Raw genomic sequence first — 57671 nt, 5'->3', positions numbered from 1 at the left:
GTGCGCAGACGTACCGCTTCGACAGCCTCAAAGAAGTAATGGCCAAGGCCAGCCCCGCGCGCTCCGGTGATTATCTGGCCGAGGTTGCGGCGCAAAGCGACGGCGAGCGCGTTGCAGCGCAGATGACGCTGGCGAATATTCCGCTCAAGCACTTTCTTGAAGAAGCCCTGATCCCGTACGAACAGGACGAAGTCACCCGGCTGATCATTGATACCCACGACAAACTGGCGTTTGCCCCGGTCAGCCATCTGACGGTCGGCGGCTTTCGTGACTGGCTGCTCAGCGAGCAGGCCGATGAAACCAGCCTGCGCGCATTGGCTCCCGGCCTGACACCGGAAATGGCCGCTGCCGTGTCGAAAATCATGCGCGTGCAGGATCTGGTTCTGGTGGCACAGAAGATCCGGGTGGTGACGCGCTTTCGCAACACCATGGGCCTGCGCGGGCGGCTGTCGACACGCCTGCAACCCAACCACCCCACCGACGACCCGTCCGGCATTGCCGCCAGCGTGCTTGACGGCCTGCTGTACGGCAATGGCGATGCCATGATCGGTATCAACCCGGCGACCGACAGCACCTCGTCCATCGTCGCCTTGCTGGAAATGCTCGACGCCATCGTCCAGCGCTATGAAATCCCGACCCAATCCTGCGTGCTGACCCACGTCACCACATCTATCGAGGTGATAAACCGTGGCGTACCGGTGGACCTGGTGTTCCAGTCGATCACCGGCACCGAGGCCGCCAACGCAAGCTTCGGCATCAGCCTCAAACTGTTGCAGGAAGGCTACGAAGCGGGCCTGAGCCTGAACCGCGGCACCCTCGGGAAAAACCTGATGTACTTCGAGACCGGGCAAGGCAGCGCGCTGTCGGCCAACTCGCATCACGGCGTCGACCAGCAGACCTGCGAAACCCGCGCCTATGCCGTCGCCCGGCATTTCAACCCGTTCCTGGTCAACACCGTGGTCGGTTTCATCGGCCCCGAGTACCTGTACAACGGCAAGCAGATCATCCGCGCCGGTCTGGAGGATCACTTCTGCGGCAAGCTGCTGGGTGTACCGATGGGCTGCGACATCTGCTACACCAACCACGCAGAAGCCGACCAGGACGACATGGATACCCTGCTGACGCTGCTGGGGGTCGCCGGGATCAACTTCATCATGGGTATTCCCGGCTCTGACGACATCATGCTCAATTATCAAACCACCTCGTTCCACGACGCGCTGTATGCCCGGCAAAGCCTGGGCCTGCGTCCCGCACCGGAGTACGAGGCCTGGCTGGAGAAAATGGGCATCTTCACCCAGACCGACGGCCGCGTCCGCTTCGGTGACAGCCTGCCGCCTGCGTTCCGCCAGGCACTGGCGCACCTCGCATGAGTGATCAGCCGATGAACGAAATACAAGACAACGCCGCACCAGCCAATCCCTGGCTGGAGCTACGCCGCCTGACCTCCGCACGCATCGCGCTGGGGCGAACCGGCACCAGCCTGCCCACCTCCGCGCAGCTCGACTTTCAAGCGGCGCATGCCCAGGCGCGCGACGCCGTGCATCTGGCCTTCGATCATGCCGCGATCAGCGCGCAACTGACCGAGAAAGGTCGTGAAACCATTTTGCTGCACAGCGCTGCTGCCGACCGCGACAGCTACCTGCAACGCCCGGACCTGGGCCGACGCCTTAATGAAGAGTCTGCGCAGGCGCTGCGCGAGTACGCGGTGGCTCATCCGGGCGGTCTCGATCTGGCGGTAGTGGTCGCCGACGGTCTGTCAGCCCTGGCCGTGCATCGACATGCAGTGCCTTTTCTCACTCGCCTGGAGGAGCAGGCAAACGCCGAGGGCTGGTCCCTGTCGCCAGTGATAATGGTCGAGCAGGGCCGCGTCGCCGTGGCTGACGAGGTGGGCGAACTGCTTGGCGCGAAAATGGTAGTGATCCTGATCGGCGAGCGCCCGGGCCTAAGCTCACCGGACAGTCTGGGGCTGTATTTCACCTATGCGCCGAAGGTCGGGCTGAATGATGCGCATCGCAACTGTATTTCCAACGTGCGTCTGGAGGGCTTGAGCTACGGCATGGCAGCCCATCGGCTGCTGTACCTGATGCGCGAGGCCTGCAGGCGGCAGATCTCGGGGGTCAATCTTAAAGACGAAGCGCAACTGCAGACCCTTGAGTCAGACGGCTCTGCCGAGCATTCAGGCAAGCCGATCGGCAATTTCCTGCTCGACGGCCCGGCCGCACCACATTAGATTGTGCTTTCTAAAGTCGCCGGGCAGGATCGCGTAATCATCCCGGCGCACTGCATCAGCCCATAGGGAAGTTGAGGCCAACCATGCGGATTATCAAAGCGACTCTCGAACACCTTGACCTGCTCTGCCCATTGTTCATCAAGTACCGCGAGTTCTACGGTGAGACACCGTTCCCGGACTCCTCACGGGACTTTCTCGAAAAACGTCTGCGTCGTGACGAGTCAGTGATCTATCTGGCGCTGGCCAAGGATGACGAGAGCAGACTGCTGGGCTTCTGCCAGCTGTATCCCAGCTACTCATCGCTGTCGCTCAAGCGGGTATGGATTCTCAACGACATCTATGTTGCCGAGGACGCACGCCGCCAACTGGTCGCCGATCACTTGATTAAACAGGCGAAGAAGATGGCCAAGGAAACGCATGCGGTGCGACTGCGCGTGTCGACCAGCAGCAATAACGAGGTGGCGCAAAAAGTCTATGAGTCCATCGGTTTCAAGGAAGACACGCAGTTCAAAAACTACGTGCTGCCCATCAACCAAGACTGATCACCCCCTCGCCAGCACGCGGCAGCAAAGCCGCGTCAGCGCAACATACTGCTCCAGTCGTCACACATCAAAAACCCAGCGCTTATTCCCAAACCCCTTCTGCGCATTCTGCTTCTATAATGCCGCGCATACTGAACAGTCGTTTCTTCCGCATGCGACCCCGGACAGGGTTCTCGCCTCAGGTGCCTTAATGGATTTCAACCCGCTTGACCTTATTCTGCATCTCGACGTCTACCTTGACCTGTTGGTGACCAACTACGGTACGTGGGTCTACGCGATTCTGTTTTTAGTGATTTTCTGCGAAACCGGGCTGGTGATCATGCCCTTCCTGCCGGGCGACTCGCTGCTGTTCATCGCCGGAGCCGTGGCTGCCGGCGGCGGCATGGACCCGGTCCTGCTGGCCGGGCTGCTGATGCTGGCGGCGATTCTGGGCGACAGCACCAACTACGTTATTGGCCGCACTGCGGGCGAGAAACTGTTCAGCAACCCAAAATCGCGCATCTTCCGCCGCGACTACCTGCTGCGCACCCAGGATTTCTATGAGCGCCACGGCGGCAAGACCGTAACACTGGCGCGTTTCCTGCCGATTATCCGCACCTTCGCGCCATTCGTGGCCGGTGTAGGCAGAATGTCCTATCCGCGTTTCGTGGGTTTCAGCGTACTGGGCTCGGTGATGTGGGTCGGCAGCCTGGTGACACTGGGCTTCTTCTTCGGCAACGTGCCGTTCATCAAGCACAACCTGACCTTGCTGGTACTGGCAATCATCCTGCTGTCGCTGGTGCCGATGATCATTGGTGTGGTTCGCAGCCGTAGCGCGCCTCCGGCAGACGCACGCTGAATCATGTGGTCATTCAGCAACTGGCGCAGGCAGCGTACGCTCGCCAGACACCCGGTTGCTGACGAGCTGTGGCAGAAGGTGCGTGGACGTCTGCCGATCCTCGATGGGCTGAGCAGCGGGCAGCATGCGCAATTGCGTGACGCCTGCGTACTGTTTCTGAATGACAAACACCTCAGTGCACTGCCGGGCGTTGATCTGGATGACGAGCAGCGATTGTTTCTCGCCGCCCAGGCGCAACTGCCTCTGCTGAATCTGGGCGAACTGAACTGGTATCAGGGCTTTCACGAGATCGTGCTGTACCCCGACGACTTCGTCAGCCCGCAGCGCCATCGCGATGCCAGTGGCGTAGAGCACGAGTGGGACGGCGAACACAGCGGCGAAGCCTGGCTGCAGGGCCCGGTGATTCTGGCCTGGCCGGGCGTGTTGAGCAGCGGCGACTGGGATGGCTACAACCTGGTGATCCATGAACTGGCGCACAAGCTCGACATGCTCAACGGCGACGCCAATGGGCTGCCGCCGCTGCACGGCGACATGCAGGTGACCGAATGGGCGAGGGTCATGCAACGCGCGTTCGATGACCTCAATCGGCAACTCGACGAGAACCCTGAGGCGCAAACCGCTATCGATCCCTATGCCGCAGAAGACCCTGCCGAGTTTTTCGCCGTGACCAGCGAATACTTCTTCAGCGCACCCGACCTGCTGCACGACAGTTACCCGGCAGTCTACGAACAACTGAAAGCGTTTTACCGGCAAGACACCCTGGCCCGACTGAACCTGCTGCGCCAGCAGGACCCGGCTTACCGGGACAACTGACAGCGGCCAAGGCCATGCGTGGCAACCAAAACAGAATATGCCTATAATCCGGACCACTTTTTGGCGGTTCGCGCCAAAATCTGTCTGGTCAACTATGGGGGCAATGCCCAATGAGCTACAGCAAGATTCCGGCAGGCAAAGACCTTCCGAACGACATCTACGTCGCGATCGAAATCCCGGCCAACCATGCGCCGATCAAGTACGAAATCGACAAAGAAACCGATTGCCTGTTCGTTGACCGTTTCATGGCCACCCCGATGTTCTACCCGGCCAACTACGGTTTCATCCCTAACACGCTGGCTGACGACGGCGACCCGCTGGACGTGCTGGTGGTGACGCCTTACCCGGTGTCCCCAGGTTCGGTCATCCGTGCCCGCCCGGTCGGTATTCTGCACATGACTGACGACGGCGGTGGCGATGCCAAGGTTATCGCAGTGCCACACGACAAGCTGTCCCAGCTGTATGTCGACGTCAAAGAGTACACCGATCTGCCAGCCCTGCTGCTTGAACAGATCAAGCACTTCTTCGAGAACTACAAGGATCTCGAAAAAGGCAAATGGGTGAAAATCGAAGGTTGGGGCAATGCTGACGCTGCCCGCGCCGAGATCACCAAATCGGTTGCAGCGTTCAAAGGCTGATCACTGATCTGGCGTTTAAGGGCACGCCACACACGTGCCCTGAAACACGCTTGCCCCCTTCCCTGCCGCTGCTCCCCGCCAATACCGTTCCTTGAGACACACCTATCCATTTTTTTTTGCAGCGCACACGTTTAAAAATGCGTTCGACTTTTAGGCGCTCGATAAACAGTTCGTTAATTCCCGTATAGCAAGGGTAAACGCCCGATACGTCGTTTAGCCAAAAAAGCGCTATTACGGAATCTGCCTACACGATATTCATTCCATCCGTAGTCCGGATAGCCGCCCCCCCCTTGGGATAACGTCGATCTCAACACCTCGTTCATTTAAACGCCCAAGCGACGTCCGTAGACTTCGCTCTATGAATACATCAGGTGATCGACTCCGCATCCTCCTTCGGGAGTGCCATCTCACAGCGACTGACTTTGCGGCCAACCGCAAAATCACGCCGCAACACGTCAATAACTGGTTCAAGCGTGGCGTGCCCATGGCGCGGATTGATGAGGTGGCTGAACTGTTAACCGTAAACGCACGCTGGCTGCGCACGGGCGACGGGCCCAAACATCCCAATGAATCGGCCAATGAAAACACCGGTGACGACACCCGAATGGTCATCCAGCAGACCAGAAACGTGCTGCGCGGCGATGTGGAAATTCAGATCTACACGGAGGTCGAATCCACTCATGGCGTCGGCAAAACCGTCCTCTCCGAAGCCCCCGGGCAAAAAATCCGCCTGCCCCTGCAAGTTCTGCAAACCATGGGCATCGACCCGAAAAACTGCATGTGTGTCGCCATGGTCGGCAACAGCATGGCCGACAAGATCCAGGACGGCTCGATTCTCGGCGTCGACCGCGAACTGACCCAGGTCATCGACGGCGAAATCTACGCCCTCGAGCACGGCGGCATCCTGCGCGTGCGCTACCTCTACCGCCTGCCCAACGGCGGCCTGCGCCTGCGCAGCCATAACGACGCCGAGTACCCGGACGAACTGTTCAGTGCCGAAGACATCGACCGGGAGAAAATACGGATTCTTGGCTGGATATTCTGGTGGTCGACACTCAACAGCAGGCGCAATGCGATGCTGCTGTTGTGAGGCGGTTGGGTTTGAAAGGCATTCGGGCTGGGCATTGGCGGAGAATTTCAGTATTCTGTGCGCCATCCAGAGCACCTGACGCAGTCATGCGATGCGGTGTTTGAATGGGGCATGTGATCCGTTTGCCCTGTTGTCTATTCGCGCTTCTGTAAGAGGCGCACCTGTTGAAGGTGATTGCGGTCTATCAAAAATAGATCGGAACCGCCTACGAGAAGCCGGCCACAAGCCGGCTTTTTAATGCCTCCCGCGTTCTTCTCGCGGCTGGGCAGTGGATATCATCTACTTGAGAAGCTTCTCGCCAAATCAGCCGTTGACGGTACTTTGCTGGTTGTCCCGGTCGAAACCCACTTTAGGATAATCCCAAGTCAGGTTTATTCAGGTAACCGGACTATTAGAGGGTTTGCCACGTGAAAACCATCCATAACGCCCGCTACCAAGCGTTGCTTGATCTTTTGCTGGAAGCGCGCAGCGCAGCCGGCATGACGCAAAAAGAATTGGCCGTCAGGCTAGGGCGACCGCAGTCATTTGTCTCAAAGACCGAGAACGCCGAGCGCAGGCTCGATGTCATTGAGTTCATGGATGTCTGTCGGGGGATCGGGACGGACCCGTATGCGCTGCTCAGTAAGCTGGACTCTATGGCTCGCCTGTAATCGACAATCGCGAAGCTTTGCTGGATGAGCGCTTGCATAAAAAATGACTCATAGCGATTCAATGCAGTGCGTTTTGGTCAGCTGTAGGACTCTCACGGACACACATCTACGTCCCGTCCTCTCCACAGCTTCCAGACCTCCTCCCAACCGTCTTCATGACTCGGACCCGAGATAATAACCAGCTGACTGCACGCACCGTTGCCTAGCTGCTTGATGTAATGCTTTGCCAGTTCAGTCGGGATCATTTCGTCACGCGTTCCCGACAAGTGACGCTGAGGTATCAATGTCAGGCGCTGAATGTAATCGAGTGGGTCCAACGAGCCATTGAGAGGCGAAAGTCCTTTTAGTTCTGTCCATTGGTTCGGGGCGAGATTGCCAGCGATGGTCTGAATCAGGGTGATGTCGTTTCGTTGTCCGGCGAGTAGCAATGCGAGGGTTGCACCACCGGAATAGCCGATCAGCTCGAACTCTCGATTGCCGTAGCGTTGTTTCATCTGATCCAGCGCCTCGCTGAGGCTGGTAACCACCTCCTGGGAAAAGCGGCGATGGGTCCAGAGTGCAGAGTTGCAGGCCTGGGTCGTGATGAATTGGCAAGGTCGCGCCAGATAGACATTGGGAGTCGGGTCGTTGATTGCCAGTCCAGGCACCAGCAAGTTACGCGGGCTCGGCTCGAGACTGGGTTGAGTGGCAGTGGCCCAGGCATGGCCGTCGCCTTCCAGATAGACTCGTAGGCGAGTTGTTCTGAAGGTATCTGGCGGCAATAGCGCCGCCAGCGGAAAGGGCTGTACCGGCAGAACCTGCATCTGTCGGCCGTGCTGGTCCGCCAGTTGCTGCAGGGCTGCACGTGGCGACTGACAACCCGTCACAAAAACGCTCAACAGCAACGCTATCAAGACGGGAGGAATACCGCCCCAGCGCTGCTGACCGGGACGGTGATCTCTCATCAGAAGTCGTAACGCACTTTTGCAGAGAACACATCGGCATCGAAGCCCGATTTACCGATGTAATCGTAGTTGACGCCCAGTGTGACGGCACCCAGTTTGTAATCGGCACCCACACCCGCTTCGTAACTGTCACGTACGGCTTTGGCACCGCTGGTCACAAACGGCGTACTGCCGAGCAGAAAGGTCGATGTGCTCTGTGCTTCGTCGGCGGCGAAGTCGTGGTAAGCCATCAGTTTGGCTTGTGGCTCCAGCGTTCCTGCGCCCACGAGGAAACTGCCAGCCACGCGCATGCCTGCGCCCAGCTCAATGGTTTCATAACGCTGGTCTTCAACCTTTAACGCAGCCGACGAGCCTTTCTCACGGTAGCCGTCGATGTTCACTTGGCTGTAACGCGCCGCCAGACGTGGTTCGACCAATACTTGCGGGGTGACGTGATAGGTGTAGCCACCCACCAGATTCAGGCCCAGCAGGTCACTGTCGTAATCTGCCTTGGCACGCGTACCTGCAATGCTGCGTTTGCCCTGGTTGTCGTTGAGGCCGTAAGTCAGGCTTGTATCGACAAAGTAATTGCCTTGTTCGAAGCCGCTGTACAGCGTGAATGCATGGCTATCGACTTCGGTCTTGTTGCCACTTTTGCCATTCACGTCGGTATTGATGAAGCTGTACGCCAACCCCAGCGTCAGGTTGTCGTTGAGCTTGCCGTCAGCGCCCACCGCGACTCCGCTGCTGTACGCGTTATAGCCAGCAATTCCGTCACGCTGGCCTTGAGTGGCGTCGCTGTAGAGCGACTGGACCCAAACCCCGGCATTCTTGAAACCTTCGCCAGAAGACGCGCCGCGTATCGAGCTGGTGCGGCTGCCCGTTACGTTGCTGATCAGACCCTGGCTGGTAGTAGCGGCGCTTCTGGCCCCGCCGTTGACCTCCGGCGACAGCTGCGAGGCCAGCTTGGCAAGCTGCCCGCCGTCAGCGTTCAGCAAAAGCTGTTTGAACGCATCACTGTCGTTCAGCTTACTGATGATGCTGTCGCCGGTCAGGTTGACCAGTGTGGTCTGTTCATTAACTGAACCGCCGTTGTTGGCAACTACCTGAGCGACCTCTTCCTTGCCCTTGGCGGTGACCACAGCCACAACGTCTTTGCCGTCAACGGTATAGCTGTCGATTTTAAGCAGCGCCGAGGTACTGACTACATCCAGTTTGCCAGCAGGATCGACCGCGCGCCCATCCTTGGTCAGCAGCTCGATCTTGCCTGCTTCGATAAGCGTGTAAGCAGTGCCGTTGGCATTGAAGTCGTCACCCTTGGCCGCGAGCTTTACTTGCGCTCCCGGTTCGAACTGAGTGGTCCCGGTAACTTTCAGTACCGCAGTTTTAGCATCAGTGGCCTCACTCAGATTCAGACCGAGCGCCGAATTGCCGTCAACATAAAGATCGCCGTTAATGCTGCTGTGTGCGGACTCGAAAGTCATGGTAGTAGGACTGTCGGAGGTGCCGCCAACGTAAACCGATCCGCCGCTCTTCAGGCGAATGTTGTAGCCGTCTTTACGGCTGTCAGTACCCGTGAAGGAAGTATCCCCCTCCAGCTCGATATTGCTCACGTCGATCAGGTTACCGACAACGACGCTGCCCTTTCTCAGGATCAGCTCGACCGGACGATTACTTCCAGAAGCGTCGATGGCCCTGTCAGCAGAAATGATCGAACCTTCGTTATAGATATTGAAGTCGCCCCGTTCGATGTACCAAGGCTGAGCGCCGATCATAGAGAATTTGGTGGTGCCCATCACGATAGCAGCGCTCTCGCCACGGATCGTCCCGGTGTTGGTTATGTCCGCACTATTGCCTATCATGGTGGCCCCGTCGATTCGAAGACCTTGAGACCCCGCGCCGCTAGCGGAGAGGCTGCCATGGTTTTCGAAGAATTTCAGGCTCGTGGCGACGTCCAGGGCCGTCGCGCCTTGACCGGAAACTTCAACCAGACCGTGGTTGATGACGTTGCCGTTGATCTTACCGCCCTCCAGGCTGATGCCTTTGGCTCCTTCACCACTGGCAAAGGTGCCGGAGCCACTGATGTTCCCGTTGAGGATAAGGTTCTTTTCAACGGTCGAACCACTTAGCTGAATCGCATCTTTAACCGCACTCCCCGCATAGGCACCGTTGATCTCAAGATTGCCGGTATGGGTCTGACGCTCGCTTTTGTAGCCAGCGTTGGTCAGTTGGACTGTTTCAGCAAAAGCCGGAACGGCAGTTGCAGCCACAGCCATGGCGAGAAGGGTCTTGCGAAACATCACAGAGTTCACGATTCATTCCTTATGTTGGGGGCGCTGCCATGCTTGGCGAGAACCTGCCGCAGCAAAAAGTGGCGATTGGCCACACAGAAGAGCGCGGCGAGAATAAAGTAACCGACTTGAAATAACATCAACTATTATCGGCACAATCGCACTTCGCTAAAGTTGTGCAAGTGCTCGGGGTCGGGATGGCTAGACCCGATAGGACTCCGCATGCGCTACCTTCCTGAGCGTGCGCCAGTACGAGCGAACGCGCTTGGCAAAGGTCGGCGAGCTGCTGAACAGCACGATGGTCGCAAAGGACACCCACCAGCCGGGCCGCAGGCAGGTCAGCAAGTACTGATTGAGCCATATGCGCGCTATTCTCAGCCTGTAGCGCTTCGGATCAAGACCCTGCAATTGCTCTATCGCGGAGGCCTTGTAGAGTGTGCTCAATACGCGGCGACTGGTTAGAAAGCGTTCCGGGAAGTCTACGCCAGCCTCGGAGTGATTCAGGACTCTGAAGTTGCGCCTCAAGACGTTGTCCCATAACTTCAGATTGCTCAGCCCTACCTCGCAAGGTCGTCCAAGCCGGGCGTCAATGCCCTTCCTGCGCATGACACCCAGCATCAGCGCCTGCTCGGTCACCAGGCGCGCAGACGTGTAGCCAATGAAGTTGCCAAACGGGTTGCGAGACGGCTTGTCATTGAAAAGCGCGTCCCTTTCGAATAGTGGTTGCTCCCACATGGCGAGCATCGCATCACGCGTGCCGAACTGAACAAGGTCCGATATGTGGAACAACATCGGTAACCGTTCAGGGTCACGAATGTAGAGCGTCGTGGTGGTAATGGGCGTCTCGAACAGCCGTGTTTCGCCAGACTCGGCATCATCTGGCTGACCTATGACAGCCAGTGCAGGGCTGGTCAGGTTGTGGTCGGCGCGCATCTTCATGACATACGGTCTTGAGGCGGCTTGAATACCGCACAACGTCGATCGCAGCATGCGATTGATGTTGATCTGATTACCGGCATCGTCGACGAAGGCACCCGGATCATCCGACATGATGAGCTGATCCACCTCAACCGCAGAGGTATCTTCATGACGCCAGGTAGAGACGATAACCTCGGCATGCGGCAGGTGCGCCCTGACCGATGCGATACAGGCGAAGATATTCCGCTGGGGGCTCAGGTTGCGATAAAGAGGCCCTTGGATAACCACGCTGATTTTTCTGGAATCAACGGCCACAAGATGAGGCATGTTCTTAACCTTTAATGGGAGATGACGACAAGAAAAACAGATCAGTCAGGTGAATCTCGCAGCACGCCGAAAAACGCGCAGGAAGAGACGATGCATTCGACGCAGGACTCCGGCCAGCATTGGCAGGCTGATCAGCACCGTCTCAAGACGAGTGACCATGAATAACCTCCCGATTTGAGCCGAATGAGCTGCGGCTGTTGTGCTTGAAGGCAGGTTATTGAACGACGCATTGAGGGTTCGCGAATAGATACCCAGGTGCATGGCAGGCACCATGATCACGATGTTTCGGTTTCGAAGCCTTGGGCTCAAATAGTTGTAGCGAGCCATTTTCTGGATGAAGTCCATGCAGGTAGCCGAGTCATGCTGACCAAAATCAATCAGTACCCATGCGCTCTCGACTTTATCCATATGAAGCGCAACGCTGTTCGCCACGATGCCGCTCAGGCCATTCTCGTGAAGGAAGTCTTCCAGACTGAACTGGACGTGGTCCGTCGGTAGATCGCTGATGGGCAGTTCGGTCAGGTTGTAGCGGTCATCGATGACAACCACCGGGATAGTCTTTCTATACGCGTGCTGGATGTGGGACAGCTGACAGATCAGCTCATGACTGGCCGGCCTGGGGCTCAAATGAGACACGACGAATATCTTCATTTTGAACCTCTGGCATAGGACTTGAAGGGAGTGGAGTTGTAGATAGCCTTCACCGCAGCCCACACGCTTTCAAAATAGAAGATTTTCCCGTTGTTTCTGTAAGTACGAACCGCCGAAATCAAAATACCCGGGAGCGACAGGAGGTGGTGGTGAAAGTAATCATCCTGCTGACGAACAAACCATGCCTGCGTACTGCGTTGACGCAACATATTGCGCACTTCACAGCTCTGGGTGATCAGCGTCTGCTTGGCCAGCACAGGGTCTGCAAGGAAGCGATTGACCAGAAACGCCTGTCGGGTTTGTGTTAGCTGATCGAACAGCATCAGCCGCTCGAAATCAGCAAGAAACTCTTTGACTGCGTCGATATCATTTCTGAACGAGGACTGTTGAGCGATGTGATCGATCAGTTCAATCCAGGCTCGGACAGAGATGCAATCAAGACCGGTTGGAATAATGACCGCCGACGGATTGGCCAGGTATTTGTCAGCGAATTGCCGCAATCTGACCAGTGCGGTCTCGGCAGACAGGTTCAAAAGAGGTTTCTTTTTCAGCAGGGACACATAACAAGGCCCGGATATTCCGAGACATCCGTCAACGGATTCGACCGAAGCCTTGCCTCCCAGCAGTGCTCGGGAGGTCACTGACTGAGTGATACCGAAAGGGTTTATACGGTTCGGAATACCCGCTCGGGACGCTCGTAGCGCATGCTCGATGTCTTCGTATTCCACCCAGTGCAGAGACTCGTCCAGAGGGCAGGCATTCCACACATCCTTACGGCAAATATAGAGGCTGCCTGTGGGGTAACTGGCGTCGCTGTTGTGGCGCATCGGGCTGGCGAAACAGAACCCGGTCCGGTCAACTTCCGAGAATACTGACGGGGCAATAGCCTGCGCATTACCGCTGGTACGGTGCAGCCCCAGCAGTCCCTGCGCAACTTGCTCCATGGCCATGCCGTAATCCGAATAGCGGCGAGGGTGCATACTGAGCCGATTGTCGAAAAACATGCTTTGCAGTGTCATCAACGGATAGCGCGGACCAAAGCGACGTACGATTTCTCCAAAATTCCTGGGCAGAAATACGCGGTCATGCAGGATCACGAGATTGCTGAATCCAGCCTCCAGAGCGAGACGATTTTTCTTCTTGCAGATCTGCACTGGCGGAGCGGTAATGTCCTGCCCCACGAGGCGGACCTTGTCGAAATAGGCGAAGTTGCTTCCCGGTGTGCCGCACAGAAGTATCTCTTTGCGCGGAACATCGATTTCCAGAATGCGCTTCACTACCGCATTCAGAACCGTGGCGTCTCCTGGCCCTACAGGAAGGCAAAAGCTCCAGCCATCAAGATCGTCATCGGATTCCGCCGCCAGCCTTGCGACCTTTTTGTAGGTGACAGAGGTGGCCGAGCGTTCGATTACCTTGAGTGATCCGGCAAAATATTCACGGTCCAGATAGCACTCAAACTCAGTGTCTTCGATAACTGTAATCTTCTCGCCAACATTCAGAAAGTGGGCACCGTCCCACAGCAGCAGTGGCGCCAGCGGTGAATCACTCTGGACACCATAAAAGCAGTAACTACCCGCGCCATACATGGATAACGGACGCTGGGCGGCATGCAGGTTTTTGATTACCCGCTCCGGCTTGCGAAACGGATGGGCTCGGAACGAAACAAAACCTGAACATTCATGGGGCAGCAGCAGGCCCACCGGAAGGTTACGCAGGCTGCCCGCTGCCAGGTAACCAAGGCTTGGATGGTGCTGGAGATGAGTAGTTTTCATGGTTCAGACGACGTACTTGTCGGCAAGCGCGCCGGGCACCTTAACGACAACGGTGGTTGCATCAGTGAGCGCTTCGAACGCCGTAATGTCCCCCGGCTCCAGAACAATGATGTCGCCTGCATGCCAGACCTGATCGCGCATGTTGACGGACCCGGAAATGAGCACGGTGATCTCGGTGGCAACCCTGTGGTAATGGGCTGCTTCCTTTTCGCCTGCCGTGTAAGTCTTGACCCCGACCTCACAGGACTCGGTACTGAAAGCAGCAGGCTCGAAGCCGCCCACAAACCAGCCTTTGACCATGTCTTGCAGTCTTGCCGTTTTCATCGCATTTCTCCTGCTTCGAAAGCGTGAAGCTGACTATTGGTTTTCAGCGGCCGGTACTGATTGGGTTCGATCCGGTAGGCACCGATCCTTTTCTGTAACAGCACCAGCTCATTGAGGGCGGGTGCTATGTAGAAGTTGTCATTGACCCTGGCATCCTTGCGAATCATCTCTTTCGCCGCCGCCACGAACAGCGAGCCGGATTTGAACCAGTACACACCTGCAATGGCGTGGGGACTGATCGGATTTTTTTCGGCTGCTTCAATGACCCGGCAGTTGCTATCCAGACGTGCGAATGAATAGCGAGGGTGCAGTGAATTGAAGATAACCACGCCGGCATCTTCATCGTTGTCCCGAAACGCACGCACGGCGTCACGCAGCTCTATATCCAGAAAATCACTGACACTGAGAATCAACAACTCATCATCGTTGTCGATTTGCCCGCTCACCAGAAGTGCCGTGCAGGCGGCACCCCGGGTGACTTTGTTAATGGGCAGAACACTGGCCGCAGGGTGCATTTGCTGGACCATGTTGCGAAGGTGCAGCCGAGTGACATCGTCATTCGAGAATGTGCAGATGATCCTGCGCGGCTCAAGCGCAGCACAGTTGTCGATCAGCGTGTGGATCAGTGGCTTGCCATTGCATTCGCACAGATATTCGGGGTACTCGCCGTCGTCGAGCGACGTCTCTCCCTTCTTTCCCGACAGAAGAATGATGTTCAATGCGCTCACAGGCTAGCCACCTTGTCGACGTTGATCTCATCGACCTTGCCAAGGATGTTATTGAGGTTTACATCGCAGGTTTCAGCCACCACCAGAACATGGGCGCCGGAATCTCTGGCGGCTTTGATACCATTTTCGTTGTCTTCGACGATCAGACACTCTTCGGGCTTCAGCCCCAGTTGCCTGATGGCTTTGGTGTAGATATCGGGAGCTGGCTTGGCATGTTTGACATCCTCGTTGGAGAGCTGCAAATCGAGGTATCGCTCCAGATCTGCCCTGTTCATCATGACCTCCACTGTGTTGCGAATGGAGTTGGATGCAACCGCCAGCTTGTAGCCCATTGTTTTCAACGATGACAACGCGTACTGGTGCACAAACGTCGGCTTGCACTGGGCGTACACGATCTCCATGGTGTACTGCTGCTTCATCTCGTTGATGAATGCGTGCAACGCCACCGGCAGATCGCGCTCGACGCTCAGCATGTCGAGTTTGCGCGAGGTGGGCAGACCGTCGTAGGCGGTGAGGTGTTCATGGCGACTGATGTTGTAACCGAACAGGCCGAGGGCTTTGTTCAGTGCATCGTAATGCCATTCCTTGGCTTCAATGAGGACGCCATCCATATCGAATATCACTGCCTTGATCATGATTGCCTCACTTGAAGAAAGTGGCTGCGTCTGCGGGAATATCAGTGCAAATCGTTAAACCGTTGTGCGCTTCGAGCTCAAGCAATTGCCGCCATAGGCCGCCATGTTCACGCCCGTGCAACTCGGGAGATACCACACACACCTGCTTGCCCTGAGATAGAAGATCGCCAATAACCTGGCTGGAAAACCATTCGCCCTCAAAACCGTCAAGCCAGACACCTGATGCCTGTTCGATCCAGGCTGGGGACGGTTCGACTTCGCTGAGCCGGGTGTAAGTAATGACATTCGCGTGAAAGTAACTGCGCATGTCCGGTACCGCCATATCAAAGGCAAACCAGTTGGTATGACCGTATCGAGCGAAGGTTTTGGCGAGCGCCTGCGCCATGCCATCAGCCTTGATATTGATGGCCAGTGGCAGGTTACGACCCGCCATGATGTCGAGCAGCCCATCAAGCGTCAGCTCGCCGCCGACGGGCATGTCGTGAGAAATAACCAGTTGACCCGCTACATCACGGACATCGGTCTCTGTGCCGAAACCAAGGTCGAATGATCGGTGAAATGCTTCGGGCAAATTGCGCTGCGGCTTTTGCAGCCAGTAGCCGCGATGGCTGATGATGTGCATGTCAGGCCTGTCTTCCCGAGGCTGCCTGCCTGCTCAGCGGCAACGACAGGAATTGGTTCAGGTCTGCCGGTATACCCAGGCCGTACATGCCATGACCTTCTGCACCAATACTGTAATGAATCACCTTGGCACCGCGTCCGATGATCTCGTTGTACGCTGGCGCAACATAGAACTCGCCATTGACGCGAAGATCTTTCATGACCATCGTCTCGATGGCCGATATCAACTGACCTGCATTGCGAAAGTTGTAGATGCCAACAGTGGCTTCGTCAGAGATGACCTCTTTTTCCACTACGCGGGTGATGAGGCCTTCTGCACTGAAGCCCACAAACGACCACTTCGGATCGCTGGCTTTCATCGTCATGATCAAGCCCGCTGCGTCACCCTCGTTCATTGCCTGCAGATAAGCGTTTATGTCCACATCGACATACTGGTCGCTGTTGGCAATCATCACTTGCTGGCTATAGTCGAGCAGGTGCCTGGCGGCATAAACGGAGCACGCGGCGCCCCCCGTCAGCCCACCAAGCTCGACGATGTCGCATCCAGGTGCCCAGGCATTAAGCTTTTCCCTCAGCGAATAGGTTGCGACCTGATCCGCCTGACAGATGAAGATGAATCGGTGCGGACAATCCGGCGTCAGATTGTCAATCACGACCTTGATCATCGGTACACCGTGCACAGGGATCAACGGCTTGGGATCGGTGTAGCCCGCGACCGCAAAGCGACTCCCGGCACCCGCCATCGGAACGATAATTTGCAGCATGAAAATCCCTTTTGAATGGGTAATTTGAAGTTGACGAAATGGCGCTGACTGCAATGAATCAATAACAACCGTGTTCGATCATCCGGCCACGCTCAAGCGTCAAATAACGCTGACAAAACGCTTTACCCTCTTCTACCGCGTGAGTAACAAGAATCAGGGCCATGCCGTCATCCTGCAAAGTGCGAATTCGCTCGTGGCATTTGCGTTTGAACTCTTCATCCCCCACAGCAAGCACCTCGTCAGCCAGCAGGACCTGTGGCTCAACATGAACCGCTACCGAAAAACCCAGCCTCATGTACATACCCGACGAATAGTTCTTCACCGGCGTATCAATAAAGTTTCCAAGCCCGGAAAAATCCACGATCTCGTTGAAACGCGAACGCACTTCCCTGTTACTTAACCCGAACAGGCTGGCGTTGAGATAGATATTCTCTTCCCCTGTCAGATCAGGGTGAAAGCCCACACCGATTTCTATTAAAGGGGCTACACGACCCACCGTAGTCAAGCGTCCGCTGGTGGGAACAAGGATGCGTGAAACCAGCTGTAGGAGCGTGCTTTTACCTGAACCGTTATGTCCCACAAGTGCAAGCGACTCCCCTTTATGCAAGGTGAACGACACGTCGCTGACTGCCATGAACGTTTCGGCATGCTCACGGTATCGAGCATCGAACAGGCCTAGAAACTTGCTTTTCAAACCGCCCCTGTTGTGGCGAAGAGTGAACTGCTTGGTAAGGTTTTCCGCCTTGATGACGACGCGGCTCATAAATACTCCACCACGTCGTCGACCTTTCTGAATATCAGCAGGCCGATGAGCAACGAGGCGGCCCCCATCAACACGCAAAGCAGCAGATCACGGGTGTCTGGAACCACACCAGCATGCAAAATGCTGCTGAAACTATCGAAATAAAGAGCTACCGGGTTGTAGGCCGCTATGCTGGCGACACCCTCGGGCAGCGCGGAGGTGACCCACACAATTGGCGTCAACCAGAACAGCAAGGGCAGAAACACATCGATGAAATGTTTTGCATCCCTCACCGTTACCTGAATGACGCTAAGCGCCAGACCGAACCCCATAATCAGCGCCATGAACGCAATCAGTACAATGGGATAAAAAAACAGCGCGCGTGAAAACACACCACCCAGCATGGGGAATAACAATACATACACGAGCATGCAGCCCGCCCAGAATACAGCAATCGACAATGCTCCGGAGACGGGTAGCAATATACGCGGGAAGCGTAACTTCCGAATGAGGTTGCCATTATTGATGAGCCATTCCCCGCTCTGTGAAACTATTTGTGCCAGAAGCATCCAGTGGACGACACCCGTTACCAGATGAAGCGCAAAGCGGTCCTGATTGCTGGGCAGGATATAGGTGAAGACCGTGTAATACGTAAGTGTAACAACCAGCGGATTTCCCAATGACCAAACGAAGCCCAACGTCGCCCCCATGTAACGGATTTTAATTTCCTTGGACACAAGATTGATGATCAGGTCACGCCATTTTATAAAGCTTGTGCTGCGAGATGACGACATACGGTATCCAGCTATTGACAGGTAGATCAGAGAACGATTTTGACAATCAAGATCATAAATGGATAACCTTATGGCCTCATGCTGCGGGCATATGTTCTCTTCTTTCATAGAGTTACAGCTATAGGGCGACGCCTTAGTTACTGTAGGAATATTCCACAAACTACCGGCGGCAGCTAAAGGGCCCTTTCGAGGCCTCGCCACGCTCGATCAGAATCGCAAGGCACTTCCATCCGCGCACGTTGATCTATAACGTCAATGGTCATTCGCAATACGACCGGTCCAGCGATCACCCTTGAACAAGCGAGGCTACTCATGACCCAAACCCCTTACACCCCGCCGAAGGTATGGCAGCAGGAAACAAAAGCAGGCGGTACGTTCGCCAGCATCAACCGGCCCGTAGCCGGTCCCACGCATGACAAGGTACTGCCCGTCGGCAAGCACCCACTGCAGCTTTATTCTCTGGCCACACCCAACGGGGTGAAGGTCACGATCATGCTCGAAGAGCTGCTGGCGCTGGGGCATAGCGGCGCGGAATACGATGCCTGGCTGATCCGCATTTCCGAGGGCGATCAGTTCTCCAGCGGCTTTGTCGAGATCAATCCCAACTCCAAGATCCCTGCGTTGCTGGACCGAAGCCATGAAACACCTGTCCGGGTATTCGAGTCCGGTTCGATTCTGCTGTACCTGGCTGAGAAGTTTTCCAGTTTCCTGCCCGCCGACCCGGCAGGCCGTACCGAAACGCTGAACTGGCTGTTCTGGCAGATGGGCGCGGCGCCCTACCTGGGTGGCGGGTTCGGGCACTTCTACGCCTACGCGCCGGAGAAACTCGAATACCCCATCAATCGCTTCGCGATGGAGGCCAAGCGCCAACTCGATGTGCTGAACCGTCGACTGGGCGAGCACCGCTACCTGGCTGGCGACACCTACACGATTGCCGATATCGCGGTCTGGCCATGGTATGGCGCGCTGGTAAGGAACAAGGTTTATTCGGCCGCCGAGTTCCTGTCGGTGCACGAATACCCGAACCTGATTCGCTGGACGGAAGAAATCGCCGCGCGCCCTGCCGTCATCAAAGGCCAGAAGGTCAACCGCACCTGGGGCGAAGAGGCGGACCAGGTGCCGGAGCGGCATCAGGCGTCCGACCTGGATAAATAAGGCGCAAGTCAAGGCCTGCGCAAACAGAAACCTGGTGCTACAAACTCAAAAGAGATTCTGGGTCGGACAGTCGTGATCTGAACGTAAAGTAGCGTCCTTAGCCACTGCCCAAGGACGCGCCCTATGAGCCGGACAACTGCCCATCCAGATTTTCGCTTGCAACTCGACACCGGTTTCCCACGCAGTGGAGTACTTGCAGCATGAGTACTCCCAATGCCCCGCATACGCCTGTAAATGATCGCTTTGATGAAGTGCTCGCAATGATTCAGGGCGCTCGACAGCAAGCTGCACAGGCGGTCAACACTCGCCTGATCGAGCTTTACTGGCAGGTAGGCGCCTACATCAGCCGCAAGATTGAAAACGCCGAATGGGGTGACGCGGTGGTCAGCCAGCTTGCCGAGCATCTGGCTGTAACCCAGCCAGGACTGCGCGGGTTTACGCGCAGCAACCTGTTTCGCATGCGTCAGTTCTATGAGATTTACCGCGCAGAAGAGAAAGTCGCACCACTGGCGCGACAATTATCCTGATCCCATAACCTGATCATTTTCAGCCAGAGCAAGCGCCCTGAAGAACGCGAGTTTTATCTGAAAATGGCAACTCAGGAGAGATGGTCAAAACGCGAGCTGGAGCGCCAGTTCAAGACCGCCTTGTTCGAGCGCAGTATCACCCAGCCAGCCAAAGCCTCGGCAATGCTCAAGGAAACCCGACCGGCAGCACTGGATGTGTTCCGTGATGCCTACATGGTGGAGTTCCTCGAGCTACCATCGGGACACGCCGAAGCCGACCTGCATCGCGGTTTGCTGCAACGCCTGAGGGATTTTCTGATCGAGTTGGGCCGCGACTTCTGTTTTGTCGGCTCCGAGTACACGTTGCAGGTCGGCGGTCAGGATTTTGCACTGGATCTGCTGTTTTTCCATCGCGGCCTCAACTGCCTTGTTGCCATCGAACTCAAGGTCGGCCGCTTTGAGCCAGAATATCTGGGCAAGCTGGACTTTTATCTTGAGGCGCTGGACCGGAAGGTACGCAAACCCCATGAAAACCCGGCCATCGGCGTTTTACTCTGCGCCAGCAAAAACGATGAAGTGGTCGAGTACGCCCTGAACCGCTCGCTTTCACCCGCGCTGATTGCCGAGTATCAGACCCGCTTGCCGGACAGGCAGCTATTGCAGGCAAAGCTGCATGAGTTCTACGCGAGCGCTGCGCTGAACGATCAGTGATACCTGCCAGACGCACGATGCATTACGCTTGTGCGTGCCTGAGCGGCAGTCTGCCTGCTTGCCCTTTCCCTGACTGGAGCCTCCAATGCCGCACGATAAGGACCCTCGCGCCCACACCGCCCTGTCGCAACGCGGCCGCAGCGCCAGCAGCGGGCCTGGGCTTGCGGTCAACCCGCCGGTCGTGCGTCTGAGCACGGTGCTGTTCGACAGTCTGGAGAGTTTGCGCGAGGCAGAAATTCGCACCACAGGGCCAGAGCGCTCGCTGACCTACGGTGCCAACGGCAACCCGACGGCGTTTGCCTTGCAGGATCTGATTTCCGGGCTTGAGGGCGCGCACGGTACTTGCCTGTACCCAACCGGGCTGGCAGCAGTGGCGCAGATGTTTCAATCGTTTCTGCGCCCAGGCGACCACGTGCTGATTACTGAATCGGTGTACGGCCCCGTTCGGCGCCTGGCAAAAACGATGCTGACGGCCTTCGACATCCAGTTCGATTTCTACTCGGCCGACGGCAGCAATGTGGAATCGCTGATCAAGACCAACACACGGATGATCTACGCTGAAGTGCCCGGTTCGCTGACGTTCGACATGTGCGACCTGCCTGCCCTGTCACAGGTGTGCAAGGCAAGGAATCTACTGCTGGCTGTGGATAACTCGTGGGGCTCGGGAATTCTTTACAAGCCGCTGGAGCTGGGCGCGGACATTTCCCTGATGGCCCTGACCAAATACGTGGCCGGGCATTCCGATGTCATGATGGGCAGCGTCAGCACCACCGAAGCGCACTGGAAAACCCTCAAGACCATGAATACCGCCGTGGGCAATACCGTCAGCCCCGACGACGCGTATCTGGTGCTGCGCGGTGCCCGCAGCCTGGCGGCGCGCATGGCCATGCACGAACGCCATGCGCTGCAGATCGCGCAATGGCTGCAGGACCAGCCTCAGGTTGCCCGCGTGCTGTATCCCGCATTGCCGGGCAATCCGGGGCACGCCATCTGGAAGCGCGATTTTCATGGCTGCAATGGCTTGCTCAGTTTCGAATTCCATGCCGTTGACCGGCAGGTGCTGGACCGATTTACCGGCGCGTTGAAACTGTTCGGGATTGGTTACTCCTGGGGCGGTTTTGAAAGCCTGATCACTGAAGTCGAGCAATATGGCCCTGACCGCGGCATCGGCCCGATGCTGCGGCTACAGGTCGGCCTGGAAAGCCCGGAAGACCTGATCGCAGACCTGCAGAACGGGTTCGCTGCGGGTTAATCCTGACAACTGCTGCCCTGGCATTGCTCCGTCGCCGTTATTTGCCCAGAAGCCCTCGCTCTGCTAGTGTCGCGCGGTTTAACCTCTACCGGAAATGCCCCCATGGCCCGCAAGAAAGCTGCACTGGATTTCGAACAGTCACTCGCTGACCTGCAAGCGCTGGTAGAGCGGCTGGAGAATGGCGAGTTGTCGCTGGAAGACTCATTGACCGCCTTCGAGCAAGGCGTACGCCTGACCCGCGACTGCCAGAGCGCCCTTACCCAGGCCGAACAGAAGGTTCAGGTACTGCTGGAGCGCGATGGTGAACTGAGCGAAGAGCCGTTCGACGATGCGGAACTTCCCGAATGATCGCGAGCTATCAAGCGCAAAGCCAGACTCGCGTCAACGCAGCACTCGAAAAACTGTTTCAGGCACCGAGCCCTGAGCTGAACCGCCTTTACGAAGCCATGCGCTACAGCGTGATGAACGGCGGCAAGCGCGTGCGCCCGCTGCTGGCCTACGCGGCCTGCGAAGCGCTGGGTGGCGTAGCCGAAGATGCCAACGGTGCCGCCTGTGCGGTTGAACTGATTCATGCTTACTCGCTGGTGCACGACGATTTACCGGCGATGGACGATGACGACCTGCGTCGCGGCCAGCCGACCACGCACAAGGCCTTCGATGAAGCCTGCGCGATCCTGGCAGGTGACGGCCTGCAAAGCCTGGCGTTCACTGCGCTGCTCGCGCCGCACCTGACCTCACGCGATGCTGAAACGCGTCTGCAGATGGTCAACACCCTCGCAGCCGCTGCCGGCCCGGCAGGTATGGTGGGCGGGCAGGCGATCGATCTGGGCTCTGTGGGGCTGAAGCTTGATCAGGCCGCGCTGGAATACATGCATCGGCACAAGACCGGTGCGTTGATCGAAGCCAGCGTCCGGCTTGGCGCACTGGCCAGTGGTCAAGCCGATCAGCCCCGTCTTGACGCCTTGCAGGTCTATGCGCGCGCGGTCGGTCTGGCCTTTCAGGTTCAGGACGACATTCTCGATGTCGAAAGCGATACTGCGACCCTCGGCAAGCGTCAGGGTGCCGACATCGCCCGCGACAAGCCGACCTACCCTGCGTTGCTGGGCCTGGAAGCGGCCAAGCACTATGCACTGGAACTGCGTGATCAGGCGCTGACGGCGCTGAGCCCGTTCGATGCCGCCGCAGAGCCGTTGCGCGAGCTGGCACGCTATATCGTCGAACGCCGCCACTGATCACCGTCACCGAAGCCGGAAATCTGCTGAATCAACCACGGTTCGTCAGGTCTCAGTCATTAAGCGTGTGAGTCGGCGGACCATCCGCCGACGCACTTCATGGGCAGCTTGCGATGCATAAGGTAAACTGCCGCCTCTTTTACTTATAACGATTCGCCTGATGCCCACGACGTTCAAAGAGATCCCCCGCGAGCGCCCGGTCACGCCGTTGCTCGACCGAGCCGATACCCCGCACGGCCTGCGCCGTCTGGGCGAAGCCGAGCTGGAAACCCTGGCCGATGAACTGCGCCTGGAATTGCTGTATTCCGTTGGCCAGACCGGAGGGCATTTTGGTGCCGGTCTTGGGGTCATCGAGCTGACCATCGCGCTGCATTACGTTTTCGACACCCCGGACGACCGTCTGGTGTGGGACGTGGGTCATCAAGCCTATCCGCACAAGATCCTCACTGGCCGTCGCGCGCGCATGTCCACCCTGCGCCAGAAGGATGGGGTGGCGGCCTTCCCGCGTCGCAGCGAGAGCGAGTACGACACCTTTGGCGTCGGGCACTCCAGCACCTCTATCAGCGCCGCCCTCGGTATGGCGATTGCCTCGCGCCTGCAAGGCAGCGAGCGTAAATCCATTGCCGTGATCGGCGACGGTGCGCTGACTGCCGGCATGGCCTTCGAAGCGTTGAACCACGCGCCGGAAGTGGCAGCCGACATGCTGGTGATTCTCAACGACAACGACATGTCGATCTCGCGCAATGTCGGCGGTCTGTCGAATTACCTGGCCAAGATTCTTTCCAGCCGCACGTACAGCAGCATGCGCGAAGGCAGCAAAAAGGTGCTTTCGCGCCTGCCCGGTGCCTGGGAAATCGCGCGTCGCACCGAAGAATACGCCAAGGGCATGCTGGTTCCGGGCACGCTTTTCGAAGAGCTGGGCTGGAACTACATCGGCCCTATCGATGGCCACGACCTGCCGACTCTGATCGCCACTCTGCGCAACATGCGTGATCTGAAAGGCCCGCAGTTTCTGCACGTGGTCACCAAGAAGGGCAAAGGTTTTGCGCCAGCCGAAGTCGACCCGATCGGTTATCACGCCATTACCAAGCTTGAGCCGCTGAATGCGCCTGTCGCTCCGAAAAAAATCAGTGCACCGAAGTATTCCGCAGTGTTCGGCCAGTGGATCTGCGACATGGCCGAGGCTGATTCGCGGCTGGTGGGCATCACGCCAGCCATGAAGGAAGGCTCGGACCTGGTGGCATTCAGCGAGCGCTTTCCAGAACGCTACTTCGATGTTGCCATCGCCGAACAACACGCTGTAACGCTGGCGGCCGGTATGGCCTGCGAAGGCAGCAAGCCGGTCGTGGCTATCTACTCGACCTTCCTGCAGCGCGGCTACGATCAACTGGTGCATGACGTCGCGGTGCAGAACCTCGACGTACTGTTCGCCATCGACCGCGCCGGTCTGGTGGGCGAAGACGGCCCGACCCACGCAGGCAGCTTCGACCTGTCCTACCTGCGCTGCATCCCCGGCATGGTGGTCATGACGCCGAGTGACGAAAACGAACTGCGCAAGCTGCTCAGCACCGGTTACCTGCACACAGGCCCTGCGGCAGTGCGCTACCCACGCGGCACCGGTCCGAACGCGTTGATCGAGGCAGGTCTTGACCCTGTCGAAATCGGCAAGGGCGTTGTGCGTCGTCAGGGCCAAGGCGTTGCGATACTGGCGTTTGGCGTGCAACTGGCCGATGCGCTGGTGGTGGCCGAGAAGCTGGATGCGACGGTGATCGACATGCGTTTCGTCAAGCCGCTGGACGATGCTCTGGTGAGCGAAGCGGCCGCCGGTCACGAACTGCTGGTTACGCTGGAAGAGAACGCAGTGATGGGCGGTGCCGGTGCTGCGGTCAGCGAGTTTCTGGCACGCGCCAATATCCTCAAATCGGTATTGCACCTGGGCCTGCCGGACACCTACGTCGAGCATGCCAAGCCTGCGCAGATGCTGGCTGAGTGCGGGCTGGACGCCCAAGGGATCGAAGCGGCGATCAATGAGCGGTTGGCGTTGATTGGCTGACTGAAAGAGGTTCCTCACGCGCCGAGCGTGAGGAACGATCGCCCCGACCCCGCATGCAGCAATCCTGATAACATGCTGCGCACCTCGACACTGCCGCGATGCCAGCCGATGCCTCATGTGACCCGCTCCGCCTCCACGCCTGAATTGACCTCGGTGTTCGCTGCCTTGCAGCAGCATTTTCTGCAGGTCGTCGTTCCGCTCTGGCAGGGCCCTGGCTGGAACGCACAATTGGCATTGCCTTACGAAGCGCTCGACGCCAACGATCAGCCTCTAGCGCCGCAACGCTATCGCGCCATGGCCTGTGCACGTCAGTTGTTTCTGTTTTCCAGCCTTATCGATAACGTCGAAGTACCGAACGCCCGAGCCCGAGCAGGTGAGCTGTTTCGCTCCCTGCAACAGCACTTCCACGATGCCGAGCATGGCGGCTGGTTCTATAGCATCGATCCACAGGGCAAACCTCTGGATCGCCGCAAGGACCTCTACACTCACGCTTTCATTATTTTCGCCTGCGCACATTACTGGGCGCAGGTGCAGGACCCGCTGGCAGAGTCCGTGCTCAATGCGGCGCTCAGTGTTGTAGCGGAGCGCTTTGCCGACGATGACGGGCTGTACGAAGCGCAACTCGATGAAGACTGGTCGACGCTGGGCACCGGCCCGCTCCAGAACCCCTTGATGCATCTGGCAGAGGCCTTTCTGGCGACGCTGTCGGTGCGCGCCGACCCTGCAACCCAGTCAGCGCTGGACGCCCTGGTTATCCACATGCAGCGCCGCTTTGTCGACACCGCCACCGGCGTGATGCTGGAGAAACCCTTGGGCGCTGTGGATAACTGGTACGAGCCAGGTCATCAGTTCGAATGGTTCTTCCTGCTGCAATCGTCGCCAGAGCTGCACGGGCGCGAGCTGCACGAGTCCATGACCCGCGCGTTTGCCTACGCTCAGGCACAGGGCGTCGAGCCAAAGAGCGGCGCAGTGACTGCAATGCTGACACTTGATGGCACGATACGCGATGCCACCCAGCGAATCTGGGCTCAGGCGGAATACCTGCGAGCCATGGCCATGCAGCCAGAGTGCGAGGCGAGTTTAACTGCGCAAATGTCAGCCTTTGCGCAGCGCTTCCTGCATGCCAAAGGCTGGAACGAGTGTGTAGAGCCCGATGGCGCAGTCAGCCGCAGCGACATGCCGTCGACCACGCCTTACCACTTGGCAACCTGTTACATCGGGCTGGCTGACTTTGTCGAGAACCGCTTCGTGAACGCTTTCCCGCCGCCGACGCCTGTAGAAGACTGATCGATCGAACCGCACCACCTGTGCGGCCCGATCAGCAAGCAATCAACCGCGGTTACGATCAATCGCAAAACCGGCCCAGGTCTGGCTGACGGGCATCAGTTCCAGGCTGTTGATGTTGACGTGCGCTGGCGTGTTCATGATCCAGAAGATGGTGTCGGCGATGTCCTGAGGCTGAATCGGCTCGGCACCTGCGTAGGTCGCATCGTACTTGGCCTGATCCCCGCCGAAACGTACCAGCGAAAACTCACTCTCGCACAGCCCGGGCTCAAGGTTGGTGACTCGCACGCCCGTGCCGATCAGATCGTTGCGCAGGTTCAGCGAGAACTGCCCGACAAACGCCTTGGTGCCACCGTAGACGTTACCACCCGGATAAGGATAGTTGCCGGCTACCGAGCCCAGGTTGACGATACTTGCGCCGCGACCATGCGCAATCAGGCGTGGAAGCAACAGGCGTGTGGTGTAAACCAGACCTTTGACGTTGGTGTCGATCATGGTGTCCCAGTCATCCAGATCGCACTTGGGCGCAGGGTCGATCCCCAGCGCCAGACCGGCGTTGTTGATCAACCCGCGAATGCTGCCGAACTCTTCAGGTAAATCTGCGATGGCACTCTCCATTGCCTTGCGGTCACGCACATCCAGTACCAGCGTATGCACCTTGGTCTGCTTCGACAGCTCGGCGCTCAACGCGGCAAGACGGTCCTCGCGACGGCCAGTCAATACCAGCGACCAGCCTGCTTCGGCAAAACGGCGGGCACAGGCCTCACCGAAACCGGAAGTAGCGCCCGTGATGAATACAGTGGAAGTCATTTCGTTCTCCTGACCTGGCGCGAAAAACAGCGCACCTGTTAATAAGTTCTGACGAGGGCAGCAGAATGCCCGTCAGCGGCACGTCGATGCAACAACCCAGTGTATTTGTACAAAAAACAACCAACTCAAGCCGAGCCATACGCCACGGGCCTTTCAGGCAGTTTTGCCCACCTTATCCACAGTCAGACACACAATCTCTGGGGGCAAGTCGGTAACGCTGAAAGTCCCGTCGTTCGGGGCTTCCAGCAGATCCGCAGAAGTTTTCACCTTGACTTTGCCCGATACTGCCAGGACGCCACCAGGCGTCAGAAAACCGTGATGGCCTGTAGCCCAGACGCAGTAACGGCTGGATCACTATTTCCAAGGCTTGTTAACAGACTTATCCACAGGCTTTGTAACTGGAAAAGCTGTATGAACGACCAGCTTCAATGCTGTTGACAAACACCCCTGAAAGCCAGTCCAAAACCCTTGATCAAAATTTAATCAATCCTCTACAGCCCTTATGCATAAAGGCCTTCAGGCACATACTCCCAAGTTATTAACAGCCGGTTCCACAGTAAACCTGAACAAGTCAAAACAGTGACAAAACAACCATTTGCAGCGGTTTTATGTCGCACCTGGTAGCGCCGTCAAAATTGTTTTCCACAATTGCAAAAAGCGACGCCCCGGATGTTTACACATTCGGGGCGCGCGTCAAAAACGGCAGGGTTTTGACGAACTCAGTGTCCGCCCAGATAAGCGTTCCTGACCTCTTCATTTACAAGCAATTCCTTGCCCGTGCCGGACAGTCGGATCTCGCCATTGACCATCACATAGGCGCGATCAGACAGTTTCAGCGCATGGTTGGCGTTCTGCTCGACCAGAAAGATGGTCATACCGGTGGCCGCCAGCTCGCGCAGGGTCGAGAAGATCTGTTTAACGATGATTGGCGCCAACCCGAGGCTCGGCTCATCAAGCAACAACAACCTGGGACGACTCATCAGCGCGCGGGCGATGGCGAGCATTTGCTGCTCGCCACCGGACATGGTCATGGCGCGCTGGTTGCGGCGCTCCTTGAGGCGCGGGAACAGTTCGAACATGCGCTGCATGTCTTCGGCCGAATGCTTGTCGCCAATCGGGATGGTGCCCATCATCAGGTTTTCCTCGACTGACATGTCGGGGAACACCCGCCGCCCCTCCGGCGACTGCGCAATACCGTTGGAAGCAATGTAATGCGAGGACTTCTGGGTGATGTCAGTACCCTGATAGATGATCTGCCCGCTGGCAGCGCGCGGCTGGCCGAAGATCGACATCAGCAGCGTGGACTTGCCCGCACCGTTGGAGCCGATCAGGCTCACCGTTTCGCCTTCATTGATGTGTAGCGAGACTTTCTTGAGGGCCTGAATCGGCCCGTAAAACACATCGATCTCTTTCAGTTCGAGGATCGGCTTGCTCATACCAACTCCTCTTCATCAGCGCCCAGGTACGCGGCGATCACTTTCGGATCGTTACGGATCTGTTCCGGCCCGCCCATGGCAATCACGTTGCCGTGGTCAAGCACCACAATATCGTCGGAAATGCCCATGACCATGCCCATGTCGTGCTCGATCAGCACAATGGTCATGTCGTGTTCATCGCGCAGCAGGCGGATCATGCCGCTGAGCGCCTCGGTTTCCTGCGGGTTGAGACCGGCAGCCGGTTCATCCAGACAGATCACCTGCGGACGCGTGCACATGGCCCGGGCGATTTCCAGGCGCCGTTGCTGCCCGTAGGACAGCTCTCCCGCCAGACGATTGGCACAGTCCACCAGGTCCACGACTTCCAGCCAGTAGAACGCCGTATTGAGCGCATCCTCTTCGGCCTTGCGATAGCCTTTGGTATTGAGGATCCCGCTGATCAGGCTGCGGTTGACCCACATGTGCTGCGCAACCAGGAGGTTTTCGACGACCGACATTTCCTTGAACAGACGAATGTTCTGAAACGTACGCGCCAGCCCTGCCCTGTTGACCAGATGGGTACCGCCGAACATTTTGTAGTACACCCGGCTGAAGAAGCTTTTCGGCGAAACAAAGTCGGTTGCCTTGAACGGCTCGCCCAGCAGCCTGATCACATTGGTGGTCTTGCCACGAGTATGCAGCTCGATGCGTCCGCCTGTGGCCTTGTAGAAGCCGGTCAGGCAGTTGAACACGGTGGTCTTGCCTGCCCCGTTGGGGCCGATCAGAGCGAAGATAGAGTTGCGGCGGACGTTGAGGCTGACATCGCTGAGAGCCTTGATGCCGCCGAAGTGCATCATCAGGTGCTCGACGGAAAGAATCACTTCATTGCTCATCGCGCACCTCCTTCTGTCACCAGCGCACCCTTGCGCGGTTTTACGCCAGTGCGGCTGATGCGGATCAGCCCGCGTGGGCGCCAGATCATCATCAACACCATCAGGATGCCGAACAGCAGCACCCGGTACTCGGAGAAGCTGCGCAACAGTTCAGGCGCAACGGTCAGCACGAACGCAGCGATAACCACCCCTACGGTCGACCCCATACCGCCCAGCACTACAATCGCCAGAATCAGTGCAGACTCGAAGAAGGTGAATGACGTCGGGTTGACGAAGCCCTGATAGCTGGCGAAAAACACCCCGGCCAGTCCCGCCGTCGAAGCACCGATGGTGAACGCCGATAGCTTGACCAGTACGTGATTGAGGCCCATCGAACGGCAAGCAATCTCGTCCTCGCGCAGGGCTTCCCAGGCGCGGCCGATCGGCATGCGAGTCAGACGATGTTTGATGAACAACACGGCCAGCACGACAAGAAACAGCACGGTGTAGATGAACAGGAATTTCAGGTCCGGGTTGTAATCGAAGCCGAAATATTCATGAATCGGAATGCCACCATCCTTGGCACGACGCCCGAACTCTAGGCCGAAAAAGGTCGGTGACGGGACCGGCACACCATTCGGACCGCCCGTGAACGACAGCCAGTTATTCAGCACCAGACGGATGATTTCCCCGAACCCCAGCGTCACGATGGCCAGATAATCGCCATGCATGCGTAACACCGGAAAGCCCAGAATACATCCGGCCAGTGCCGCCGCAATTGCCGCCAGCGGCAGCGCCGACCAGAAGCCCAGGCCAAGGTACTGATAACCGAGTGCCAAGCCATAGGCTCCGATGGCGTAGAACGCCACGTAGCCCAGATCGAGCAGGCCGGCCAGGCCGACCACGATATTCAGGCCAAGCCCCAGCAATACGTAGATCAGCCCGAGAATAACCACGGTCAGAATGTACTTGTTGGCGAAGATCGGAAACACGATTGCAATCACGATCAGTAGCGGAATGATCCAGTACAGGCGGGATTTGTGATCAGGCTTGAGCACATGCACGCCGGAGTCGGAGCTTTCGAAGCTCTGGGAAACACGTATGCCTTTGGGTGTTTGCAGAAACAGGCTGATCAGAAATCGCCCGACCATGACCACGGCCACCAGCCAGGCCACGCGGGTGGGTTGCAGGTTGAAGCTGTAGCCATCGAGCACAATCCCGACGATGGGACCGAACACGATCAGTGCCAGCAGCCCCGCGACCACGGCATCTATCAGGCTTTTCTTGATTTCAACAGGTTTGACGACAGGAGCAGCAACAGGAGCGGACATACTTATACCTTCGCCACGAGTGGGCGACCCAGCAGGCCTTGGGGACGGAAAATCAGGATCAGCACCAACAGGCCGAAACTGAACACGTCTTTGTAATCGGAGTTGATCAGGCCGGAAAACTGCGACTCGGCAACCCCCAGGATCAAACCGCCCAACATGGCGCCCGGCAGCGAGCCGATCCCGCCCAGCACCGCGGCAGTGAACGCCTTGATGCCGATGATGAAGCCGGCATAGAAGTCGAACGTGCCGTAATTCATGGTGATCAGCACACCGGCCAGTGCCGCCATGGCAGCACCGATGATGAACACATAGGAGATGACCCGATCAGTGTTGATGCCAAGGATCGACGCCATCTTGCGGTCCTGCTGCGTGGCGCGGCACATGCGGCCCAGCTTGGTGTATTTGATGATGTAGGTCAGCACGCCCATGCCGACAAAAGCGGCGATGAGAATGAAGATCTTGGTGTAGGTAATCTGCACAAAGCCGCTGCCGATCTCGAAGCGCCACGCACCCTCAAGCAACGTGGGCACGCCCTGCTGGCGAGCGCCCTGACTGATCTGCGCGTAGTTTTGCAGGATCAGGGAAATACCGATGGCGCTGATCAGCGGTGCCAGCCGGGTCGAGTTGCGCAGCGGCTTGTAGGCCACGCGCTCGATGACAAACCCGTATACCCCCGTCACCACGATGGTGAAGACCAGCGTGCCGAGAATCAGGAATGGAAAGGATTCCAGTCCGAAGAAAGACAGAACCGCCAGACCGATAGCGGCCAGGTAGGCGGAAATCATATAAACGTCGCCGTGGGCGAAGTTGATCATGCCGATGATGCCGTAGACCATCGTATAGCCGATGGCGATGAGGCCATAGACAGACCCGAGGGTGAGTCCGTTGACCATTTGTTGCAGGAAGATCCCATCCATCACGCACGCTCACACTGAAAGGCAGCTCAGCACCCTGCCGATCACACCCTCGTGAGGTGCGACCGACAGGTCCGAAAACAATAAAAGAGATGCAGGCTCGCTCATGGGCGAGCCCATCACCGGGTCAGCGTCTGCTGGGCAGAACTGACACGAGGTCTATCTCACTTCTGTTTTTCGAGTTGCTTGTATTTGCCGGTGGCGTCCCACTGGTAAACCACGTAGTCGGAGACTTTCAGGTCGCCTTTGGCATCCCAGGCTTTTTCACCCATGACGGTCTTGACCGGGTGCGCTTTAAGCCACTCTGCGGCTTTGTCGCCCTTGTTGGATTTGGCACCATTGAAACCGGCAGCCAGGGCCTGTATCGAAGCGTACGCGTAGAGGGTATAGCCTTCAGGCTCGTAACCGGACTTGCGGAATTCGTCCACGACTGCCTTGCTATCCGGCAGTACGCGCGGGTCGGCACCGAAGGTCATGTACACGCCGTCAACGTATTGCGCACCACCGGCAGTGGTGACCAGTTCGTCAGTCACGATACCGTCATCGGACATGAACTTGACGTCCTTGAGGCCCTGCTCGCGCATCTGGCGAACCAGTGGACCGGCTTCCGGATGCAGGCCACCGAAGTACACAACGTCGGCACCGGTCGAGCGGATTTTCGTTACCAGCGCACTGAAATCCTTTTCGCCACGGGTCAGACCTTCCTCAAGTACCGGCTTCACGCCACGCGCTACCAGTTGTTTGGCAGTGGCATCAGCAAGCCCTTTACCGTAGGTGTCCTTGTCATTGATGACCGCGACTTTCTTGCCCTTGAGCACATCAACGATGTAATCACCGGCGACCACACCTTGCTGATCGTCACGACCGCACATGCGGAACATTTCCTTCAGGCCACGCTCGGTCACCGTCGGATTGGTCGAACCCGGCGTGATGGCGATTACCCCCGCATCGCTGTAAACCTCTGAAGCAGGAATGGTCGATGACGAGCAGAAGTGCCCGACCACGCCGATCACTTTGTCCTGGTCAACCAGACGGTTGGCCACTGCCACGGCCTGTTTCGGCTCACAGGCGTCATCGCCCGCGACCAGCACGATTTTTTCCCCGTTGACACCGCCCGCCGCGTTGATCGCGTCGGCCGCTGCCTGTGCACCTTTCATGTATTGCTGACCAAATGATGCGTTCGCGCCGGTCATCGGACCCGCAACGCCGATTTTCACGTCCGCCTGTGCAAACGAAGACACGCCCAATGCAGTTGCCACTGCGATTGCCAGAAAACCTTTCCTGTAAAACGTATGCGACATGAGTGGTGCTCCTGAGGATATTTTTTTAATTAGCAGTGCGGTTACATGATTACCCGGATACGCGTTTGCTTAGAGCAAGGCCCGTGCCATCACTTTTCTCTTGTTGAAAATGTCATGCGTTTCCAGCCATTCAGTGACACGACTGCTCAAGTCGCAGGCCGTACAACCGCTTGAGACGCCAAAGGTGCAACCCTCCCCATAAAAAGGGCAACCCAAGCCAGATCGAATAGCAACCTGACCAAATACCATTGGACAACCCACCTGTAACAACACGCGTCACCGAATTGCACACGCCCGGTGCGCGAACGCTACGAGACGCACCATTTGAGGCTAGCGGATTCAGCCGAAACTGCCGGAATCAACGCCTGAATCCGAAACGCGCGTCACGCAACCGCAGTAATAACCTTCCCGCATGCGACCGACAAACGACCTTTAAGCGAGATATCATTCCGATTATTCATATTGCCCGTACCTGCACCCTCGCGCCTCGAACAGAGAAACCATCATGCTGAACAAACGTCATCTGCCCTCGATAGCCGCGCTGCAATGCTTTGAGGCGGTGACCCGGCACCTGAGCTTCACCCGCGCGGCCGAAGAACTCAACCTGACCCAGAGCGCCGTCAGCAAACAGGTCGCGCAGCTTGAGGAGCTGGTTCAGCACCTGCTGTTTCAGCGCGTCCGCCGCCGTTTGCAGTTGACGCCAGCCGGCGCGCTGTATCTGGCAGAAGTGCGCAAGATCCTGACCCAGATAGAGATGTCCACGCACTTCCTGCGCTCTTACGGCGGAGAAACCGAGGTGCTGCGGGTGTCCACCCCCTCGACGTTCGGTGCCCGCTGGCTGGTGCCACGCCTGAAGGGCTGGCGCTTGCGTCATCCGCATATTCACCTGGACCTGATCAACGAACAGGAGTCTGACGACCTGATCAAGGGACGTTGTGACGTGTCGTTCTATTTCGGCCAGGCCGCCATACCGGGCGCGGAAAGCGTGAAGCTGTTTGGCGAAGAACTGGTAGCGGTGTGTTCACCTGAAAGCTTGCCGGAAGCCCCCCTCAGCGACCCGACTCAGTTGAGCGAACTGGTCCTGCTGCAGAATGCCTTCCGCCCCGAGGCCTGGCACGAATGGTTCGAAAGCCAGGGCTATCACACCGACCATAGTTATCACGGGCCGCGTTTTGAGACGTTCTATATGTGCATCCGCGCCGCACAAGTCGGCTGCGGTGTCGCACTGTTGCCACGCTTTCTGGTCGAGGAAGAACTGGCAGAGAACAAGCTGGTAATTGCATGGGATTACGCATTGCCCAGCACTAACAGTGCGTACTACCTGTCCTATCCGGAACACACTGCCGACGTGCCCAAAATCCGGGTTTTTCTGCAGTGGATGCTGGAACAGTTGGATCAACCGGCCCGTTAAGGGCGACAATGCCCACCCATCCGGCCGTGAGCTTTCCGTGGTGACAGACAGGAAGTCGCGGGTCCGACATTATCCGGCTGCTCTGGAGAGCCCGATTCAATGAGCGAGAGCGCCTTTTCAAATCGTATCGTGCAAAGCCTGCTCGACACCGATTTCTACAAGCTGACCATGATGCAGGCGGTGCTGCACAACTACCCCAACGTCGACGTTGAGTGGGAGTTTCGTTGCCGCAACGGGGAGGATCTCCGCCCCTATCTGGACGAGATCAGACACCAGATCGAGTTACTGTGCGAGCTGTCTCTGAGCCCGGAACACCTGGCTTTTCTGGAGCGCATCACGTTCATAAAACCGGACTTTCTGAGGTTTCTGGGACTGTTCCGCTTTAACACCCGCTATGTGAAAACCAGCATCGAAAACGATGAGCTGTGCATTCGTCTGCACGGCCCCTGGCTGCACGTCATTCTGTTCGAAGTGCCACTGCTGGCGATCGTCAGCGAGGTGCGCAACCGGCACCGCTATCCTGACACCCTGCTCAGTCAGGCGCGGGATCGTCTGTATGACAAGTTCGAATGGCTGACCACGCATGCCACGGCCGATGAACTGGCCGAGCTGAAAGTGGCCGACTTCGGCACACGCAGGCGTTTTTCCTATCGCGTGCAGGAAGAAATGCTTGGCGTCCTGAAAAACGACTTCCCAGGCCAGTTTGTCGGCACCAGCAACGTTCATCTGGCGCGTCAGCTTGACCTGAAACCACTGGGCACCATGGCTCACGAATGGATCATGGCCCATCAACAACTGGGACCGCGCCTGATCGACAGCCAGATTGCCGCGCTTGATTGCTGGGTCCGCGAGTACCGCGGCCTGTTGGGTATCGCGCTGACCGACTGCATCACCACTGATGCCTTCCTGAATGACTTCGATCTGTACTTCGCCAAACTGTTCGACGGTTTGCGCCATGATTCGGGCGACCCGGTGAAGTGGGCCGAAAAATGCATCTCGCATTACCAGAAGCTCGGTATCGACCCGATGAGCAAGACGCTGGTGTTTTCCGACGGGCTGAACCTGCCCAAGGCACTCGACATCTTCCGGGCGTTGCGCGGACGCATCAATGTCAGCTTCGGGATCGGCACCAACCTGACCGCCGACATACCCGGCATCGCGCCCATGAACATGGTGTTGAAAATGACCGCATGCGCCGGTCAGGCTGTGGCAAAGATTTCCGACGAGCCTGGCAAGACGCAGTGCAAGGACCCGAACTTTGTCGCCTACCTGCGACATGTGTTCAAGGTGCCGGATTTGCCGAGCCCTGAAAAACCAGCTTGAATTGTCCTATTTACGAGGAGTGAATCATGCACGCCGTACAGCGCCAGATTGCTGAACAGCTCAAGGTCCAGCCACCTTTCGCGGACCAGAACGCGCTACAGGCCGAAGTCGCCCGCCGCGTCAGTTTCATCAAGGAATGCCTGCAGAACGCACGGCTCAAGACCCTGGTGCTCGGCATCAGCGGCGGGGTCGACTCACTGACGGCCGGCTTGCTCGCTCAGCGTGCGGTGAAGGAATTGCGCGCGAGCACAGGCGATAACAGCTACCGCTTTATCGCCGTGCGTCTGCCCTATGTCGTGCAGGCCGATGAGCACGAAGCCCAGGCCTCGGTCGACTTCATCGAGCCGGACGAGCGCCATACCATCAACATCGGTAGCAGCGTCAAGGCGCTGGCTGCCGAGGTGAAGGCGTTTGACGGTCTTCCAGCCAGCTCGGTGGATTTCGTTCTCGGCAACACCAAGGCGCGCATGCGCATGGTCGCGCAGTACACCGTCGCCGGCGCTTATCAGGGTCTGGTGATCGGTACTGACCACGCTGCCGAAGCGGTCATGGGCTTCTTCACCAAGTTCGGCGACGGCGCATGCGATCTGGCACCGTTGAGCGGTCTGGTGAAAAACCAGGTACGCGCTATTGCCCGCCATTTCGGCGCACCGGAATCACTGGTCGAGAAAGTACCGACGGCGGACCTGGAAGACCTGTCCCCCGGCAAACCGGACGAAGCCTCGCACGGCGTGACCTACGCCGAGATCGACGCTTTCCTGCACGGTGAACCAGTACGTGAGGAAGCCTTCAAGATCATCTGCGAAACCTACGCCAAGACCCAGCACAAACGCGAGCTGCCGTACGCGCCGTGAGTGGGTACGTGCGGAACGAGAGAGCAGCAACACCATCGTGCCCATGCTCCGCGTGGGTACGCCTTTCTGGACGCTCTGCGTCCGCTTCTGAATGTGCGGCGCGGCACAGTTCTGTGACGCAGAGCGTCACCCACGGCATTCCCACGCTGCAGTGTGCGGAACGATAATTCAACTATCGTGCGACGCTCTGCGTCTGGTCTTGCGTTTGCGGCGCGGCGCATATCTGCGACGCGGAGCGTCAACCAAGGCATCCCCACGCTGCAGCGTGCGGAACGATAATCTCAACTATCGTGCGACGCTCCGCGTCGGCATGCCGTTCTGGACGCTCTGCGTCCTCGTTCGGGGGCGTGTCGTTACTTCAGGGTCACAGCGCCTTTCATCATGCTGATGTGCCCGGGGAATGTGCAGAAGAACTGGTATTCCTGTGCCGGGTCCAGCTTCGATACATCAAAGGTAACCGAGTCTTTTTCACCAGCGCCGATGACTTTGGTGTGGGCGATGACGCGGCTGTCGTCGGGCTTCAGGTAATCCTTGTCGATGCCGACAGCCATGCCGTCGGTAACGATTGCCTGGGTATCGGACTTCTTGCTCAGCACCCAGTTATGGCCCATGACATTCTTCGGCAGGCTGCCGGAGTGCGTCAGGTTGACGGTGAATTCCTTGCAGCTCTTGTCGATCTCAATGGCTTTGGTGTTGTACATCATTTGATCGGTCGAATCGACTGTGGCCGAACACTCGGCAGCCAGCAACTGGCTACTGGCCAACGACAACAGCGAAATCGCTACAAGCTTGCGAATCATTTGAATCTCCAGGGCAGGACTTGATTGACGTGATAACTGACGTAAGAAGAGAGTGCCCGATCAGGGCCGGGGTTCCAAGGACGTGCGTCAAATGGTCCCTCGGGCGCTCGCGACGGAGCGCCCTTCTGAAGAACGATTCACGGGAGCAGGTAATTAGGCGCTGACCGGCATCACCGTCACCCGGACATCGGGATCATGCGTGCCGCCGCCCAGAATCACGCCGCGCAAAGGCGAGACGTCAGAGAAGTCACGCCCCCAGGCCAGGCTGATGTGCTCCAGCGCAGGTTGCACATTGTTGGTGGGGTCGAAGTCGACCCAGCCCGAAGCCGGACAGAACACCGATACCCAGGCATGCGAGGCATCGGCACCGATCAAGCGGGGCTGGCCCGGTGGTGGCTGGGTCAGCAGATAGCCACTGACGTAGCGCGCGGCCAGACCTCGAGAGCGCAGGCACGCCAGCATCAAGTGGGCGAAGTCCTGACACACCCCCCGTCGCCGCTCCAGCACTTCCACCAGGGGCGTGGCGACCTGAGTCGCCTCTTCATCGAAGGTGAATTCCTCGAAAATCTTTTCCATCAGGGCCTGTACGCACAACAACAAAGGGCGGCCCGGCGGGAAACAGACCTGCGAGAATTCGACGAACGAACGCTTCAGGTGAACATAGGGGGATTCGAAGCGATAGCGGCAGGCCTCCAGAATATCAGCAGTCATCGGCTTGGCGCTGTAGGTCAGCGCACTGCGGGTCACTTCCCATTCCGGCGACAGATTGAAGTCCAGAAACGGCTTCTCCATGACCTCGATACGCAACCGCGCATTGACCTGCAATTCATCATGTGGACGCTCGAACGCCAGTCGGGTCAGCGGGTTGCCGAAAACATCCAGCTCATCACGGCGCGTGGTAGGCTCCGGAAAAATCTCGAGTGCCTGCTCGGTGCAACGCTGCCACGGACTGCTGCGCGGCCAGAGATGCGCCAGTTGCTGAGCCAGCGAAACCGGGCTGTCGTACTTGTAATGCGTGTCATGAAAAATCTGGTAGAAGGCGCTCATCAAACAGATACCGTGCGTTGGCTGACGTCATCGACGTGAGCAAAATGGCGCAGCGCCAGGCGGTCGGAGGCCTGCCCACTGCTGTCACCAATGCTCTGCAGCAGATCGGCCAGCCCGTCGAGAACAGCGTCGATGCTGCTCTGACCGAACAGCGGGTTCTCCAGACTGCCAAGGTCAAATGCGGCGAGACGCTGAGCCAGCACCGCCAGGCTGCTGTCACGCGGCGCATCAAACTCGTCGTTCAGGCGGCGCAGCGAGCGTTGCACCAGCTTGAGTTGAAACAGCACCGCATGCGGGTTCTGCTCATCAAGCAACAAAAGGTCCAGCACCGGAATCAGGTGCGGCACGGCCATGTACCGCGAACGATAAGTAATGCTGCTGTTGCCCAGTTCCAGCAACCATTCCAGCCCGGCTTTCTCCGAGACTGCCGAGCCGCGCAAAAACGCCGCCAGACTGGTGCTGAGAAACTTCAGGCGCTCGATACGTCGCCCGATCATCAAAAAGCTCCAGCCTTCGTCGCGGGTCATGTCGTCCAGCGCAAAACCGGAAAGCGCTGCCAGAGACATCACCAGACGGTTGAGAAAATCCAGCAGCTCGCCAAAATCCGGCTCTTCGGTTTCCAGGCTTGAGGCTTCGCGCTGCAATTCGACCAGCGCCTGCCAGTTTTCCCGTGAGAGCTTGCCGCGCACTTGCGAAGCGGCCCACTGCAAACGCTGCAAATTGGCGCGCAGGCTGAACGGCCACTCGTCGCCCAGCAGAGCAACCAGCAGGCGATCCTTCAACTCTTCGCCCTCCTCGGCTTCGGGCAGCATGCCCAGGCTCTCGGCCAGAGCGACGGCCGCCTGCAACGCGAGGGGATCATCGTCATCGACATAGCGCGTCAACATGATGCGCAGCAGACGAGCACTGTCGTCGCAACGTTCACAATAACGCCCGAACCAGAACAGGTTCTCCACCACCCGCGACGGCAGGTAAGGATCACGGCGAATCAGGTCATAGACGCCCAGCGTGCGCTGCCCCTTCCAGGGCTCGCCAAGGTGCGAGCGTTCGCCCAGCACCCAGGTGTCCTTGCTCGCACCGCCGCGCTGCATCGACACCACGTCGGCATCGGCTTCGGCGGCCACTCGGGTCAGGCCGCCCGGCAGTACGCGATAGCCGTCGAGGCTGGCCACCGCGTATACGCGCATGCCGATGGCGCGCGGCTGCAAACCGGTGCCATCGGCCTGCAGCACCGGTGCATGAGACAACTGCGCCAGCTCCTGAGCGACGTAGGCATAGGGGCGCGACTGCATGCGCAGGGCAAGCGCGTTGCGCTGCTCCTCATTCAAATCGCGACCGAACACCGGGGCGAAGTGCTGCGAAGGAAATGCAGGCTTGATCAACAGATCAGGCAGTTTCTCCAGCGCTTGCGCCAGCACGGGCGGCTCTCCGCACCACCAGGTTGCAACCGATGGCAGGATCAGATCTTCGCCAAACAGGTACTGACTGATTTTCGGCAAAAAGCCCAGCAGGCCAGGCGACTCCAGAACACCACTGCCCAATGCGTTGGCGACCAGCACATTGCCCTGACGCACAGCCTCCAGCAGCCCCGGCACACCGAGCGCAGAATCGGTACGTAATTCCAGAGGGTCGCAGAAGTCATCGTCCAGACGGCGCATGATGGCGTGAACCCGACGCAAGCCGCTGAGGGTTTTCAGGTAGACAGTGGCATCGCGCACGGTCAGATCACCACCCTCGACCAGCGGATAGCCCAGTTGTCGCGCCAGGTACAAGTGTTCGAAGTAGCTTTCGTTGAAACGGCCCGGCGTCAGCAGGACGATCAGCGGTGCCTCGTTGCTGGTTGGCGCCTGACGGGCCAGCGTCTGTTGCAATGCGTCGAAGAAACCCGAGAGGTGCCGGACTTGCAGGTCACGATAGGTTTCCGGCAAGGCACGCGCGACGCTCTGGCGATTTTCCAGTGCATAACCGGCACCCGAAGGCGCTTGGGTGCGGTCGGCAGTCACCCACCAGCGCCCGTCCGGGGTGCGTGCCAGATCGACCGCGTACATATGCAGGAACGTGCCTTCTGGAGGTTTTACTCCCTGACACGGCCAGAGAAAGTTGTTGTGGCCAAACACAAGTTCGGCGGGCAGCAAGCCATTGGCGATTAGCGTCTGCGGGCCGTAAAGGTCCGCGAGCACTGCGTTGAGCAGCCGTGCACGCTGGGCAATCCCTGCCGCTACGTGCTGCCACTCATCGGCCGCAATGATGTGCGGCAACAGGTCCAGCTCCCATGGGCGATCCGCGCCTTTGGGGTCGGCGTAAACGTTATAGGTGACACCGTTTTCCTGGATCTGCCGGGTCAGCAAGGCTTGGCGCTGGATCAGCTGCGCCGCGCTGCTGCGCCGCATGTGCTCGTACAGACGACGCCAGTGCGGGCGGACGGCTCCGTCGGCGTCGAGCATTTCGTGGTAAGTACCCTCGGACAGCGGGTAGTGGTCAAGCAGGTCGGGCATGGAAGGCTCGGCAGGCAACGTAAGGACTTCAGATTAGTGCAGTCAGATGTCACGTCCGTGTGCATCTGACGCACAGAGCCACTGTTTTTCTAATGCAGACGCATATCCAGCGTCATCGGCAGCTCGTCGTTAATGTTGAGCGACGGAACGTCCAGTTTGCCCGGGGTGTGACCGATGCGGAAGAAACGTGACAGGCGACGACTTTCCGCTTCGTTGGCGTTGACCGGCAAGGTTTCGTAGTTACGGCCGCCCGGGTGGGCGACATGATACTCGCAGCCACCCAGTGAGCGGTGCATCCAGGTGTCGAGCAGATCAAAAACCAGTGGCGCATGCACGCCGATGGTCGGTTGCAGGCAGTTGGCCGGTTGCCAGGCGCGATAACGCACACCCGCGACGAACTCGCCAACCCGTCCAGTGGGCTGCAAAGGCACCGCGACGCCGTTGCAGGTCAATACGTAGCGCTGCGGTGGTAGCCCGCTGAGATGCACCTGCAAGCGCTCCAGCGACGAATCGACGTAGCGCACCGCGCCACCGGCCGAGCCTTCTTCACCCAGAACGTGCCAGGGCTCCAGCGCCTGCCGCAGCTCCAGCTCGATGCCGTTGACGGCGTAATCACCCACTTTCGGAAAGCGAAATTCCAAATGCGCAGAGAACCAGTCGGCCTGTACCGGGTAGCCTGCTGCGTTGAGGTCGGCGACCACATCGGCGAAATCCTGCTCGATGAAGTGCGGCAGCATGAAGCGATCATGTAATTGCGTGCCCCAGCGTGCCAGCTTGGCCGGTGCATAGGGTTCACGCCAGAAACGCGCCACCAGTGCGCGTAGCAGTAACTGCTGCGCCAGGCTCATGCGCGCATGCGGCGGCATCTCGAAGGCACGCAGCTCCAGCAGGCCAAGACGCCCGGTTGCACCATCGGGCGAGTACAGCTTGTCGATGCAGAATTCGGCTCGATGGGTGTTGCCGGTGACGTCGATCAACAGGTTGCGCAACAGGCGGTCCACGATCCACGGCGCGACATCCTCACCAGGCTCCGGCATCTGTGCGAAGGCGATTTCCATTTCATAAAGCGAGTCGTTGCGCGCCTCATCGATGCGTGGTGCCTGGGACGTCGGGCCGATGAACAGGCCGGAAAACAGATACGACAGCGAAGGATGGTTGTGCCAATAGCTGATCAGACTGCGCAGCAGGTCTGGACGACGCAAAAACGGCGAATCCGCCGGTGTCGCACCGCCCAGCACGAAGTGGTTGCCGCCGCCTGTGCCGGTGTGGCGGCCGTCGATCATGAATTTCTCTGTGGTCAGACGTGTGAGACGCGCCTGCTCGTAAAGAAACTCGGTGCGCTCGACCAACTCGTCCCAACTGGCGGACGGCTGCACGTTGACCTCGATCACACCAGGGTCCGGGGTAATGCGGAAGTTACACAGACGCGGATCGCTAGGTGGCTCGTAGCCTTCCAGCAGAATCGGGCATTGCAGTTCTTCAGCGGTCGCTTCGATCACGGCCACCAGTTCAAGGTATTCCTCAAGCTTTTGCAGTGGCGGCATAAACAGATACAGACGCCCGTCGCGCGCTTCGGCACACAGCGCCGTACGAGTCAGCCAGTCGGCCGACTCATCGATTTTCGGCGAGCGTTCGGCGTCGATATCTGTGGACTTGAGCGCCGAGGTCAGCGAGTCGCTGTCGGCAAGCTCGGGGAAGTCCTGGTTATGATCGGTCGGATGAATGAACGGATACTCCGCCGCCTTGACCCAGGGCTGCGATGCCAATGGCAGGCGATAGCCCAGCGCGGAATCACCCGGCACCAGACGGCAGTGTTCGTCACGCAAATACCAGCGGCCACTCTGCCAGCTATCGCCGCCTGCATTACGGGCCAACGGCAGGACCTGACCAATCATCTTGTCCAGCCCCTGAGCGAATACCTTGCGCAGACGCGCGCGCTCCAGCTCATCACCCAGCCGCGAGTCTTCAGCAGTCACGTTGACCGGCAACGCACCTTCGCGCCACAGGTAGTAGAAATTGTCTTCGTAAGCCGGAAAAACGAAACGGGCCGGTAGTTTCAGACGCTCGGCAACGCTGGCCAGAAAGCGCCCGGCCAGCTCGCCGGTAGCGCCGTAATCCTGGGTTTCATCGGCGATCAGCGCATTGTTGCGCCAGACCGGTTTGCCATCCTTGCGCCAGAAACAGTTCAGTGACCAGCGTGGCAACTGTTCGCCCGGATACCATTTGCCCTGGCCGAAATGCACGATCCCCAGTGGCGCGTAATGCGCGCGCATGCGCTGAAACAGCTCGGCAGACAGCTCACGCTTGCGAGGCCCCAGCGCAGCCGTGTTCCACTCGGCACCGTCGCGATCATCGATGGACACGAACGTCGGTTCGCCGCCCATGGTCAGGCGCACGTCGTCACGCGTCAGGTCCGCGTCGATCTGTCGGCCAAGTGCCTGTATGTCCTGCCATTGCGCTTCGGTGTAAGGCTTGGTGACGCGTGGCGCCTCCCAGATGCGCTCGACCGACATTTCGTGGCTGAAATCGGTTTCGCACGGCTCGACCAGACCGCTGATCGGCGCTGCGGAAGACGGCTCCGGGCTGCACGCCAGCGGAATATGCCCTTCGCCTGCAAAGAGGCCGGAAGTAGCATCCAGACCGACCCAGCCAGCACCCGGCAGATAGACCTCGCACCAGGCATGCAGGTCGGTGAAGTCGACATCAGTGCCCGACGGCCCGTCCAGCGCCTCGACATCGGCCTTGAGCTGGATGAGATAGCCCGATACAAATCGCGCCGCCATGCCCAGATGGCGCAACAGCTGCACCAGCAGCCACGCGGAGTCACGGCAAGAACCTGAAGCGTTTTCCAGGGTGAATTCCGGGGTCTGCACACCCGGTTCCATACGGATCAGGTAAGCGACATCCTGACTCAGGCGCTGGTTGAGGCCCACCAGAAAGTCGATGGCGGGTATCGGCTCGCGACTGATGCTGTCCAGATACGCCCGAAATCTCGGGGTCAGCGGCAGTTTTTCGAGGTACGGCGCCAGCTCGCGCTGCTCTTCGCTGGCGTAGGTGAACGGAATGTTCTCGGCGTAAGGCTCCAGAAAGAAGTCGAACGGATTGAACACCGCCATCTCGGCGACCAGATCGACCTCGACGCGAAATTCCCTGGTCTTTTCCGGGAAGACCAGACGCGCCAGGTAATTACCTTGAGGGTCCTGCTGCCAGTTGATGAAGTGGTTTTCGGGCAGGACTTTCAGCGAATACGACAGTACGCGCGTGCGGCTGTGAGCGGCCGGGCGCAGGCGAACGATCTGAGGACCCAGTTCGACCGCGCGTTCGTAGCGATAGTGCGTGACATGGTGCAAGGCAATATGAATCGACACGGCGTGCCTCCTGCGAGCCTGAACGGTAATTGAGCCGCGCAAGACTTATGCCATCCGGTCAAAGTCGTGCGCCAACGAGAGTGACATTCCCCGCCCGATCAGGCGCAGCACCAAAAATGTGCTCGCCTGAACTGAAGGTGCAAGGGTCGCACGGAAACGGGGCGCACAGGGCAATAAGGTTGGACCCGCACGCAATATTTACTTAGTGCCACAGCCAGATTGATGACTGATTACATCGTCCTCCAATGATTAACCATTATCGGAGCACTTGTAATGACACAGCTAAATCCCGCGCAACAACCGCTTTCAGAACCGGCCCAAGCTGTCGACGCTCACATCGACCTCATGGATCCGGCCGAAAGTGCTGACTACGAGACGACACGAAAAGCATTGCTTGCGGTAATGCAGAGCAGCAATGCCCCTATCAGCCTTGAAGACATTCGGATCAAGCCAGATCCAGCGTCCGGATTCGGCGAATACTGCGCTGAGAAAGCGGCTCTGCCTGCACCGCTTCAAGCCGAAAAGCAGGAGTTGCCGTTTCAGATAGACAGCGATGGCCGCGTCAGCCTGGCATTGATGCTGAGCTACAACTACGGGTTGTCGCTTCCACCATCGCCTGACAAAACGGCAATCAAAACCCTGCTCAATACGCTGGCAGAACTTCGCGCCAGTCAGGAATTGGGGCTTATTGATCAGTTCGACATCAAGGTCATGCTGACACCGAAAAATCTGCAGGACCTGAAACGAGCCTGCACCGAGTACTTGGGCAACGAAGGTGGCACGCTGCTAAGCAAGCTGGGTGCTGAAATCATTGCCTCCTGTCCACTGGCAGATGTGCAGGACTCCCCAGTGGCGGTTATGGCCCGGGTTCTCAGATCCGGACCGGCAAGGGCATTGGGACAAACGCTGCTGGCACAACTTGATCGGCCTGAGGGAGAAACGTCCGCGTCCCTGATGACACTCATGGACCGGATTTTATGGCATGCCATCAGCAGCGATCTTCAGCAACCTGAGGATCGAAAGCCTGGAGAAATTGCCGGCTACACATTCTCCAGAACAGAAAACCTGGGGCGTAGCCACGCTGACATCCTGAACGATATGCACAGCCACCTGATCAACACGGGCAAGGCGGCGTCGATCAACGAAGCAATACTCGCACGCTTCATACTGGCACTGGAGAACTGCCCTGAATGGCTGGTCAACGGTGTTCCCGACGATCTGCCATATGGTTGTACTGAAGTGTGGGTCAATTTTCAGCATGGGGTCACCCTTGCGGAAGCCATCGAGTTTGGTTCTTCACGCTGGATGAGCTTTGACGACCTGATCGAACTGCCAGTGATCTTCAACAAAAAGATGGACACCGAAGAACAGCAGGCAGCCTATCTCACAACCCGCCTGCCCATCCTTCTGGCATGGGCGCAGGCCAACGGTTATATCCGTATTCAGGGCAACCTGCCTTATTCCGAACAAGAGATAGCACAGGCAGTCAGCGCGTTCGAAGAATCCGAAACCGAATCACTTGAAGCTGTGAATGCACTGGTTCGCACAGCGCCAGAACGCAAGGCGCTGGCCATCGTCGCCATGACAGAAGCGCGAAGAACGCCTGCAATTCAACAGATACTTGAGCAGGAAGATTACCCATTCCCGCCCATTGATCTACGCCCCAGGCTGGCGGTGCTACGCAAAAGCCATACGCCTGTCTATCGCGATCATAAAGGCACCCTCTCAGCATCCAATCTGCCCTATAACGCTTACGGCATAAAACACGATTCGTCGTCGTTGCTGGAGGTCTACATGGCCGGTGAAAACATTGATGACTGGAGACTGCCGGGGCGCGACAGCACGGAAGGCCTACTTCCCATAAACCGTGAAATGCAGTTGCTGTACAAGGCGCTGCCAGACATCAATCAACAATTCGAGCATGAGTTTCAGGCTTATCTGGCGGATGCCCGCAAGGCTTACGCGACAATCATTAAAAAGTTGCTGACTCAACTGCCTTTCAAGCATCGCCTGGCCATCGAAAATGGTGCCGTATCACTCTACTCGCTCAGACTACCGACCCAAGACCTGATGGCTGTTGCAGAAAGCGAGGAGCATCGAGAACCACTACGAGGGCGCGCCGGTTTTATCATTGAGGCTGTCTACGAAGGTAAAACAAGGTTCTACGAAGTTTTCCCGCTGTTGATGAGGGTGCGGTATCGCCCTGATCTGAAGGCGCTTATCGAGAATGGTGTACCCGGGATCGAGTTCTGGACGATTACATCCACAATCCCGACGCCGGTGGTTGTCAATAAGGGAAGAACATTGCCGTTTGATCAAAACGCCTACCTGCGCGGCGATGAACCGCGTGATGGCGCGACCGCCACCATGATTGCAGAAATTGTTGGCGAGCCATTCGGCCCATCGAACACTGAGACAGCCCTGCATATGCCCATAACCACGTTTTCAAAACGCTGTACCGGCATTGCCAGTATTGTCTGCAGCCAGTTGTTCTACATTAATGAGGATGACCTTTATGCACAATGCAAAGGCATTACCAAAATAGAAAAGGACAAAAGCGCGCCCGGGGCTATCGAAGAGATAACCAATATCCTGATATCTCTGACGCCCTGGCACGAATTCAAAAGCCTCCTGTCCGGAGAGAAAAACCGCATGAGGGCAGGAGCACTAGGGCTGACGGTCTACATGATTCCGTACGGTGGTTTCGCCGGAAAGCTACTTGCAGGTACTGCAAAGGTCGCCACGCGTTTAGGCAAAAAGCTGATAGCCCGAGTTGGCAAAGTTCATGTTTCGAAATTGCTCATGAAAACGCGCATTACACTCAGAGGTACCACCTCGATCAATATCAGGCTAGCCCCTGACATGGCGGGGAAAGTATTGACTGGCGTTTCGCAATTCGTCGTGAAGCACGTCACCTGGAAATTTTTGGCGATAAACGTAGGTAAGGGTTACAGTCGCAGACTTCTCGCCAGTATGGGCACGCAGGAGCCTCAAGCTGAAGAGCAAAAGGCTACCTGACCTGAAGAACAGCCGGGCCGCAGGCACAAGCGTACCTGCGGCCCATAGCTATCAGCGAGGCACTGCAGGCTTGCGGGCTGGCTTGCCGCCTTTGCCCTTGCCACCCTTGGCTGCATCCATGCGCTCCTTGGCGGCCTGCTTGTTGCGCGCCATTGCGGCGGCCTTGGCCTCTTCGCGTTTGTCCCACGGCTTGCTGCCATCGCTGCCACGCGGTGGCAGGCCAGTATGCTGGGTCTGGATCAGCGTAGTCTTCGCGTTCTTGGCAACCTTGTGGCTGCCAGCTGGCGTCGAGTTCTTGCGGCGCGCACTTTGATAGCTGTCGGTCGCCGGCTGATGCAACGGGATCAGTTGATCCTTGCCCGGCCCGATCAGATCGGCACGGCCCATGCGTTCAAGGGCCTCGCGCAACATCGGCCAGCCTTTCGGGTCGTGATACCGCAGGAAGGCCTTGTGCAGACGACGCTGCGCTTCACTCTTCACAATCGTGACTGCGTCGCTCTTGTAGGTGACTTTGCGCAAAGGGTTCTTGCCGGAGTGGTACATGGCCGTGGCGGTTGCCATCGGCGACGGGTAGAACGCCTGCACCTGATCCGCGCGGAAGCCGTTGCCCTTGAGCCACAGCGCCAGGTTCATCATGTCTTCATCGGTGGTGCCGGGGTGTGCGGCGATGAAGTAAGGAATCAGGTACTGCTCCTTGCCGGCTTCCTTGGTGTACTTCTCGAACATGCGCTTGAATTTGTCATAGCTGCCAATGCCCGGCTTCATCATCTGGTTGAGCGGACCTTCCTCGGTGTGCTCCGGGGCGATCTTCAGGTAACCACCCACGTGGTGCGTTACCAGCTCTTTGACATACTCCGGCGACTCGACCGCCAGGTCGTAGCGCAGGCCCGAGGCGATCAGGATTTTCTTCACGCCCGGCAGGGCGCGGGCACTGCGATACAGCTGAATCAGCGATGAGTGATCGGTATTCAGGTTCGGGCAGATGCCGGGGAATACGCAGGACGGCTTACGGCAAGCCGATTCGATCTCCGGGCTTTTGCAGGCGATGCGGTACATGTTCGCGGTCGGCCCGCCCAGGTCGGAAATCACGCCAGTAAAGCCCGGCACCTTGTCGCGAATCTCTTCGATTTCGCGAATGATCGACTCTTCGGAGCGGTTCTGAATGATCCGGCCTTCATGCTCGGTGATCGAGCAGAAGGTGCAGCCGCCGAAGCAGCCACGCATGATGTTCACCGAGAAACGAATCATGTCGTAGGCAGGGATCTTTTCCTTGCCGTACGCAGGATGCGGGACACGCGCGTAAGGCATGCCAAACACGTAGTCCATTTCTTCAGTGGTCATCGGAATGGGCGGCGGGTTGAACCAGACGTCGACCTCTCCATGCTTCTGCACCAGCGCGCGGGCGTTGCCCGGGTTGGTTTCAAGGTGCAAGACGCGGTTGGCGTGGGCATACAGCACAGCGTCATTACGGACCTTTTCCACCGATGGCAGGCGGATGACCGTCTTGTCCCGGGTCATGCGCGGGCTGGCAAGAATCTGCACCACCTTGGCTTCGTTAGGGTCCTCGACGTTGCCTTTTTCCTGCTCGATGGCGCAGGCCTGCGTGTCCTGGGTGTTGACGTACGGGTTGATGATCTTGTCGACCTTGCCCGGACGGTCAATACGTGTCGAATCGACTTCGTACCAACCCTGCGGCGTGTCGCGACGAATGAACGCGGTGCCGCGCACATCGGTGATGTCTTCGATCTTGTGGCCATAGGACAGGCGCTGAGCGACTTCGACAATCGCGCGTTCGGCATTGCCGTACAGCAGGATGTCGGCGCAGGCGTCAATCAGGATCGAGTTGCGAACCTTGTCCTGCCAGTAGTCATAGTGCGCGATGCGGCGCAGCGAAGCTTCGATGCCTCCCAGCACGATTGGTACATGCTTGTAGGCTTCCTTGCAGCGCTGGCTGTAGACCAGACTCGCGCGATCCGGACGCTTGCCAGCCATGCCGCCAGGGGTATAGGCGTCATCGGAGCGAATCTTCTTGTCCGCGGTATAGCGGTTGATCATCGAGTCCATGTTGCCTGCAGCGACACCGAAGAACAGGTTCGGCTCGCCGAGCTTCATGAAGTCGTCTTTGGACTGCCAGTTTGGCTGCGCAATGATCCCGACCCGAAAGCCCTGGGACTCAAGCAGACGGCCGATGATCGCCATGCCGAAAGACGGGTGATCGACGTACGCATCACCGGTAACGATGATGATGTCGCAGGAATCCCAGCCAAGCAGATCCATCTCTTCCCGGCTCATGGGCAGGAAAGGTGCTGGTCCGAAACATTCGGCCCAGTACTTGGGATAGTCAAATAACGGCTTGGCTGCTTGCATGTTCAGGACCTACGTTTGCACGTTGGAAAAATCGCGGGCGCGGAATATAGCACATTTTTTGATCAAACCCGACGACAGTGGTCGGATTTGATTGGCCTGGCCTCGGGTCAATCGTCGTCGAAGTTGTAACTGCCCGGTGCCAGGTTCTCGAAACGCGTGTATTTGCCGATGAATGCGAGGCGTGTGGTGCCGATCGGCCCGTTACGCTGCTTGCCGATGATGATCTCGGCAATGCCTTTATGCTCGGTTTCCGGGTGATACACCTCGTCCCGGTAGACGAACATGATCACGTCGGCGTCCTGCTCGATCGCTCCGGATTCCCGGAGGTCGGAGTTGATCGGACGCTTGTTCGGCCGCTGCTCAAGGGAGCGGTTGAGCTGCGACAGGGCAATGACCGGGCAGTTGAATTCCTTGGCCAGCGCTTTCAGCGAGCGCGAAATCTCGGAAATTTCGTTGGTCCGGTTGTCACCGCTCGAGCCGGGAATCTGCATCAACTGCAGGTAGTCGATCATGATCATGGCGATATCGCCGTGCTCACGTACGATCCGCCGGGTACGCGCACGCATTTCGGACGGGCTGATACCGGCAGTGTCATCGATGAACAGCTTGCGATCATTGAGCAGGTTGACCGCGGACGTCAGCCGCGGCCAGTCATCGTCGTCGAGCTGACCCGCGCGCACCTTGGTCTGGTCGATGCGCCCCAGTGACGACAACATACGCATGATCAGCGATTCACCTGGCATCTCCAGCGAGTAGACCAGAACCACCTTGTCACTGCGCAGCACCGCATTCTCGACAAGGTTCATGGCAAACGTGGTTTTACCCATCGACGGACGTCCGGCAACGATGATCAGGTCGGCGGGCTGCATTCCGCTGGTCTTTTCGTCGAGGTCGGTATACCCGGTGGACAGGCCGGTGATGGCGTTATCACTGTTGAACAGGGTATCGATACGGTCGATGGCCTTGGTCAGCAGGTCGTTGACGCTGACCGGACCGCCCGTCTTGGGGCGCGCTTCGGCGATCTGGAAGATCTGCCGCTCAGCCTCGTCAAGAATTTCTTCGGCGGTACGGCCTTCCGGGTTGAACGCACTGTCGGCAATTTCGGTGCTGATGCCGATCAATTGCCGCAATGTGGCACGTGCCCGGACAATCTGCGCGTAGGCCTTGATGTTGGCGACAGAAGGCGTGTTTTTCGCCAGCTCACTGAGGTAGCCCAGGCCGCCTACTTGCGAGGTCTGCCCTTCCTTGTCCAGCTGCTCAGCCAGGGTGACCACGTCAATCGGGCTGTTCTGGTCGGCCAAGCGGGCGATGGCGCGGAATATCAGGCGGTGGTCATGTCGATAGAAATCACCATCGGAAACTTGATCAAGCACCCGCTCCCAGGCGTTGTTATCCAGCATCAAACCACCGAGCACGGCCTGTTCGGCCTCGATGGAATGTGGCGGCACCTTCAGGGCAGCGGTTTGCAGATCGTATTGTTCGGGGGTGGAAATATCGTTCATGGCCACTTCAATTCGAGGTTTGCAGAATGGGGATGGCACAAAGACAAAGGGCACGACCTGTGAACAGGATCGTGCCCGATGTTAATCCTCTGGCAGCAATGCCGCCAGACGATTACGTATTGCTTAAGCAGCCACTACGACAACGCGTACGGTCGCTTCTACGTCGCTGTGCAGGTGCACGGCTACGTCGTATTCGCCAACGTTGCGGATAGTGCCGTTCGGCAGACGAACTTCGCTTTTTGCAACTTCAACGCCGGAGGCGGTCAGTGCATCAGCGATGTCGTGCGTACCGATCGAACCGAACAGCTTGCCTTCGTCACCAGCGGTGGCAGTGATAGTCACTTCCAGCTCAGCCAGTTGAGCAGCGCGAGTTTCGGCAGATGCTTTCTTGTCTGCAGCCAGTTTTTCCAGCTCTGCACGACGCTCTTCAAACGCAGCCACGTTGGCAGCGGTTGCAGCGGTTGCTTTGCCGTAAGGCAGCAGGTAGTTACGACCGTAGCCGGCCTTAACGTTTACTTTGTCGCCCAGGTTGCCCAGGTTGGCGACTTTTTCCAGAAGGATCAGTTGCATGTGGAAATCCTCTTAACTTTTAACCTTCACCGTTCGCAGGACCATTGCCGGAATCTTTCGAACTCCGGCGACCGCGAAAATCAATCAGGCTGTCGACAATGGCAATTACCACGAGCAACGGATAGATCAGTTGCATGAACACCAGCAGCGTTATGTACATCCCTACCAGCCAGAACCGGGAAAGCCGCTTTTCAGCAACCAGACCGTGGATCAGAGCCAGCCCCGCAAACACCAGCGGTACGCTGCAAAGCGGTGTAAGTATTGCTATCTGCGGACCGAAATTCGGCCCCACCAGCATGCACACCAACAGCGCCAACGCAGGCACCAGCGGGAGTTTCACAGCGCGAAATTCACGCCCGAAACCACCAGGGTTGTACAACATCGCTTGCCAGTACCGCCCAAGAATCAGGCACAGCACACTGACAATTTGCAGCACAGCCGCTATCAGGCCATTCAGGACGGGTGCAATCAGTGCCCCCAGACGCGCTCGCTCTTCTACGTTCAACTGCTCGTAGAGCCCGGCCAGCATTGTCGGCAGATGCTTTTGCAGCTCCTGCGACATTGCTTCCAGAGGTTCGCGAAAAACCGTGCCCAGAATTACTGCATACACCACACCCAACGCCACGCTGACCAGCAGCACGCGGACCCAGGACTCGCTGGCACGCAAAACCATTGCCAAACTCAGCGAACCTGCCAGCACCATGGCTGTACGAGGTTCGCCGAAATACCACCAGACCAAAGCCGGCAGCAGAGCCCAGGACAGGACACCAACGGCATCACTGAACCCGCGTCGCAGAAGCACAAGGCACCCTGCGGCAGCACTCAACCAGAACAACAGCGGCAATGCCGCACATCCAGCCACTACAAGAGTGGCCTGCATACGGCCGCGCATGATGAATTCAGCCAGGGCACGCATGCTTTCTATCCTTTGTTACGTTTTGTCGACTACCTGGTCTCAGCGGCCGTGGCTGTCGGTGTAGGCCAGCAGGGCCAGGAAGCGGGCACGCTTGATAGCGGTGGCCAGCTGACGCTGATAACGTGCTTTGGTACCAGTGATACGGCTTGGAACGATTTTGCCGGTCTCGGATACGTAGGCTTTCAGAGTGTTGAGATCTTTGTAATCGATCTCTTTGACGTCTTCAGCGGTGAAGCGGCAGAATTTACGACGACGGAAGAAACGTGCCATGTAATTGGCTCCTCAAAAGGTCCGTGGATTACTCGTCAGCGTTATCGCTAACGTCGCTGTTGTCGCCGTCATCGCCATCGGCGCTGTCGGAGTGCTCAGGACGGTCACGACGCTCACGGCGCTCACTGCGGTTCTCTTCAGCCTTGAGCATCTCGGACTGGCCAGTTACGGCTTCGTCGCGACGGATGACCAGGTTACGGATCACAGCATCGTTGTAACGGAAGTTGTCTTCCAGCTCGGCCAGAGCCTTGCCAGTGCACTCAACGTTCAGCATCACGTAGTGAGCCTTGTGAACATTGTTGATTGCGTAAGCCAGTTGACGACGGCCCCAATCTTCCAGACGGTGGATTTTGCCGCCGTCTTCTTCGATCAGCTTGGTGTAACGCTCTACCATGCCGCCGACTTGCTCGCTTTGATCCGGGTGGACCAAAAAGATAATTTCGTAATGACGCATGAATGCTCCTTACGGGTTGTAGCCTGCCGCTCAAAAGCGGTCAGACAAGGAGTGAATGACACTGTTGGTCTTGCTCAGGGACAGGCACATGCGCGCCTGCCGTGACAGCAAGGGGCGCAATTGTAGAGAAGGGTCGAGGGAGGCGCAAGGCAATTGGTGAATTAATGAGCAGATCGCATGGCGCGACCTGCTCACTCTGGCCAGGCGCCGAAATCAGGCCTTTTTGCCGGCAGCCTTGACACTGCGCTGACGCAGCGCTTCAAACAGACACACGCCAGTCGCGACCGACACGTTAAGACTGCTGACACTGCCCGCCATCGGCAGACGCACCAGATAATCGCAGTGCTCGCGGGTCAGGCGACGCATGCCCTTGCCTTCCGCACCCATGATGATGATGGTCGGGCCGGTCAGGTCCTGTTGATACAACTCGACCTCGGCCTCGCCTGCCGTGCCGACAACCCACAAGCCGCGCTGCTGGAGCTTTTCCAGCGTGCGCGCCAGGTTGGTCACAGCCACCAGCGGGATGACTTCTGCCGCACCGCAGGCGACTTTGCGCACCGCTGGCGTCAAGGTCGCAGACTTATCCTTGGGCACGATCACGGCCAGTGCACCTGCCGCATCGGCGGTACGCAGGCAGGCGCCGAGGTTGTGCGGATCGGTCACACCATCAAGCACCAGCAGCAACGGCGAACCTTCGCTGCGGTCGAGTAGCTCGTCGAGCATTGCCTCGCCCCAGACCTGGCTAGGACTCACATCGGCAACCACACCTTGATGCACGCCTTCGACCCAGGCATCCATTTCGCGACGCTCCGCCTGACCAATGGTCACGCGATTCTCACCCGCCAGCGCCACCAGCGTCTGAACGCGGGGGTCGTTACGACCCTCGGCCAGCCAGATGTGCTTGACGCGTTTCGGGTGATGACGAAGTAACGCTTCTACGGCGTGAACACCGTAGATTTTTTCCAGCTGACTCATGACTTGGCCTTGGGTTTACGAGCGCCACCACTTTTCGCGGTTGGCGCGGAGCCCGATTTTGACGGACCTTTACGGTGTTTGCTGGCCGGCTTGCCCGATGAAGGCGCAGAGCCCGACCTGTCAGGCTTTCCCGACGACGCCTTGCTACCACCCTTCGCGTCTGCCAGAAGGGCTTTTTTCAGCTCGCGGCTTTTACGCACTTCTGCGTTTTTCGCCGCCGCATCGCTCGGGCGATACGCTTCGGTACTGCTCTCCTTGGCAGAAGCGCTACGGCGACCGGACTTGGCAGGCGCCTTTTCCTTTTCAGCCGCTGTAGTAGCAGGCGGCGCAGTGTCATGACCACGACGCTTGCGACCAACCGGCGTTGCAGCCGCTGCGGTTTCGGAAATCTCGAAGTCGATCTTGCGCTCATCCAGATCAACACGCATGACGCGCACTTCGACGCTGTCGCCCAGACGGAAGTTACGCCCGGTACGCTCGCCGGCAAGGCGGTGATGCAGGGGGTCGAAATGGTAGTAATCACCCGGCAGAGCCGTGACGTGAACCAGACCTTCGACGTAGATGTCAGTCAGCTCGACGAACAGGCCAAAGCCGGTTACCGCCGTAATCACGCCCGGGAATGACTCGCCCACGCGATCTTTCATGTACTCGCACTTGAGCCAGTTGACCACGTCGCGCGTAGCCTCGTCGGCACGGCGCTCGCTCATCGAGCATTGTTCGCCCAACTGATCGAGCAGCGCGTCGTCGTACGGGTAGATACGCGCCTTCGGAATCGTTGCAGCACCGGCACGACGTACGTGTGGAGTATCCTGCTTGGAGCGGATAACGCTGCGAATAGCACGGTGCGTCAGCAGATCCGGATAACGACGGATCGGCGAGGTGAAGTGCGTATACGCTTCGTAATTCAGACCGAAGTGGCCGTTGTTGTCCGAGCTGTAAACGGCCTGGCTCAACGAACGCAGCATGACGGTCTGAATCAGGTGGTAATCCGGACGGTCACGAACGGTTTCAAGCAGCGCCTGATAATCCTTCGGTGTCGGTCCTTCCTTGCCTTTGTGCAGCGTCAGACCCAGCTCACCCAGGAATGCACGCAGTTTTTCCAGACGCTCTGGCGGCGGACCATCATGGACGCGGTACAACGCGGGAATTTCGTGCTTCTTCAAGAACTGCGCGGTGGCCACGTTGGCGGCCAGCATGCACTCTTCGATCAGCTTGTGAGCATCGTTACGAGTGGTCGGACGGATTTCGGCAATCTTGCGCTCGGAACCGAAGATGATCCGGGTTTCCTGAGTTTCGAAATCGATCGCACCGCGCACATGACGCGCACCCAGCAACACCTTGTACATGGCGTAAAGCTGCTTGAGGTGCGGAACCACGTCGCCGTATTCGCCGCGAAGGCTTTTGGCTTCAGCCGTTTTCGGCTGTTCCAGGATCGTGCTGACCTTGTTGTAGGTCAGGCGAGCGTGGGAGTGGATGATGCCTTCGTAGAATACGTAGTCAGTCATCTCGCCGGTCTTGGAGATGGTCATCTCACAAACCATGGCCAGACGATCGACATGCGGGTTCAGCGAGCACAGGCCGTTGGACAACTGCTCAGGCAACATCGGTACAACACGCTCGGGGAAGTACACCGAGTTGCCGCGAACCTGGGATTCAGCATCCAGCGCCGAGCCGATTTTCACGTAGCTCGATACGTCGGCAATGGCCACGTAGAGCTTCCAGCCACCGGAGAACAAGCGCAGCTTGCCCGGCTTGGCTTCGCAATAAACCGCGTCATCAAAGTCGCGAGCGTCTTCGCCATCGATGGTCACGAAAGGCAGGTGGCGCAGGTCTACGCGGTTTTCCTTGTCCTTCTCTTCGACTTCCGGCTTTAGCTTCGCAGCTTCCTTGAGTACAGCCTCGGGCCACACGTGCGGAATATCGTAAGTGCGTAGCGCAACATCGATTTCCATGCCCGGCGCCATGTAGTTGCCGACCACTTCGACCACATCACCCTGCGGCTGGAAGCGCGGCGTTGGCCAGTGGGTGATTTTCACCTCGACGAACTGGCCGATCTTCGCATTATTGTTGCGGCCCGGCGTTACCAGCACTTCCTGCTGGATTTTCGGGTTATCGGGTACAACAAAACCAATGCCGCTCTCTTCGAAGTAGCGACCAACGATGGTTTCGTGAGCACGCGAGATCACTTCGACAATAACGCCTTCGCGACGACCGCGACGGTCAAGGCCGGAAACGCGCGCCAGCGCCCGGTCACCGTCGAATACCAGACGCATTTGCGCCGGGCTCATGAACAGGTCATCGGAACCGTCGTCCGGCACCAGAAAGCCGAAGCCATCGCGATGCCCGGAGATGCGACCCAGGATAAGGTCAAGCTTGTCTACCGGTGCATAAGTGCCACGACGGGTATAGATCAACTGGGCGTCGCGCTCCATCGCGCGAAGGCGACGGCGCAGGGCCTCGAATTGATCTTCGGTGGTCAGGCCGAATTCTTCGACCAGTTGCTCGCGACTGGCCGGCGAACCGCGCTCGGCAAGGTGCTGCAATATCAGCTCACGGCTGGGAATAGGGTTTTCGTATTTTTCCGCTTCACGAGCGGCCTCGGGATCGAGGGACTGCCAATCGGCCATTAGATAGTTTTCACCTTGTATATATAGGGGTTAGTTTGGCATAGACCTCATGAAACGGGAAATTTCACGCTCAAACCACTCGACAAAAAGCCTCCCTGACCACGCTGCAACACCCGAAACACACCGCCCGCGAATTTTTTCGACTTTTTTTCATCGCCGGGGTTTACAGCCTAAAAAGCGCTCCGTATAGTGCGCGCCATCGGCAGGTTGATGCCTTCCGATACTGCCCAGATGGTGAAATTGGTAGACACGCCAGCTTCAGGTGCTGGTGACCGCAAGGTCGTGGAAGTTCGAGTCTTCTTCTGGGCACCAATTCAGGCAACAGACTACAACAGTCTCCCGCCTCACAAAAACCCGCGAAAGCGGGTTTTTGCATTTTCAGGTTTTGATTATTAAATCAAAACAGGGGTTTACAGAGCAAAATGATCGCCGTATAGTGCGCCCCATCAACGGCGGAGACGCTGCTGATGCTGCCCAGATGGTGAAATTGGTAGACACGCCAGCTTCAGGTGCTGGTGACCGCAAGGTCGTGGAAGTTCGAGTCTTC

At 58.0% G+C, this 57671-nt stretch carries 48 protein-coding genes, 1 tRNA gene and 1 pseudogene (1 of these 50 running past the window's edge); 20 read left to right on the top strand and 30 right to left on the bottom strand.

Annotation, left to right across the window (positions count from 1 at the left end; translation table 11 throughout):
- The 8 genes from RYB09_RS21940 to RYB09_RS21905 form a co-directional block, all read left to right on the top strand.
- Nucleotides 1-1370, top strand: partial view of an ethanolamine ammonia-lyase subunit EutB gene (locus RYB09_RS21940; RefSeq protein WP_316890207.1) — the 3' portion only. The gene continues 25 nt to the left of window position 1, outside the view; only the last 1370 of its 1395 coding nucleotides appear in the window; the start codon falls outside the window, past its left edge; the stop codon is at nt 1368-1370.
- Entirely contained in the window at nt 1367-2230 is an 864-nt protein-coding gene (eutC, locus tag RYB09_RS21935; protein WP_058401247.1) for an ethanolamine ammonia-lyase subunit EutC, read from the top strand. The genes RYB09_RS21940 and eutC overlap by 4 nt, the downstream gene beginning before the upstream one ends.
- A gap of 83 nt (nt 2231-2313) precedes the next feature.
- Complete coding sequence (locus RYB09_RS21930; RefSeq protein ID WP_316890204.1) at nt 2314-2772, top strand: GNAT family N-acetyltransferase; 459 nt, start codon at nt 2314-2316, stop codon at nt 2770-2772.
- A 190-nt stretch (nt 2773-2962) separates the two neighbouring features.
- On the top strand, nt 2963-3610 hold the full coding sequence (locus tag RYB09_RS21925) for a DedA family protein (protein ID WP_058407845.1): 648 nt from the start codon (nt 2963-2965) through the stop codon (nt 3608-3610).
- Between the two features lie 3 nt (nt 3611-3613).
- Nucleotides 3614-4423 carry a zinc-dependent peptidase gene (locus RYB09_RS21920; protein WP_316890201.1) on the top strand — a complete coding sequence of 270 codons (810 nt, stop codon included), beginning with the start codon at nt 3614-3616 and terminating at the stop codon, nt 4421-4423.
- Nucleotides 4424-4533: 110 nt separating this feature from the next.
- Nucleotides 4534-5061 carry an inorganic diphosphatase gene (gene ppa / locus RYB09_RS21915; protein ID WP_002551870.1) on the top strand — a complete coding sequence of 176 codons (528 nt, stop codon included), beginning with the start codon at nt 4534-4536 and terminating at the stop codon, nt 5059-5061.
- Between the two features lie 358 nt (nt 5062-5419).
- Entirely contained in the window at nt 5420-6151 is a 732-nt protein-coding gene (locus RYB09_RS21910; protein WP_058401244.1) for a helix-turn-helix transcriptional regulator, read from the top strand.
- Nucleotides 6152-6558: 407 nt separating this feature from the next.
- Nucleotides 6559-6801, top strand: a complete 243-nt coding sequence (locus RYB09_RS21905) for a helix-turn-helix domain-containing protein (protein WP_002551868.1) — start codon at nt 6559-6561, stop codon at nt 6799-6801.
- Nucleotides 6802-6893: 92 nt separating this feature from the next.
- Here RYB09_RS21905 and RYB09_RS21900 read toward each other — a convergent pair whose 3' ends face one another.
- From RYB09_RS21900 to RYB09_RS21845, 12 genes are all read right to left on the bottom strand, one after another.
- On the bottom strand, nt 6894-7745 hold the full coding sequence (locus RYB09_RS21900; RefSeq protein WP_316890198.1) for an alpha/beta hydrolase: 852 nt from the start codon (nt 7743-7745) through the stop codon (nt 6894-6896).
- Complete coding sequence (locus RYB09_RS21895; RefSeq protein ID WP_058401241.1) at nt 7745-10024, bottom strand: autotransporter outer membrane beta-barrel domain-containing protein; 2280 nt, start codon at nt 10022-10024, stop codon at nt 7745-7747. The genes RYB09_RS21900 and RYB09_RS21895 overlap by 1 nt, the downstream gene beginning before the upstream one ends.
- Before the next feature lie 192 nt (nt 10025-10216).
- Nucleotides 10217-11260 (bottom strand): WavE lipopolysaccharide synthesis family protein, encoded by a 1044-nt coding sequence (locus tag RYB09_RS21890; RefSeq protein ID WP_058401240.1) that lies wholly within the window; start codon nt 11258-11260, stop codon nt 10217-10219.
- Between the two features lie 45 nt (nt 11261-11305).
- Nucleotides 11306-11911, bottom strand: coding sequence for a hypothetical protein (locus RYB09_RS21885; protein WP_058401239.1), 606 nt, complete (start codon nt 11909-11911; stop codon nt 11306-11308).
- Nucleotides 11908-13683 (bottom strand): hypothetical protein, encoded by a 1776-nt coding sequence (locus tag RYB09_RS21880; RefSeq protein WP_057402873.1) that lies wholly within the window; start codon nt 13681-13683, stop codon nt 11908-11910. Before RYB09_RS21880 ends, RYB09_RS21885 begins: the two co-directional genes overlap by 4 nt.
- Nucleotides 13684-13686: 3 nt before the next feature.
- Nucleotides 13687-14007 (bottom strand): hypothetical protein, encoded by a 321-nt coding sequence (locus RYB09_RS21875; protein WP_058401238.1) that lies wholly within the window; start codon nt 14005-14007, stop codon nt 13687-13689.
- A complete protein-coding gene (locus tag RYB09_RS21870) occupies nt 14004-14735 on the bottom strand; it encodes a glycosyltransferase family 2 protein (protein WP_058401237.1) in 732 nt (243 codons plus the stop codon). The genes RYB09_RS21875 and RYB09_RS21870 overlap by 4 nt, the downstream gene beginning before the upstream one ends.
- The gene (locus RYB09_RS21865; protein ID WP_058401236.1) at nt 14732-15370 is read right to left on the bottom strand and encodes an HAD family hydrolase; all 639 of its coding nucleotides are present in this window, start codon (nt 15368-15370) and stop codon (nt 14732-14734) included. The genes RYB09_RS21870 and RYB09_RS21865 overlap by 4 nt, the downstream gene beginning before the upstream one ends.
- 7 nt (nt 15371-15377) lie before the next feature.
- Nucleotides 15378-15992 carry a hypothetical protein gene (locus RYB09_RS21860; protein ID WP_058401235.1) on the bottom strand — a complete coding sequence of 205 codons (615 nt, stop codon included), beginning with the start codon at nt 15990-15992 and terminating at the stop codon, nt 15378-15380.
- Between the two features lies 1 nt (nt 15993).
- Nucleotides 15994-16755, bottom strand: a complete 762-nt coding sequence (locus RYB09_RS21855; RefSeq protein ID WP_058401234.1) for a glycosyltransferase family 2 protein — start codon at nt 16753-16755, stop codon at nt 15994-15996.
- A gap of 58 nt (nt 16756-16813) precedes the next feature.
- On the bottom strand, nt 16814-17518 hold the full coding sequence (locus RYB09_RS21850) for an ABC transporter ATP-binding protein (protein WP_058401233.1): 705 nt from the start codon (nt 17516-17518) through the stop codon (nt 16814-16816).
- On the bottom strand, nt 17515-18291 hold the full coding sequence (locus RYB09_RS21845) for an ABC transporter permease (protein ID WP_058401232.1): 777 nt from the start codon (nt 18289-18291) through the stop codon (nt 17515-17517). Before RYB09_RS21845 ends, RYB09_RS21850 begins: the two co-directional genes overlap by 4 nt.
- Before the next feature lie 312 nt (nt 18292-18603).
- On the opposite strand from RYB09_RS21845, the gene yghU reads away from it, so the two are divergent.
- From yghU to RYB09_RS21810, 7 genes and pseudogenes are all read left to right on the top strand, one after another.
- On the top strand, nt 18604-19446 hold the full coding sequence (gene yghU / locus RYB09_RS21840) for a glutathione-dependent disulfide-bond oxidoreductase (RefSeq protein WP_010211665.1): 843 nt from the start codon (nt 18604-18606) through the stop codon (nt 19444-19446).
- Between the two features lie 200 nt (nt 19447-19646).
- Nucleotides 19647-20663, top strand: a pseudogene (locus RYB09_RS21835) (PDDEXK nuclease domain-containing protein).
- Between the two features lie 85 nt (nt 20664-20748).
- Nucleotides 20749-21915: a cystathionine beta-lyase gene (metC, locus tag RYB09_RS21830; RefSeq protein ID WP_058401231.1), complete on the top strand. Its 1167-nt coding sequence runs from the start codon at nt 20749-20751 to the stop codon at nt 21913-21915.
- Nucleotides 21916-22017: 102 nt separating this feature from the next.
- A complete protein-coding gene (locus tag RYB09_RS21825; protein WP_002551852.1) occupies nt 22018-22263 on the top strand; it encodes an exodeoxyribonuclease VII small subunit in 246 nt (81 codons plus the stop codon).
- Nucleotides 22260-23147 carry a polyprenyl synthetase family protein gene (locus RYB09_RS21820; protein ID WP_058401230.1) on the top strand — a complete coding sequence of 296 codons (888 nt, stop codon included), beginning with the start codon at nt 22260-22262 and terminating at the stop codon, nt 23145-23147. Before RYB09_RS21825 ends, RYB09_RS21820 begins: the two co-directional genes overlap by 4 nt.
- Nucleotides 23148-23307: 160 nt before the next feature.
- On the top strand, nt 23308-25200 hold the full coding sequence (gene dxs, locus RYB09_RS21815; protein ID WP_316890187.1) for a 1-deoxy-D-xylulose-5-phosphate synthase: 1893 nt from the start codon (nt 23308-23310) through the stop codon (nt 25198-25200).
- Between the two features lie 72 nt (nt 25201-25272).
- Complete coding sequence (locus tag RYB09_RS21810; RefSeq protein WP_316890185.1) at nt 25273-26487, top strand: AGE family epimerase/isomerase; 1215 nt, start codon at nt 25273-25275, stop codon at nt 26485-26487.
- Between the two features lie 42 nt (nt 26488-26529).
- Here the strand turns inward: RYB09_RS21810 and RYB09_RS21805 are convergent, their stop codons facing one another.
- The 6 genes from RYB09_RS21805 to RYB09_RS21780 form a co-directional block, all read right to left on the bottom strand.
- The gene (locus RYB09_RS21805; RefSeq protein WP_005742971.1) at nt 26530-27294 is read right to left on the bottom strand and encodes an SDR family oxidoreductase; all 765 of its coding nucleotides are present in this window, start codon (nt 27292-27294) and stop codon (nt 26530-26532) included.
- 719 nt (nt 27295-28013) lie between these two features.
- The gene (locus RYB09_RS21800; RefSeq protein ID WP_003376368.1) at nt 28014-28730 is read right to left on the bottom strand and encodes an ABC transporter ATP-binding protein; all 717 of its coding nucleotides are present in this window, start codon (nt 28728-28730) and stop codon (nt 28014-28016) included.
- Entirely contained in the window at nt 28727-29602 is an 876-nt protein-coding gene (locus RYB09_RS21795) for an ABC transporter ATP-binding protein (protein ID WP_058407859.1), read from the bottom strand. Before RYB09_RS21795 ends, RYB09_RS21800 begins: the two co-directional genes overlap by 4 nt.
- A complete protein-coding gene (livM, locus tag RYB09_RS21790; protein WP_002551845.1) occupies nt 29599-30912 on the bottom strand; it encodes a high-affinity branched-chain amino acid ABC transporter permease LivM in 1314 nt (437 codons plus the stop codon). The genes RYB09_RS21795 and livM overlap by 4 nt, the downstream gene beginning before the upstream one ends.
- Nucleotides 30913-30914: 2 nt before the next feature.
- A complete protein-coding gene (locus tag RYB09_RS21785; RefSeq protein WP_002551844.1) occupies nt 30915-31829 on the bottom strand; it encodes an ABC transporter permease subunit in 915 nt (304 codons plus the stop codon).
- A gap of 161 nt (nt 31830-31990) precedes the next feature.
- Nucleotides 31991-33127 (bottom strand): branched-chain amino acid ABC transporter substrate-binding protein, encoded by a 1137-nt coding sequence (locus RYB09_RS21780; protein WP_058401226.1) that lies wholly within the window; start codon nt 33125-33127, stop codon nt 31991-31993.
- 505 nt (nt 33128-33632) lie between these two features.
- Between RYB09_RS21780 and RYB09_RS21775 the strand changes: the two genes are divergently transcribed.
- The 3 genes from RYB09_RS21775 (at nt 33633) to nadE (ending at nt 36715) form a co-directional block, all read left to right on the top strand.
- On the top strand, nt 33633-34538 hold the full coding sequence (locus tag RYB09_RS21775; protein ID WP_057402883.1) for a LysR substrate-binding domain-containing protein: 906 nt from the start codon (nt 33633-33635) through the stop codon (nt 34536-34538).
- Nucleotides 34539-34637: 99 nt separating this feature from the next.
- The gene (gene pncB / locus RYB09_RS21770; RefSeq protein WP_002551841.1) at nt 34638-35861 is read left to right on the top strand and encodes a nicotinate phosphoribosyltransferase; all 1224 of its coding nucleotides are present in this window, start codon (nt 34638-34640) and stop codon (nt 35859-35861) included.
- Between the two features lie 26 nt (nt 35862-35887).
- Nucleotides 35888-36715 carry an ammonia-dependent NAD(+) synthetase gene (gene nadE, locus RYB09_RS21765; RefSeq protein ID WP_004654655.1) on the top strand — a complete coding sequence of 276 codons (828 nt, stop codon included), beginning with the start codon at nt 35888-35890 and terminating at the stop codon, nt 36713-36715.
- Between the two features lie 353 nt (nt 36716-37068).
- On the opposite strand, the gene azu is transcribed toward nadE, so the two are convergent.
- The 4 genes from azu to RYB09_RS21745 form a co-directional block, all read right to left on the bottom strand.
- A complete protein-coding gene (gene azu, locus RYB09_RS21760) occupies nt 37069-37515 on the bottom strand; it encodes an azurin (protein WP_005731138.1) in 447 nt (148 codons plus the stop codon).
- A 153-nt stretch (nt 37516-37668) separates the two neighbouring features.
- A complete protein-coding gene (locus RYB09_RS21755; protein ID WP_011167571.1) occupies nt 37669-38562 on the bottom strand; it encodes a transglutaminase N-terminal domain-containing protein in 894 nt (297 codons plus the stop codon).
- Nucleotides 38562-41057: a circularly permuted type 2 ATP-grasp protein gene (locus RYB09_RS21750; protein ID WP_316890180.1), complete on the bottom strand. Its 2496-nt coding sequence runs from the start codon at nt 41055-41057 to the stop codon at nt 38562-38564. The genes RYB09_RS21755 and RYB09_RS21750 overlap by 1 nt, the downstream gene beginning before the upstream one ends.
- A gap of 89 nt (nt 41058-41146) precedes the next feature.
- Nucleotides 41147-44425, bottom strand: coding sequence for a transglutaminase family protein (locus tag RYB09_RS21745; protein WP_316890178.1), 3279 nt, complete (start codon nt 44423-44425; stop codon nt 41147-41149).
- Nucleotides 44426-44698: 273 nt separating this feature from the next.
- Here RYB09_RS21745 and RYB09_RS21740 point away from each other — a divergent pair, with 273 nt between their 5' ends.
- The gene (locus RYB09_RS21740; protein WP_316890176.1) at nt 44699-47443 is read left to right on the top strand and encodes an MFS transporter; all 2745 of its coding nucleotides are present in this window, start codon (nt 44699-44701) and stop codon (nt 47441-47443) included.
- A gap of 51 nt (nt 47444-47494) precedes the next feature.
- Here the strand turns inward: RYB09_RS21740 and RYB09_RS21735 are convergent, their stop codons facing one another.
- The 8 genes from RYB09_RS21735 to rnr form a co-directional block, all read right to left on the bottom strand.
- A complete protein-coding gene (locus tag RYB09_RS21735) occupies nt 47495-49810 on the bottom strand; it encodes a YgiQ family radical SAM protein (protein WP_316890174.1) in 2316 nt (771 codons plus the stop codon).
- 107 nt (nt 49811-49917) lie between these two features.
- Nucleotides 49918-51312: a replicative DNA helicase gene (gene dnaB / locus RYB09_RS21730; RefSeq protein WP_002551832.1), complete on the bottom strand. Its 1395-nt coding sequence runs from the start codon at nt 51310-51312 to the stop codon at nt 49918-49920.
- A gap of 123 nt (nt 51313-51435) precedes the next feature.
- Nucleotides 51436-51882, bottom strand: coding sequence for a 50S ribosomal protein L9 (rplI, locus tag RYB09_RS21725; RefSeq protein ID WP_002551831.1), 447 nt, complete (start codon nt 51880-51882; stop codon nt 51436-51438).
- 19 nt (nt 51883-51901) lie between these two features.
- Nucleotides 51902-52798: a hypothetical protein gene (locus RYB09_RS21720; protein WP_316890173.1), complete on the bottom strand. Its 897-nt coding sequence runs from the start codon at nt 52796-52798 to the stop codon at nt 51902-51904.
- Between the two features lie 39 nt (nt 52799-52837).
- On the bottom strand, nt 52838-53068 hold the full coding sequence (gene rpsR, locus RYB09_RS21715; RefSeq protein WP_002551829.1) for a 30S ribosomal protein S18: 231 nt from the start codon (nt 53066-53068) through the stop codon (nt 52838-52840).
- Between the two features lie 28 nt (nt 53069-53096).
- Entirely contained in the window at nt 53097-53522 is a 426-nt protein-coding gene (rpsF, locus tag RYB09_RS21710) for a 30S ribosomal protein S6 (RefSeq protein ID WP_002551828.1), read from the bottom strand.
- Between the two features lie 213 nt (nt 53523-53735).
- Nucleotides 53736-54497 (bottom strand): 23S rRNA (guanosine(2251)-2'-O)-methyltransferase RlmB, encoded by a 762-nt coding sequence (rlmB, locus tag RYB09_RS21705; RefSeq protein WP_004666402.1) that lies wholly within the window; start codon nt 54495-54497, stop codon nt 53736-53738.
- Nucleotides 54494-57124 carry a ribonuclease R gene (gene rnr, locus RYB09_RS21700; protein ID WP_058401222.1) on the bottom strand — a complete coding sequence of 877 codons (2631 nt, stop codon included), beginning with the start codon at nt 57122-57124 and terminating at the stop codon, nt 54494-54496. The genes rlmB and rnr overlap by 4 nt, the downstream gene beginning before the upstream one ends.
- Nucleotides 57125-57349: 225 nt before the next feature.
- Here rnr and RYB09_RS21695 point away from each other — a divergent pair.
- Nucleotides 57350-57436: transfer RNA gene (locus RYB09_RS21695), tRNA-Leu, on the top strand.
- Nucleotides 57437-57671 lie beyond the last annotated feature (235 nt).

Origin of the sequence: Pseudomonas syringae group sp. J254-4, from assembly GCF_032586855.1 — a bacterium.
GTDB classification, from domain to species: domain Bacteria; phylum Pseudomonadota; class Gammaproteobacteria; order Pseudomonadales; family Pseudomonadaceae; genus Aquipseudomonas; species Aquipseudomonas amygdali.
The sequence above is the reverse complement of the archived record's forward strand: the minus strand, read 5'-3'. Positions and strand labels throughout refer to the sequence as shown.

Coding starts and splice junctions, on each gene's coding strand:
- eutC (WP_058401247.1), top strand. CDS start 1,367: ATGAGTGATCAGCCGATGAACGAAATACAAGACAACGCCGCACCAGCC.
- RYB09_RS21920 (WP_316890201.1), top strand. CDS start 3,614: ATGTGGTCATTCAGCAACTGGCGCAGGCAGCGTACGCTCGCCAGACAC.
- RYB09_RS21890 (WP_058401240.1), bottom strand. CDS start 11,260: ATGCCTCATCTTGTGGCCGTTGATTCCAGAAAAATCAGCGTGGTTATC.
- RYB09_RS21865 (WP_058401236.1), bottom strand. CDS start 15,370: ATGATCAAGGCAGTGATATTCGATATGGATGGCGTCCTCATTGAAGCC.
- RYB09_RS21895 (WP_058401241.1), bottom strand. CDS start 10,024: ATGTTTCGCAAGACCCTTCTCGCCATGGCTGTGGCTGCAACTGCCGTT.
- RYB09_RS21875 (WP_058401238.1), bottom strand. CDS start 14,007: ATGAAAACGGCAAGACTGCAAGACATGGTCAAAGGCTGGTTTGTGGGC.
- RYB09_RS21810 (WP_316890185.1), top strand. CDS start 25,273: ATGCTGCGCACCTCGACACTGCCGCGATGCCAGCCGATGCCTCATGTG.
- RYB09_RS21740 (WP_316890176.1), top strand. CDS start 44,699: ATGACACAGCTAAATCCCGCGCAACAACCGCTTTCAGAACCGGCCCAA.
- azu (WP_005731138.1), bottom strand. CDS start 37,515: ATGATTCGCAAGCTTGTAGCGATTTCGCTGTTGTCGTTGGCCAGTAGC.
- rplI (WP_002551831.1), bottom strand. CDS start 51,882: ATGCAACTGATCCTTCTGGAAAAAGTCGCCAACCTGGGCAACCTGGGC.
- RYB09_RS21735 (WP_316890174.1), bottom strand. CDS start 49,810: ATGCAAGCAGCCAAGCCGTTATTTGACTATCCCAAGTACTGGGCCGAA.
- rnr (WP_058401222.1), bottom strand. CDS start 57,124: ATGGCCGATTGGCAGTCCCTCGATCCCGAGGCCGCTCGTGAAGCGGAA.
- livM (WP_002551845.1), bottom strand. CDS start 30,912: ATGTCCGCTCCTGTTGCTGCTCCTGTCGTCAAACCTGTTGAAATCAAG.
- RYB09_RS21850 (WP_058401233.1), bottom strand. CDS start 17,518: ATGAGCCGCGTCGTCATCAAGGCGGAAAACCTTACCAAGCAGTTCACT.
- RYB09_RS21820 (WP_058401230.1), top strand. CDS start 22,260: ATGATCGCGAGCTATCAAGCGCAAAGCCAGACTCGCGTCAACGCAGCA.
- RYB09_RS21755 (WP_011167571.1), bottom strand. CDS start 38,562: ATGAGCGCCTTCTACCAGATTTTTCATGACACGCATTACAAGTACGAC.
- RYB09_RS21910 (WP_058401244.1), top strand. CDS start 5,420: ATGAATACATCAGGTGATCGACTCCGCATCCTCCTTCGGGAGTGCCAT.
- pncB (WP_002551841.1), top strand. CDS start 34,638: ATGAGCGAGAGCGCCTTTTCAAATCGTATCGTGCAAAGCCTGCTCGAC.
- RYB09_RS21880 (WP_057402873.1), bottom strand. CDS start 13,683: ATGAAAACTACTCATCTCCAGCACCATCCAAGCCTTGGTTACCTGGCA.
- RYB09_RS21930 (WP_316890204.1), top strand. CDS start 2,314: ATGCGGATTATCAAAGCGACTCTCGAACACCTTGACCTGCTCTGCCCA.
- RYB09_RS21855 (WP_058401234.1), bottom strand. CDS start 16,755: ATGCTGCAAATTATCGTTCCGATGGCGGGTGCCGGGAGTCGCTTTGCG.
- RYB09_RS21795 (WP_058407859.1), bottom strand. CDS start 29,602: ATGAGCAATGAAGTGATTCTTTCCGTCGAGCACCTGATGATGCACTTC.
- RYB09_RS21925 (WP_058407845.1), top strand. CDS start 2,963: ATGGATTTCAACCCGCTTGACCTTATTCTGCATCTCGACGTCTACCTT.
- dxs (WP_316890187.1), top strand. CDS start 23,308: ATGCCCACGACGTTCAAAGAGATCCCCCGCGAGCGCCCGGTCACGCCG.
- RYB09_RS21805 (WP_005742971.1), bottom strand. CDS start 27,294: ATGACTTCCACTGTATTCATCACGGGCGCTACTTCCGGTTTCGGTGAG.
- RYB09_RS21845 (WP_058401232.1), bottom strand. CDS start 18,291: ATGTCGTCATCTCGCAGCACAAGCTTTATAAAATGGCGTGACCTGATC.
- RYB09_RS21885 (WP_058401239.1), bottom strand. CDS start 11,911: ATGAAGATATTCGTCGTGTCTCATTTGAGCCCCAGGCCGGCCAGTCAT.
- RYB09_RS21800 (WP_003376368.1), bottom strand. CDS start 28,730: ATGAGCAAGCCGATCCTCGAACTGAAAGAGATCGATGTGTTTTACGGG.
- RYB09_RS21780 (WP_058401226.1), bottom strand. CDS start 33,127: ATGTCGCATACGTTTTACAGGAAAGGTTTTCTGGCAATCGCAGTGGCA.
- RYB09_RS21900 (WP_316890198.1), bottom strand. CDS start 7,745: ATGAGAGATCACCGTCCCGGTCAGCAGCGCTGGGGCGGTATTCCTCCC.
- ppa (WP_002551870.1), top strand. CDS start 4,534: ATGAGCTACAGCAAGATTCCGGCAGGCAAAGACCTTCCGAACGACATC.
- RYB09_RS21785 (WP_002551844.1), bottom strand. CDS start 31,829: ATGGATGGGATCTTCCTGCAACAAATGGTCAACGGACTCACCCTCGGG.
- RYB09_RS21825 (WP_002551852.1), top strand. CDS start 22,018: ATGGCCCGCAAGAAAGCTGCACTGGATTTCGAACAGTCACTCGCTGAC.
- nadE (WP_004654655.1), top strand. CDS start 35,888: ATGCACGCCGTACAGCGCCAGATTGCTGAACAGCTCAAGGTCCAGCCA.
- RYB09_RS21750 (WP_316890180.1), bottom strand. CDS start 41,057: ATGCCCGACCTGCTTGACCACTACCCGCTGTCCGAGGGTACTTACCAC.
- rpsR (WP_002551829.1), bottom strand. CDS start 53,068: ATGGCACGTTTCTTCCGTCGTCGTAAATTCTGCCGCTTCACCGCTGAA.
- RYB09_RS21860 (WP_058401235.1), bottom strand. CDS start 15,992: ATGCACATCATCAGCCATCGCGGCTACTGGCTGCAAAAGCCGCAGCGC.
- rlmB (WP_004666402.1), bottom strand. CDS start 54,497: ATGAGTCAGCTGGAAAAAATCTACGGTGTTCACGCCGTAGAAGCGTTA.
- yghU (WP_010211665.1), top strand. CDS start 18,604: ATGACCCAAACCCCTTACACCCCGCCGAAGGTATGGCAGCAGGAAACA.
- RYB09_RS21775 (WP_057402883.1), top strand. CDS start 33,633: ATGCTGAACAAACGTCATCTGCCCTCGATAGCCGCGCTGCAATGCTTT.
- RYB09_RS21720 (WP_316890173.1), bottom strand. CDS start 52,798: ATGCGTGCCCTGGCTGAATTCATCATGCGCGGCCGTATGCAGGCCACT.
- rpsF (WP_002551828.1), bottom strand. CDS start 53,522: ATGCGTCATTACGAAATTATCTTTTTGGTCCACCCGGATCAAAGCGAG.
- dnaB (WP_002551832.1), bottom strand. CDS start 51,312: ATGAACGATATTTCCACCCCCGAACAATACGATCTGCAAACCGCTGCC.
- metC (WP_058401231.1), top strand. CDS start 20,749: ATGCCGCACGATAAGGACCCTCGCGCCCACACCGCCCTGTCGCAACGC.